Annotated in this window: 52 protein-coding genes and 3 pseudogenes (1 of these 55 only partly in view); 28 read left to right on the forward strand and 27 right to left on the reverse strand. The window is 72.2% G+C overall.

The window, feature by feature from the left end; all coding sequences use genetic code 11:
- The 7 genes from AAFF41_RS52140 to AAFF41_RS50745 all read left to right on the forward strand — a co-directional run.
- A protein-coding gene (locus AAFF41_RS52140) for a GAF domain-containing protein (RefSeq protein ID WP_487007387.1) crosses the window boundary here: on the forward strand, nucleotides 1–396 show its 3' portion. It extends 123 nt beyond the left edge of the window; the window shows 396 of its 519 coding nt (coding positions 124–519); its start codon lies off the left edge, out of view; it ends in the stop codon at nucleotides 394–396.
- The gene (locus AAFF41_RS50720) at nucleotides 353–1,147 is read left to right on the forward strand and encodes an aquaporin (protein ID WP_319753957.1); all 795 of its coding nucleotides are present in this window, start codon (nucleotides 353–355) and stop codon (nucleotides 1,145–1,147) included. The genes AAFF41_RS52140 and AAFF41_RS50720 overlap by 44 nt, the downstream gene beginning before the upstream one ends.
- A gap of 190 nt (nucleotides 1,148–1,337) precedes the next feature.
- Nucleotides 1,338–2,597 carry a YbfB/YjiJ family MFS transporter gene (locus tag AAFF41_RS50725; RefSeq protein WP_319753958.1) on the forward strand — a complete coding sequence of 420 codons (1,260 nt, stop codon included), beginning with the start codon at nucleotides 1,338–1,340 and terminating at the stop codon, nucleotides 2,595–2,597.
- A gap of 20 nt (nucleotides 2,598–2,617) precedes the next feature.
- Nucleotides 2,618–3,049, forward strand: coding sequence for a universal stress protein (locus AAFF41_RS50730; protein WP_319753959.1), 432 nt, complete (start codon nucleotides 2,618–2,620; stop codon nucleotides 3,047–3,049).
- 269 nt (nucleotides 3,050–3,318) lie between these two features.
- The gene (locus AAFF41_RS50735; RefSeq protein ID WP_319753960.1) at nucleotides 3,319–4,308 is read left to right on the forward strand and encodes an alpha/beta hydrolase; all 990 of its coding nucleotides are present in this window, start codon (nucleotides 3,319–3,321) and stop codon (nucleotides 4,306–4,308) included.
- Entirely contained in the window at nucleotides 4,308–4,577 is a 270-nt protein-coding gene (locus AAFF41_RS50740; RefSeq protein ID WP_343326529.1) for a patatin-like phospholipase family protein, read from the forward strand. The genes AAFF41_RS50735 and AAFF41_RS50740 overlap by 1 nt, the downstream gene beginning before the upstream one ends.
- Nucleotides 4,578–4,653: 76 nt before the next feature.
- Nucleotides 4,654–5,469, forward strand: coding sequence for an MIP/aquaporin family protein (locus AAFF41_RS50745; protein WP_319753962.1), 816 nt, complete (start codon nucleotides 4,654–4,656; stop codon nucleotides 5,467–5,469).
- A gap of 360 nt (nucleotides 5,470–5,829) precedes the next feature.
- Here the strand turns inward: AAFF41_RS50745 and AAFF41_RS50750 are convergent, their stop codons facing one another.
- The 4 genes from AAFF41_RS50750 to AAFF41_RS50765 all read right to left on the reverse strand — a co-directional run bounded on the left by AAFF41_RS50750 (nucleotide 5,830) and on the right by AAFF41_RS50765 (nucleotide 10,457).
- Nucleotides 5,830–6,840 (reverse strand): GlxA family transcriptional regulator, encoded by a 1,011-nt coding sequence (locus AAFF41_RS50750; RefSeq protein ID WP_319753963.1) that lies wholly within the window; start codon nucleotides 6,838–6,840, stop codon nucleotides 5,830–5,832.
- A gap of 41 nt (nucleotides 6,841–6,881) precedes the next feature.
- Nucleotides 6,882–7,973, reverse strand: a complete 1,092-nt coding sequence (locus tag AAFF41_RS50755; RefSeq protein ID WP_343326530.1) for a GlxA family transcriptional regulator — start codon at nucleotides 7,971–7,973, stop codon at nucleotides 6,882–6,884.
- 218 nt (nucleotides 7,974–8,191) lie between these two features.
- On the reverse strand, nucleotides 8,192–9,700 hold the full coding sequence (locus tag AAFF41_RS50760; protein ID WP_343326531.1) for a S8 family serine peptidase: 1,509 nt from the start codon (nucleotides 9,698–9,700) through the stop codon (nucleotides 8,192–8,194).
- Between the two features lie 118 nt (nucleotides 9,701–9,818).
- On the reverse strand, nucleotides 9,819–10,457 hold the full coding sequence (locus AAFF41_RS50765; RefSeq protein ID WP_343326532.1) for a hypothetical protein: 639 nt from the start codon (nucleotides 10,455–10,457) through the stop codon (nucleotides 9,819–9,821).
- Between the two features lie 198 nt (nucleotides 10,458–10,655).
- Here AAFF41_RS50765 and AAFF41_RS52145 point away from each other — a divergent pair.
- A pseudogene (locus AAFF41_RS52145) lies at nucleotides 10,656–10,878 on the forward strand (IS982 family transposase); the annotation flags it as partial.
- 73 nt (nucleotides 10,879–10,951) lie between these two features.
- Here AAFF41_RS52145 and AAFF41_RS50770 read toward each other — a convergent pair.
- Nucleotides 10,952–11,548, reverse strand: a complete 597-nt coding sequence (locus AAFF41_RS50770; protein ID WP_319753967.1) for a DUF308 domain-containing protein — start codon at nucleotides 11,546–11,548, stop codon at nucleotides 10,952–10,954.
- Between the two features lie 212 nt (nucleotides 11,549–11,760).
- On the opposite strand from AAFF41_RS50770, the gene AAFF41_RS50775 reads away from it, so the two are divergent.
- Both AAFF41_RS50775 and AAFF41_RS50780 read left to right on the forward strand, forming a co-directional pair.
- A complete protein-coding gene (locus AAFF41_RS50775) occupies nucleotides 11,761–12,945 on the forward strand; it encodes a sensor histidine kinase (RefSeq protein WP_343326533.1) in 1,185 nt (394 codons plus the stop codon).
- Complete coding sequence (locus AAFF41_RS50780) at nucleotides 12,942–13,601, forward strand: response regulator transcription factor (RefSeq protein ID WP_319753969.1); 660 nt, start codon at nucleotides 12,942–12,944, stop codon at nucleotides 13,599–13,601. The genes AAFF41_RS50775 and AAFF41_RS50780 overlap by 4 nt, the downstream gene beginning before the upstream one ends.
- Before the next feature lie 242 nt (nucleotides 13,602–13,843).
- On the opposite strand, the gene AAFF41_RS50785 is transcribed toward AAFF41_RS50780, so the two are convergent.
- Nucleotides 13,844–15,640, reverse strand: coding sequence for a glycoside hydrolase family 15 protein (locus AAFF41_RS50785; protein ID WP_319753979.1), 1,797 nt, complete (start codon nucleotides 15,638–15,640; stop codon nucleotides 13,844–13,846).
- A 388-nt stretch (nucleotides 15,641–16,028) separates the two neighbouring features.
- On the opposite strand from AAFF41_RS50785, the gene AAFF41_RS50790 reads away from it, so the two are divergent.
- The 5 genes from AAFF41_RS50790 (at nucleotide 16,029) to AAFF41_RS50810 (ending at nucleotide 20,190) form a co-directional block, all read left to right on the forward strand.
- Complete coding sequence (locus AAFF41_RS50790; RefSeq protein WP_319753970.1) at nucleotides 16,029–16,505, forward strand: pyridoxamine 5'-phosphate oxidase family protein; 477 nt, start codon at nucleotides 16,029–16,031, stop codon at nucleotides 16,503–16,505.
- Nucleotides 16,506–16,553: 48 nt separating this feature from the next.
- Nucleotides 16,554–17,981 carry a GAF domain-containing protein gene (locus AAFF41_RS50795; RefSeq protein WP_319753971.1) on the forward strand — a complete coding sequence of 476 codons (1,428 nt, stop codon included), beginning with the start codon at nucleotides 16,554–16,556 and terminating at the stop codon, nucleotides 17,979–17,981.
- A 63-nt stretch (nucleotides 17,982–18,044) separates the two neighbouring features.
- Nucleotides 18,045–18,398: a hypothetical protein gene (locus AAFF41_RS50800; protein ID WP_319753972.1), complete on the forward strand. Its 354-nt coding sequence runs from the start codon at nucleotides 18,045–18,047 to the stop codon at nucleotides 18,396–18,398.
- A gap of 440 nt (nucleotides 18,399–18,838) precedes the next feature.
- Nucleotides 18,839–19,042, forward strand: a complete 204-nt coding sequence (locus tag AAFF41_RS50805) for a cold-shock protein (protein WP_143653936.1) — start codon at nucleotides 18,839–18,841, stop codon at nucleotides 19,040–19,042.
- 668 nt (nucleotides 19,043–19,710) lie between these two features.
- Nucleotides 19,711–20,190, forward strand: coding sequence for an Hsp20/alpha crystallin family protein (locus AAFF41_RS50810; RefSeq protein ID WP_319753974.1), 480 nt, complete (start codon nucleotides 19,711–19,713; stop codon nucleotides 20,188–20,190).
- 88 nt (nucleotides 20,191–20,278) lie between these two features.
- Here AAFF41_RS50810 and AAFF41_RS50815 read toward each other — a convergent pair whose 3' ends face one another.
- The 3 genes from AAFF41_RS50815 to AAFF41_RS50825 form a co-directional block, all read right to left on the reverse strand.
- Complete coding sequence (locus tag AAFF41_RS50815) at nucleotides 20,279–20,605, reverse strand: RapZ C-terminal domain-containing protein (RefSeq protein WP_343326534.1); 327 nt, start codon at nucleotides 20,603–20,605, stop codon at nucleotides 20,279–20,281.
- A 40-nt stretch (nucleotides 20,606–20,645) separates the two neighbouring features.
- Nucleotides 20,646–20,813, reverse strand: coding sequence for a hypothetical protein (locus AAFF41_RS50820; RefSeq protein ID WP_319753976.1), 168 nt, complete (start codon nucleotides 20,811–20,813; stop codon nucleotides 20,646–20,648).
- A gap of 228 nt (nucleotides 20,814–21,041) precedes the next feature.
- Nucleotides 21,042–21,272: a response regulator transcription factor gene (locus AAFF41_RS50825; RefSeq protein ID WP_143653937.1), complete on the reverse strand. Its 231-nt coding sequence runs from the start codon at nucleotides 21,270–21,272 to the stop codon at nucleotides 21,042–21,044.
- A 436-nt stretch (nucleotides 21,273–21,708) separates the two neighbouring features.
- Here AAFF41_RS50825 and AAFF41_RS50830 point away from each other — a divergent pair, with 436 nt between their 5' ends.
- Complete coding sequence (locus tag AAFF41_RS50830) at nucleotides 21,709–24,168, forward strand: SpoIIE family protein phosphatase (RefSeq protein ID WP_343326535.1); 2,460 nt, start codon at nucleotides 21,709–21,711, stop codon at nucleotides 24,166–24,168.
- 109 nt (nucleotides 24,169–24,277) lie between these two features.
- Here AAFF41_RS50830 and AAFF41_RS50835 read toward each other — a convergent pair whose 3' ends face one another.
- From AAFF41_RS50835 to AAFF41_RS50865, 7 genes are all read right to left on the reverse strand, one after another.
- The gene (locus AAFF41_RS50835) at nucleotides 24,278–25,513 is read right to left on the reverse strand and encodes a PP2C family protein-serine/threonine phosphatase (RefSeq protein ID WP_319753978.1); all 1,236 of its coding nucleotides are present in this window, start codon (nucleotides 25,511–25,513) and stop codon (nucleotides 24,278–24,280) included.
- Between the two features lie 239 nt (nucleotides 25,514–25,752).
- Entirely contained in the window at nucleotides 25,753–26,346 is a 594-nt protein-coding gene (locus tag AAFF41_RS50840; protein WP_343326536.1) for a hypothetical protein, read from the reverse strand.
- A gap of 153 nt (nucleotides 26,347–26,499) precedes the next feature.
- Nucleotides 26,500–26,955 (reverse strand): DUF1153 domain-containing protein, encoded by a 456-nt coding sequence (locus tag AAFF41_RS50845; RefSeq protein WP_319754199.1) that lies wholly within the window; start codon nucleotides 26,953–26,955, stop codon nucleotides 26,500–26,502.
- A gap of 153 nt (nucleotides 26,956–27,108) precedes the next feature.
- A complete protein-coding gene (locus tag AAFF41_RS50850) occupies nucleotides 27,109–27,711 on the reverse strand; it encodes a hypothetical protein (RefSeq protein ID WP_343326537.1) in 603 nt (200 codons plus the stop codon).
- A gap of 341 nt (nucleotides 27,712–28,052) precedes the next feature.
- Nucleotides 28,053–29,729 (reverse strand): DUF6777 domain-containing protein, encoded by a 1,677-nt coding sequence (locus AAFF41_RS52150; protein ID WP_425526282.1) that lies wholly within the window; start codon nucleotides 29,727–29,729, stop codon nucleotides 28,053–28,055.
- A 273-nt stretch (nucleotides 29,730–30,002) separates the two neighbouring features.
- Nucleotides 30,003–31,034, reverse strand: coding sequence for a serine/threonine-protein kinase (locus tag AAFF41_RS50860; RefSeq protein WP_319754201.1), 1,032 nt, complete (start codon nucleotides 31,032–31,034; stop codon nucleotides 30,003–30,005).
- 240 nt (nucleotides 31,035–31,274) lie between these two features.
- Nucleotides 31,275–32,588, reverse strand: a complete 1,314-nt coding sequence (locus AAFF41_RS50865) for an aminotransferase class V-fold PLP-dependent enzyme (protein ID WP_343326538.1) — start codon at nucleotides 32,586–32,588, stop codon at nucleotides 31,275–31,277.
- 334 nt (nucleotides 32,589–32,922) lie between these two features.
- Between AAFF41_RS50865 and AAFF41_RS50870 the strand changes: the two genes are divergently transcribed.
- The gene (locus AAFF41_RS50870) at nucleotides 32,923–33,396 is read left to right on the forward strand and encodes a hypothetical protein (protein ID WP_343326539.1); all 474 of its coding nucleotides are present in this window, start codon (nucleotides 32,923–32,925) and stop codon (nucleotides 33,394–33,396) included.
- Nucleotides 33,397–33,683: 287 nt separating this feature from the next.
- Nucleotides 33,684–34,007 carry an acyl carrier protein gene (locus AAFF41_RS50875; protein WP_343326540.1) on the forward strand — a complete coding sequence of 108 codons (324 nt, stop codon included), beginning with the start codon at nucleotides 33,684–33,686 and terminating at the stop codon, nucleotides 34,005–34,007.
- A gap of 127 nt (nucleotides 34,008–34,134) precedes the next feature.
- Here the strand turns inward: AAFF41_RS50875 and AAFF41_RS50880 are convergent, their stop codons facing one another.
- Nucleotides 34,135–34,866, reverse strand: coding sequence for an SDR family oxidoreductase (locus AAFF41_RS50880; RefSeq protein WP_319754205.1), 732 nt, complete (start codon nucleotides 34,864–34,866; stop codon nucleotides 34,135–34,137).
- A gap of 99 nt (nucleotides 34,867–34,965) precedes the next feature.
- The gene (locus AAFF41_RS50885) at nucleotides 34,966–35,634 is read right to left on the reverse strand and encodes a nitroreductase (RefSeq protein WP_319754206.1); all 669 of its coding nucleotides are present in this window, start codon (nucleotides 35,632–35,634) and stop codon (nucleotides 34,966–34,968) included.
- A gap of 142 nt (nucleotides 35,635–35,776) precedes the next feature.
- Here AAFF41_RS50885 and AAFF41_RS50890 point away from each other — a divergent pair, with 142 nt between their 5' ends.
- Nucleotides 35,777–36,427: an FMN-dependent NADH-azoreductase gene (locus AAFF41_RS50890; protein ID WP_343326541.1), complete on the forward strand. Its 651-nt coding sequence runs from the start codon at nucleotides 35,777–35,779 to the stop codon at nucleotides 36,425–36,427.
- Between the two features lie 447 nt (nucleotides 36,428–36,874).
- Here AAFF41_RS50890 and AAFF41_RS50895 read toward each other — a convergent pair whose 3' ends face one another.
- Nucleotides 36,875–37,360, reverse strand: a complete 486-nt coding sequence (locus tag AAFF41_RS50895) for a MarR family winged helix-turn-helix transcriptional regulator (RefSeq protein ID WP_075032243.1) — start codon at nucleotides 37,358–37,360, stop codon at nucleotides 36,875–36,877.
- A 279-nt stretch (nucleotides 37,361–37,639) separates the two neighbouring features.
- Here AAFF41_RS50895 and AAFF41_RS50900 point away from each other — a divergent pair, with 279 nt between their 5' ends.
- Nucleotides 37,640–39,184 (forward strand): condensation domain-containing protein, encoded by a 1,545-nt coding sequence (locus AAFF41_RS50900; protein ID WP_343326542.1) that lies wholly within the window; start codon nucleotides 37,640–37,642, stop codon nucleotides 39,182–39,184.
- Nucleotides 39,185–39,537: 353 nt separating this feature from the next.
- On the opposite strand, the gene AAFF41_RS50905 is transcribed toward AAFF41_RS50900, so the two are convergent.
- Together AAFF41_RS50905 and AAFF41_RS50910 are read right to left on the reverse strand one after the other, a co-directional pair.
- Nucleotides 39,538–40,314, reverse strand: coding sequence for a hypothetical protein (locus AAFF41_RS50905; RefSeq protein ID WP_343326543.1), 777 nt, complete (start codon nucleotides 40,312–40,314; stop codon nucleotides 39,538–39,540).
- A 312-nt stretch (nucleotides 40,315–40,626) separates the two neighbouring features.
- A complete protein-coding gene (locus AAFF41_RS50910) occupies nucleotides 40,627–40,764 on the reverse strand; it encodes a hypothetical protein (RefSeq protein WP_159055364.1) in 138 nt (45 codons plus the stop codon).
- A 172-nt stretch (nucleotides 40,765–40,936) separates the two neighbouring features.
- On the opposite strand from AAFF41_RS50910, the gene AAFF41_RS50915 reads away from it, so the two are divergent.
- Nucleotides 40,937–41,434 carry a DUF2871 domain-containing protein gene (locus tag AAFF41_RS50915; protein ID WP_319754210.1) on the forward strand — a complete coding sequence of 166 codons (498 nt, stop codon included), beginning with the start codon at nucleotides 40,937–40,939 and terminating at the stop codon, nucleotides 41,432–41,434.
- An 81-nt stretch (nucleotides 41,435–41,515) separates the two neighbouring features.
- Here the strand turns inward: AAFF41_RS50915 and AAFF41_RS50920 are convergent, their stop codons facing one another.
- The gene (locus AAFF41_RS50920) at nucleotides 41,516–42,121 is read right to left on the reverse strand and encodes a TetR/AcrR family transcriptional regulator (protein WP_097281918.1); all 606 of its coding nucleotides are present in this window, start codon (nucleotides 42,119–42,121) and stop codon (nucleotides 41,516–41,518) included.
- 173 nt (nucleotides 42,122–42,294) lie between these two features.
- On the opposite strand from AAFF41_RS50920, the gene AAFF41_RS50925 reads away from it, so the two are divergent.
- On the forward strand, nucleotides 42,295–43,914 hold the full coding sequence (locus AAFF41_RS50925; RefSeq protein WP_343326544.1) for a condensation domain-containing protein: 1,620 nt from the start codon (nucleotides 42,295–42,297) through the stop codon (nucleotides 43,912–43,914).
- Nucleotides 43,915–44,467: 553 nt separating this feature from the next.
- Here the strand turns inward: AAFF41_RS50925 and AAFF41_RS50930 are convergent.
- Nucleotides 44,468–45,652 (reverse strand): glycosyltransferase, encoded by a 1,185-nt coding sequence (locus tag AAFF41_RS50930; protein ID WP_319754212.1) that lies wholly within the window; start codon nucleotides 45,650–45,652, stop codon nucleotides 44,468–44,470.
- 195 nt (nucleotides 45,653–45,847) lie between these two features.
- Between AAFF41_RS50930 and AAFF41_RS50935 the strand changes: the two genes are divergently transcribed.
- Nucleotides 45,848–47,248 (forward strand): NDP-hexose 2,3-dehydratase family protein, encoded by a 1,401-nt coding sequence (locus tag AAFF41_RS50935; RefSeq protein WP_319754213.1) that lies wholly within the window; start codon nucleotides 45,848–45,850, stop codon nucleotides 47,246–47,248.
- A gap of 29 nt (nucleotides 47,249–47,277) precedes the next feature.
- Nucleotides 47,278–48,243 carry a Gfo/Idh/MocA family protein gene (locus AAFF41_RS50940; protein ID WP_343326545.1) on the forward strand — a complete coding sequence of 322 codons (966 nt, stop codon included), beginning with the start codon at nucleotides 47,278–47,280 and terminating at the stop codon, nucleotides 48,241–48,243.
- 106 nt (nucleotides 48,244–48,349) lie between these two features.
- On the opposite strand, the gene AAFF41_RS50945 is transcribed toward AAFF41_RS50940, so the two are convergent.
- Nucleotides 48,350–48,772: an ester cyclase gene (locus AAFF41_RS50945; RefSeq protein ID WP_067383410.1), complete on the reverse strand. Its 423-nt coding sequence runs from the start codon at nucleotides 48,770–48,772 to the stop codon at nucleotides 48,350–48,352.
- A gap of 153 nt (nucleotides 48,773–48,925) precedes the next feature.
- Between AAFF41_RS50945 and AAFF41_RS50950 the strand changes: the two are divergent.
- Together AAFF41_RS50950 and AAFF41_RS50955 are read left to right on the forward strand one after the other, a co-directional pair.
- Nucleotides 48,926–50,118: pseudogene (locus tag AAFF41_RS50950) on the forward strand (RNA-guided endonuclease InsQ/TnpB family protein).
- 202 nt (nucleotides 50,119–50,320) lie between these two features.
- Complete coding sequence (locus AAFF41_RS50955) at nucleotides 50,321–51,388, forward strand: glucose-1-phosphate thymidylyltransferase (RefSeq protein WP_319754642.1); 1,068 nt, start codon at nucleotides 50,321–50,323, stop codon at nucleotides 51,386–51,388.
- 29 nt (nucleotides 51,389–51,417) lie between these two features.
- Here the strand turns inward: AAFF41_RS50955 and AAFF41_RS50960 are convergent.
- Nucleotides 51,418–51,552, reverse strand: a pseudogene (locus AAFF41_RS50960) (RNA-guided endonuclease TnpB family protein); the annotation flags it as partial.
- A gap of 71 nt (nucleotides 51,553–51,623) precedes the next feature.
- On the opposite strand from AAFF41_RS50960, the gene rfbB reads away from it, so the two are divergent.
- A complete protein-coding gene (gene rfbB, locus AAFF41_RS50965) occupies nucleotides 51,624–52,616 on the forward strand; it encodes a dTDP-glucose 4,6-dehydratase (protein WP_319754643.1) in 993 nt (330 codons plus the stop codon).
- Between the two features lie 129 nt (nucleotides 52,617–52,745).
- On the forward strand, nucleotides 52,746–53,219 hold the full coding sequence (locus tag AAFF41_RS50970; RefSeq protein WP_121413242.1) for a carboxymuconolactone decarboxylase family protein: 474 nt from the start codon (nucleotides 52,746–52,748) through the stop codon (nucleotides 53,217–53,219).
- A gap of 27 nt (nucleotides 53,220–53,246) precedes the next feature.
- Here the strand turns inward: AAFF41_RS50970 and AAFF41_RS50975 are convergent, their stop codons facing one another.
- Both AAFF41_RS50975 and AAFF41_RS50980 read right to left on the reverse strand, forming a co-directional pair.
- The gene (locus AAFF41_RS50975) at nucleotides 53,247–53,972 is read right to left on the reverse strand and encodes a hypothetical protein (RefSeq protein WP_343326546.1); all 726 of its coding nucleotides are present in this window, start codon (nucleotides 53,970–53,972) and stop codon (nucleotides 53,247–53,249) included.
- A 243-nt stretch (nucleotides 53,973–54,215) separates the two neighbouring features.
- Entirely contained in the window at nucleotides 54,216–54,575 is a 360-nt protein-coding gene (locus AAFF41_RS50980; RefSeq protein WP_343326547.1) for a hypothetical protein, read from the reverse strand.
- Nucleotides 54,576–54,713: the final 138 nt, after the last annotated feature.

A 54,713-nucleotide genomic window follows, 5' to 3' on the forward strand; every position in this document is an offset into this window, starting at 1 on the left:
GGGTTGGTCACCGTCTATCGCGGACGGCAGCGCGCGTCCTTCTCACAGGCCGATCTGCGGATAGCAACACACATCGCCGCCTTCGCGGCGCTTGCGCTCGACAACGCCCGCAACAGCGGGCCGCGCGCCGCGGGTTGGGGCCCGCGGCCGGATCCGCGGGCTTCATGGCCGTGTCACCGGCCATGGCACTGCCATGGGCGCCGGTTGACGCCGGTGAACCGCTCGGGATCGCGACGTCCGCGCCAGGGGTGCGCAATGCGACGCCGGATCGTGGGCGCTGGCCCCCGGCGCGTGGTGGGTCGGCCGCCGCGTGGTCGCAAGTCGGCGAAGTATCAGCGCTCAGGAGGATGTTGTGAGTACCGACGGCCCGCATGGCCGCAGCCCGCGCTGGCGTGAGTGGCTGAGTGAATTCGCCGCTACCGCGATCCTGCTGCTGGTGATGGTCACGATGTTCCGTGGCCTGTTCGGTGCCGGGAGTCCTCTGGCACGCGCGGTTCCCTCGGAGGAGGGCCGGCTCGCGGTGGACGCCGTGGTCAGCGGCACCACTGTCGGCCTGCTGATCGTCTCGCCCTTCGGGCGGCGTTCCGGCGGGCACATGAACCCGGCCGTCTCTTTGGCGTTTTGGCTCATGGGCGCCCTGTCCGGGCGGGATGCCGTGGCGTACGCCGCGGCCCAACTGGCTGGTTCGGTCTCAGGTGTGGCGGCCGGCCGGTTGTTGTGGGGCGAGCAGACGGCAGATCCTGCCGTCGGCTTCGCCGCCATCCGGGCGTCCGAAGGAATCCCATGGACCGTGGTGTTCATATCCGAGACTGCGGCAACCGCCCTGATGCTCGCCGCGGTGACCTTCGTGGCGGCTCGGCCCCGCCTGGCCTTTCTGCTGCCGGCTGCCGTCGGCTCGGTAATCGCCGCGCTGATCTTGCTGGTCGGCAGGTGGACCGGCGGAAGCTTCAATCCGGCCCGGCAGTTCGGGCCGGAGCTGTTCTCCCATGACCTCACGTGGCTGTGGATATACCTGATTGCCCCGCTCGTGGGAGCTGGGCTCTTCGGCCTGGTGCGCAGGCGCCTGCCACAAGCGCCCCCACTGCCTGCTCAGTATGAGCAGGCCCTTGTGCCCCGCACCGCCGTGACGCGGCGGGCGGCGCAGTGACCGCCGCCCGCCCTGCGGCGCTTCCCGGTGGCCCGATCCGTGGGCTCCTGGGCCCGGCGGCTGGCCATGGCAGCGCAGGCGACACGGGTTGATCCCCGTGAAGGCGCTGATCAAGCGCCCGTGATCCTCAATCCGGATCGTTCGAGAAAGGCCCTCTCGTGATCAACTCGACTACCTGGGAGCGTGTGCGATGACCACCTCACCGTCTCTCGCCGCCAAGCAGCGGCCGGAGTTTCTCGTTGCGCTGGGACTGGCGGCGGGCCCGGTGGTGGCGCTGGGGTTCACCCGGTTCGCCTACGCGCTGCTGCTGCCGGCCATGCGCGAGAAACTGCACTGGAGCTACGCGGCGGCCGGCGGTATGAACACCGCCAACGCACTGGGCTACATCATTGGAGCCGCTACCGCGGCCTGGTGGTCGCGCCGGTTCGGCGCCCGGGCAGCGTTCGTGTGGGGCATCGCCATCAGTGCGCTCACCCTGCTGGCCTCCGGGGCGACCGGCAACTTCGCCGGGCTTGCCGTCCTGCGGTTCATCGGCGGGCTGAGCACTGCGGTGACCTTCGTGGTCGGATCGGCGCTCGCCTCCCGCGTCCGCAGTGGCGGGCATCAGGCCCGCTCGGCCACGCTGGTCGCCATGTATATGGCCGGCGTCGGCATCGGGGTGGTGCTCTCCGGCGTGGTGGTCCCCACGGCCCTCACCGCCTGGGGCGTGGCGGGCTGGCAGGCCGGGTGGCTGCTGATGGGCCTGCTTGCCCTCCTCGCCATCGGCCCGGCCGCCTGGGCCGCGCGCCAGATACCCGAGCAGGCCGCAGGTGGCACCGCCCACGGCGGCAGCGGCACTCTCAGGCCCATGACGCCCATCTTTGTCTGGTACGTACTGTTCGGCGCCGGCTACGTGTCGTACATGACCTTTGTCATCGCCCTGCTGCACAGCCAGGGCATGAAGGTCTGGGGCACAGCCACGTTCTTCATCGTGCTGGGCGTGGTCTCCGCGGCAGCAACGTTGCTGGTGTGGGGCCGGGTGGTCGGCCGACTGCGCGGTGGTGCGGCCCCCGCGCTGGTCTCGGCCGTTGTGCTGATCGGTGTCCTGCCCGTCCTGCTGTGGCACGGGATGGGCGCCGCGATCGCCTCGGCGATCATCTTCGGCGGCTCGTTCATGGCTGGCCCCACCGCCGTGACCGTCCTGGCCCGCCGGATGCTCCCCGCGCACGCCTGGACCTCCGGCATCGCCCTGCTGACGGTGGCTTTCAGCGTCGGCCAGGCGGTCGGGCCACTGGTCTCCGGCCTGCTCTCCGATTCGTCCGGAGGCATCGCCAAGGGCCTGTGGCTGTCCGTTGTGCTCCTCGCCGTCTCCTCCGCCGTCGCCCTCATCCAGCGCGAGCAGACCGTCGAGCGCCGGCACCAGGAAGCGCCGGTGGCCACCCCCTCCGCCCCAAGCGCCGCCGAGCGCTGACTCCCCAACACATTCAGGAGATGTCCGCCATGTTCCACCGCATCCTGGTTGCCGTCGACGGCACTCCAGCCGTGCAAAGCGCCCTCCGTACCACCGCCGAGCTGGCCTTGCTGACCGGCGCGAAGGTCCGCGTGCTGCACATCGATCCCTCCGAGGTGGTGTATGACACCGTCGTCGGCCTGGAGGATGACTCAGCCGCCCACCGGGTCCTGGACTCGGCCGTCGCGACCCTGCGACAGGCCGGCATCCACGCGGACGGCGAACTGCTGGATGGCCTGGTGTCCGATATGGCGGCAGCCGTGCAGGAGGCCGCAGAGGGCTTCGACGCCGACCTGATCGTCCTCAGCCCGCACCACCGGACCCGTCTCGCCGCCTGGTTCTCCCCCAGCGTCAGCGACGCCGTCGCCCACAAGAGCAGGATCGCTGTGCTCCTGGCTCCCGCAGAGAGCTGAGGTGTCCGGCCGCAAGGTGCAGATCACCGAGCGCGGCGGCACCGCCCGCTTGACCGCCGTCGGGCCCCACCGCCTGGTCGCCGACGAACGCGCCCCGGTCGGCGAAGGCACAGGGCCGGCCCCGATACAGACCCGGCTGGAAGGGCACCCGGGGTCCCCCCTGTGCCGCCGGTAGGGGGAATCCCGTCTCGGACAGCGCCGTCGGACTGCCACACCTCCGACGGCGCCATGCACTGTCCTTCACGCACCGTCGCTCATGGGAGGAATCATTGGACACCAACGCGCCCGTACACCTCGACCCGTATGCCGAGCATTTCCTGGCCGCACTGGCCGCGGCCGATGCGCCGCCACTGGAGAGCCAGACACCACAGGAAGCCCGGGCCGGGGCCCTGGCGGGCCAGCGCGCCGCCCAGGCGGTGCTCAAACCCGTCCACATCGAGGAGCAGCGACTGCCCGTGGTGCCGGGCGGCGAGGTTTTGGTACGGATCGTACGACCGCAGCCCTCATCAGGCACGCTCCCGGCGGTGATGTACTTCCACGGCGGCGGCTGGGTGCTGGGCGACCGGATCTCCTACGACCGCAAGACCCGCGACCTGGCCCACGCCAGCGGTGCGGCCGTGGTGTTCGTGGAGTACACCCGCTCGCCGGAGGCCCGCTATCCCGTCGCGCTCGAAGAGGCCTACGCGGCCACCGCCTGGATCGCCGAGCACGGGCTGGAGCTGAGCCTGGACGGGGCCCGGCTGGCGGTCGCCGGTGACAGTGCGGGCGGCAACCTGGCCACCGCCGCCGCCCTGCTGGCCAAGCGCCGCGGCGGCCCCCGACTGCTGCAGCAGGTGCTGTTCTACCCGTCGTTGGACGCCGGCTTCGACACGCCGTCCTACGAACAGTTCGCGGACGGTTTCTTCCTCACCCGCTCGCAAATGGAGTGGTTCTGGGACCATTACGCCCCCGACCTCTCGGTGCGCACGGAACCAACTGCCGCACCGCTGCGGGCCACAACAGAGGAACTGGCCGGACTGCCGCCGGCCCTGGTGATCACGGCCGAGGCCGACGTGCTGCGCGACGAGGGTGAGGCATACGCTCGCAAACTCATGGAGGCAGGCGTACCCGTGATCGCCGTCCGTTACCTGGGGGCGATCCATTCCTTCACCGCGCAGGATCCGCTGGCGGCCAGTCCCCTCACCCAGGCAGCGATCGACCAGGCCGGCCAGGTGCTGCGCCAGGCCTTCGCCGGCCACCGCAAGGAGGCGGGCTGCTGATGTCCACGGCCCTGGTGCTCGGCGGAGGCGGCGTGACGGGTATTGCCTGGGAGCTCGGGGTGCTCCAGGCGTTGCAGGAGGCAGGGGTTGACCTTACGGCGGCCGACCTGGTGGTCGGCACGTCGGCTGGATCCGTCGTGGCGGTCCAGGCCACCCGCGGCGTCGGCCTTCACCCACTCGTCGCCGAACAGCTCAGACCCCCCAGCACCTCGCGGAAGGTGAAGGCCGACTCCGACCCACAGGCTGCGGCGGCCCCTTCACCCATCTGATCGGTCTGGCCCGCTCCCGCCGCCTGATGATCCGCGCGCCGTGATGCCCGGCTGCCCTGCGACGTACCGTCGAAGGGTGCTCCGGGAACAAACCAAGGGCCCCACCCCCGCTTCTTGGGACCGCCGCCCGCTGTACGGGCTTGCCGACGCGGCCCGGGAGTTCGCGCTGACGACCGTCCTGTTGTACTGCGTGGTTACCGCCGCCCGCTGGCTGACATCACCGGACTCGCCACTCGCCGTGGCAGGCACCCGGGCGGCCGCGGCGACCGTGGGGGGCGTGGTCGGGATCGTCCTCGTGGTGCTCATCACCTCCCCGCCCGGGCGCTGCTCCGGCGCCCACATGAACCCCGCAATCAGCCTCGCGCTGTGGCTGATGGGCGCCTTCCCCGGACGCTACGTACCGCTCTACGCCGCCGCGCAACTGGCAGGCTCGGTGGCAGGCACCGCTCTGGGACGGTGGTGCTGGGGGCCGGTGGTCGCCCGGTCATCGCTGCACTATGCCGCCGTGCACCCGAGCCCAGCGTGGAACACGACCGCACTCATGCTCGCGGAAGCGGGCTGCCTCACGCTGGTGGTCCTGATGGTCGGATTCTTCCTGGCCCACCCCGCCATCAGCCGCTGGCTGCCCTATGCCGTCGGCGCTACAACGGCCCTGATCATCACCGTGCTAGGGGGGTGGAGCGGAGGCTCGGCGAACCCGGCACGCCAACTGGGCCCCGCGCTGCTGTCCGGTGACACCCGGCTGCTGTGGGTCTACCTGGTCGCCCCGCTGATCGGCGCGTTGCTCGGGGCGGTGGCCTACCGCCTCCCCCAGCGCCGCCTGGGCGCCCCTACACCGTGCACCTACCGGCTGTGTGGGAGTGACGACGCCGTGCGAAACCGAGCCCGATGAAGCGCGGCATCCACCGCATCCCGCCGTGGAGCGCCCGCCCGAATGCAGGTCCGGCCAGCGTCGCGGGCCGCCCGTGAGCCCGCGCCTGACGTTCACCCAGCGAGCGATCAGTACCTCGGTGCCGCCGACTGCCACTGCTGTCCCAGCCGGCAGCCGGCAGGTGGGACAGCGTCGGGAACAAACAATGGTAAAGAAAGACCTCCACGGCGACGGCGACCAGCACCGTGCCGATGGTGGCGCCGGTGCCGGCAACCGGCGTGGGGATGGAGTGCCGTGACTGGAGGGCGGCCGCCGCCGCGCCGACAACCGGCAGTGCGGCAACCGGTCATCGGCGATGCAGCACAAGTAAAGACGGGGCGGTCAGTGGGCCCCGGCCGTGGCCGAGTGGGCCGTGAAGGTGGTCCTGAACCGCGCCCGGTAGGTGCCGGGGGTGATGCCGCGTTCCCGCTGGAAGGCGCGGCGCAGGGTCTCCTCGGAGCCGAACCCCGAGCGGCGGGCCACGACGTCCAGCGGGTCGGTGCCGGACTCCAGCAGCCCCTGCGCCGCCTCGAGACGGATCTGCTCCACGAAGCAGGTCACGGTCATCCCGGTCTCGGCCCGAAAGAGCCGGGTCAGCTGGCGCACGCTCACCCCGACCCGCCCGGCCACGGCCTCCAGGCTGAGATCGGCGGCGGGATCGGCCGTGACGTCGTCCATCACCTGCCGCACCACCTGGTGGCGGGGCTGCCGGGCGGCCTGCCGGACACTGAACTGGGACTGGCCGCCCGGCCGGGCCATGAAGACCACCAGATACTTCGCCGCAGCACGCGCCACCTGGGGGCCGAAGTCCTCCTCCACCAGCGACAGGGCCAGATCGATACCGGAGGTGACCCCGGCGGAGCTGATGAGGTGCCCGTCCCGCACGAAGATGGAGTCGGCATCGACCTGGACATGGGGGAAGTTCTCAGCCAGTTCGCCGGCCAGGCGCCAGTGGGTGGCCGCCCGGCGTCCGTCCAGCAGTCCTGTGGCCGCCAGGGGGAACGCGCCGGCGCACACTGAGGCCACCCGGCGGGAGAGCCCGGCCAGGCGGCTGATCCCGGCGATGAGGGAAGCGTCGGACACCGCCGTCCGCCAGTCGGAGCGGCCGGGGATGATCAGGGTGCCGACTGTGCCCGTGACCTCCTCCAGGACCACATCCGCCGCGAGCCGTGCGCCTGCCGTGGTCACCACCTCCCGCCCCCCGCAGGAGGCGGTCAGCAACCGGTAGCGGGCGCCCTGGTCGTTGGCGGCGGCGAACACCTCCAGCGGCCCGGTGACGTCCAGCAACTGGACGCAGTCGAACAGCACCATCACCACCAGGTGCGGCCGGCTCCGCCCGCTTCGCCCGTCCATGGGAAAATCCTCCGCCCGACCTCATCTGCGAGGCAAGGCGGTCACCCAGCGTTGGCCGACGCGCCGCCCCGTGCGACTGCCACCCGGCCTGCGGGCACTGCGCCGCCGGGTCCGGACGGCGCCCGGGGGCATTCCGGCTGCGTGGTACGGAAACGCGCACGGTAGGCGCCGGGGGTAATGCCGAATTCGCGTTGAAATGCACGGCGCAGTGTTTCCGCGGATCCGAATCCGCTCCTGCGGGCGACCGTGTCCAACGGGTCGGTGCCCGATTCGAGCATGCCCTGCGCCGCTTCCAGGCGGATCTGCTCGACGAACCGGGCGGCCGTGGTGCCGGTCTCCTGACGGATCAGCCGGGTCAGGTGGCGCACGCTCACGCCCGCCCCTGCCGCCAGCGCGCCCAGCCGGTGATCCAGGTGGGGAGCGGCCGCCACGGCGTCCAGCACCGCACGGACCGTCGCGCTGCGGCAGTACCGTGCGCGCAGCCGGACACTGAACTGGGACTGGCCGCCCGGCCGGGCCATGAAGACCACCAGGTCCTTCGCCGCGGCCCGCGCCGCCTCGGGCCCCAGGTCCTCCTCCACCAGCGACAGCGTCAGGTCGATGCCTGCTGTCACGCCCGCCGAGGTGATGATCCGTCCGTCACGGATGAACAGCGCATCGCGGTCCACGTGCACCGACGGGAAGCGGGCGGCCAGCTGGTCGGCCTGCCGCCAGTGGGTGGCCACACGGCACCCGTCCAGCAGGCCCGCGGCCGCCAGCGGGAAGGCTCCCGCGCACAGGGAGGCCACCCGGCCGGCCGAGCGGGCCAGTCGCGTCAGCTCCTCGATCAGCCCGTGGTCTTCCACGGACACGTGCCAGTTGGGACTGCCGGGAACCATGAGTGTGCCGATCCGCCCGGACCACTCCTCAAGCACCCCGTCGGAGGCAAGCCGCAACCCGGACGTGGTCCGCACCTCCTTACCGCTGGGAGACAGGGCAACAACCCGGTAGCGGCCCCCGTGGTCGTTGGCGGCCGCCAGGACGTCCATCGGCCCGGTGACGTCCAGCGCCTGCACCCCGTCATAGAGGACCATCACGACGAGGTGGGTGCGCGGGCGCCTGTCCGCGCTGGCCGGGCCGTTCGAGGTGATCATGACTGCCAGGGTCGGGCCAGGCCTCACGGCGGGGCAAGGACCGATACCCCTCGTATCCGGCCATCGCCCGCAGGAGGGCCGAACGGGGGCCGGCCGGACAGGCTGCGGGCATCGCGCAGCCGGGCTCCTGTCCGCCCCGGCGCTCACGTCGGGAGCGAGCTGCGGCAGCGGCCCCCTGGTGCAGGCCGACGGGCCGGCTCGCCCGTGCTCGGGATTTCTCACAGCAGTCCGGTTCGGGCGGCGTACCAGCCCAGCTGCATGCGGGTGGTGGAGCCGGTGAGGGACATCAGACGGCGGATACGCCGGTGGACCGTGCGGACGCTGAGCCCCAGTTGGGAGGCCAGGGCCTTGTCGGGCAGGCCGGCCAGCATCAGTGCGAGCAGCTCGAGGTCGCCGCCGCCGACGGTGGTCAGCGCGTCGTTTTCGGGCCCGGCCTCATCGTGGAGCTGCAGAGGCACCGAGCGGTCCCAGACGTGCTCGAACAGGGCCGTCAAAGCATCCACGATCCCCGTAGTGCGGATCAGGAGGCAGCCGCAGGCCATCTCCTGCTGGTCGCTGCGGACCGCGATCATGGCAAGGTGGCGGTCGGCGATGACGAACTTGCTGGGCAGGATCGTCGCGGCGCGGGCCTGTTCACCGGCATTCAGGTAGCCGCGCAGTTGCTCTCGCGCGCCGGGCTGTGCCAGTACGGCCCGCTCATAGACGGCCCGGTAGCCAACGCCCCGCTCCAGCATCTCCAGCTCCGTGTCATTGCGGTCCAGGGCCAGGGCAAAGGGCAGGCGGGTGAAACTGAGCACCTCCTGGCAGGCCGTGCGCTGCAGGTGCACGAAGCACTCCCGGATTTCTTCGGGGCTGCTCAGGAGCTGGGCCGGCGGGCCGGCCCCGGCCGCACGGCTGCGGTAGGTCTGCATCAGTGTGTCGATGCGTGACTGGACCTTCAGCAGGGCCAGCTGGCGCTGCATCACCGCCGCCGCCACCGCGACGTCGGGTGCCACGGCCGTGTACCGGCCGCCACCCGCGGTGTCCTGCCTGGCCACGAGCCCGAGCGCTGCATCGTCGCGGTCGGTGGCGGCCACCGTCAGCGCGGCATCCGCCGCGCCGGGGGTGGCGATGGTGTGGGGCCTGCCGTTGTTGCCGGCTGCGACGACGAACAGGGTGCCGTACTGGGTGGTGAGCTGGTTGAGGGCCTGGCTGTCGGGGTCGGTGCCATCCGTCGGCTGTCCGCCCAGACTCAGGTCGGCGACCTTCGCGCCGTGCTGGGCCGCCCACTCCATGCCGACGATGATGGAGGAGTCCATCCCCTCGCCGTCGTCGTTGAGGACCTTGACGTTCAAGAGGCTGGCGCCGTAGGCGGCGCCCTTGCGTGCCCCGCCGGAGGCAGCGCCGGTGCCGGCGATGGTGCCCGCCACGTGGGTGCCGTGGCCGACGTGGTCGAGAGCGTCCGGGGCGTCGGAGAAGTTGACCGATTCGGTGACCTGGGTCGACAGGTCGGGGTGGGTGGTGTCGATTCCGGTGTCGATGACGGCGACCTTCACGCCCTTGCCGGTGGCGCCGGTGGACCACGCCGCCGGGGCGTTGATCTTCTGAAGGTTCCAGTCCAGGCCGGCGGCCTTGACCTTGCCGTCCAGCCACACATGCTGGATACCGGCCAGCGCACCACCCAGCGTGCCCGCAGCCTTGTGGCCGGCCAGCGCGCTGCGGCCGGCCAGCGCCAGGGCCGTTCCCAAACTGGTCAGCGAGCAGGTTCCGCATGGGACCGTGCGCGTCGTTGCCCAGGATTCTGGTGGTCCCCGCAGCGGCGCGCCGGGCGGTGGCCGGCTGCCTGTGGTCGTACGGGCTTGGTGGTCACCCGGGCTCGGGGGCGGTGACGGCCGGGGCGGCGCCGAGGAGGCCGAGGAGGGTCTCGCGGTGGAGGTCCGCGATCGGGCCGAGGAAGTCCGGGTGGCGCAGCAGGGGGGCCGCGCGGTGGTCGCGCGGGCTGGGGATGGTCAGCCGGCGCGCGTCGCCCACACTGTCGGGGCCGTGGTGGGTGGCGGCCAGGCAGGCGGCGGCCAGGGCGGCGAGGTCGGCGTCGGCCAGCAGGCAGGCCGCCCAGCTGACGACGGTCTCGTCGACCTGGGTGCGCCAGGCGTGGGTGGCGTCCGTCAGCGGGGGTGCGTCGGCGCCGGTGACGAAGTCCAGCCGGCCGGAGCCGCCGGGGCCGAGCAGGTCCAGCAGTTCGGCGTCCAGTGCGGTGGGGTAGCGCAGGGCGGCGGCGATGGTGGCCGCGTGTCCTGCCTGGGCTTCGGCCAGAGCCTGGTTCAGCGGGCCGGCGGCCGGGGGAAGGCCGCCAGCAGCCAGCGTGTGGAGGCGGCGATGACGGGCGAGAGAGCGGTGGGCATGGTGGGCCGTCCTGTGCGTGTGCCCGCCTGTCCTGGGTGTTCCGGTGTGGGTGATCCGGTCGCGGGCACTGCGCGCCCGGGCGGGGATGTGCGGGGCGGACAACGGTACGGCGGTCTCCCGCGGGGCGACAGGAGCTGCGTCACAGCCGGGGCGGTGGGGCGGCGCCGGGGGCTGTGGCAGGGAGACGCGCCTCACCTTCGTTGATGTCATACAGGAGCAGCCGGGCGTGCGGTCCAGACGAATGAGTCCGGTGTCGGGGCCGGTGCGCGAGCTTGAAGAGAGGGCGCTCAAGATCATGTTGTGACGCACGGCCTGAACACCCTCTTGACCGCGCTGTACGTGAAGATCGACAACGAGATCGGGGGGACCCGGGGGATGGGACGGCCGCCACTGCTGACCGACCGAACTCGTCTGCCTTGCCCTGGCGCAAGCCCTGCTCGGCCACCGCTCCGGGGCGCGCTGGCTGCGCTTCGCCCGCAAGCACCTGACCGGCATGTTCCCCTGCCTCCCTCAACAGTCGGGCTGACGATCTGCTCGACGCCGAGTTCGCGGAAGGCGCCGCGCCCCGGGAGAGGCGGTGGCTCCGACCGCGGTGGTCAACGCTTTTCGCGTCGGCTGCGGATGCTCAGGGCGATGACGGAGACAAGGAACCACAAGGCACCGAAGGCTGAGTATCCGGCGACGGAGGAGAGGCTGCTCGTCGCCGAGGCGGACATGGCAGCGAAGGAGGCACCGGCGAGGACGGACAGTCCGCCGCTGATGACCATGGGCCACTGGGCACCGACGGTGCGTCGGCGCCGGATCGCCACGACGAGCTGGATCGCTCCGGAAAGGAGGGCCCAGATGCCGAACACGAGCAGGGCCGACCCGATGGTGGAGAAGACGGCAACGATCATCCCGGCGGTGGTGGCGAGGCCGAGAGCCATGTTGGTGGTACCGAGGCGGTCCGTGGAGCCGGTGCCAGCCATGCGACGCTCGAGGAGTGTGGCGATGACGTCCCACAGGGGGTAGCTGACGAGCAGCACGGCCGCGATCACGGTGGGCTTGTCCGCCGACACGAGCGAGGCGGAGGTCGCGACGACGAGTGCCACCCAGATCAGGGAGAAGGCGACTCGGATCAGATAGAGCGATCGGAGCCCGGAGGACGTCGTGGTGGTCGTGTGCGTGCTCGAAGTCACGGTGGTCTGAGTCATCGGGTGTCCCGTTTTGTGATCGTGATGGTGTGAGACGGTCGCCTCGATGAGGAGTCTCAGCGGCCTCGGGAGGAGCCGTGTACTTCGAACGAAGTAGTTCTGCCATCCACTTCGAATCGAATGAGTTCTGCCGTCCCCATCGCCCGGACCGGGCTCGCCGTCTACATCATTCGAAGTACACGGCCGCAGCACACGTGGACGAGAATCAGACCATGGTCGAGGCGCAGAGCAATCAGGACGGGCCCGTGGCACCCCTGTGGGTCCGCCGCCCCAAGTCGCTGCACCTCATCGCCTATTCGGTGGCCGCGCTGGTGTTCACCGGCCAGATCGCGGCAGTGATCCTGCGAGGGTCGGATTGGCCGACGGCCCTCTCCGTACTCCTCGCCGGTGGCGGTGTCGCCCTCTCGTGGTGGAGGCCGTGGGCAGGACTGGTCGTAACGAGCGCGGCGTCCTTCGCCGTCACAGCGGTGGGCCACGACCCCCTGTCGGTGTGGATGATGGCAGTGCTCGTGCTGTTCTCGGTCACCCTCAGGGGGAAGCAGCCGCTGGCCGGAACCGGCATCGTGGCGGCGTTCTTCCTGGGGGCGTTCATGACGCTGGGAGGATTCCGCGGCGGCGCGATCGTGGGAGCCGCCGCACTCTTCTCAGCCATAGCAGGAGGGGCGACAGGGGCCGCGCTGCGCATCCATCGAGAGCACTGGCGCACCCTGGAGGAACGGGCCGAAAGCGCCATCGCCACCCGCGAGATCGAAGCCACCCGACGGGTGACCGAGGAACGGCTCCGCATCGCCCGGGACCTCCACGACGTCATCGGCCACCAGGTCGCGATGCTGAGCCTGCATCTCGGTGCCGCGGAGATCGGGCTGCCCGAAGACGCCGAGTCCTCCCGGCAGGCCCTGGTCTCAGCCAGGTCCAGCGCCCGCGCCGTCGTCGTCGAAACGCAACGGATTCTCGCGCTCCTCCGCCTCGCAGACGACATCTCCGAAGACGAGGCGCTCCGGCCGACCCCGGCGCTCAGCGGCCTGGAAGGCCTTATCGCCTCTTTCGAGAGCATCGGCCTCGACGTCCATCCCTCCATCGACATCCCCGCCGGTTTCGTGGAGCCCAGCGTCGGCGTGACGGTCTACCGGGTCGTTCAGGAAGCGCTCACGAATGCCTACCGGCATGGAGAGGGGGCGGCAACGGTGGATGTGGGCCAGCGCGACGGCAGGATCTGCGTCACCGTGGAGAACCGCGTCGGTCGCTCACTGCGCGGCTCCGGCTCGGGCAGCGGACTCGGGCTCGTGGGGATGCGCGAACGCGTCGAGTCCTCCAGCGGGCGGCTGACGATCGACAGTGACGACGGGCGATTCCGGGTCCATGCGGAGTTCAGCCCTCTGGGAGCCGTCGTCCGATGACGCGGATTCTGATCGTCGACGACCAGGACGAGATAAGGGCCGGCATCAAAGCGATGCTCCGGCTCGACCCAAGTCTCGTTGTTGCGGGTGATCTCTCCGATGGGCTCCAGGTCGTCCCCTTCCTCCGGGACCACCCCGTCGACCTGGTCCTGATGGACATCCGGATGCCCGGCATCGACGGTGTCGAAGCCACCCGCCGGATCCGCAAAGAGCACCCGCCCGCAAAGATGCGGGTGATCGTGCTGACCACCTTTGACCAGGACGACATCGTTCTCGCCGCCCTTCGCGCGGGCGCCAACGGCTTCCTGAGCAAGACCGTGAGCCCCGCTGAACTCGTCGCCGGAATCACCGAGGTCGTTGGCGGTGGCGGTGCGCTGTCGGCCGCCGCGACGGCCGCGCTCATCGGTCACATGACCGACAGTCCGCCCCCGGTGATCGACCAGGAACTGCTGCGACGCTTCGACGCTCTGACACCCAGGGAGCGGGACGTGGTCGTTCTCGTCGCGAGCGGTCTCGGCAACGACGAGATCGCGGCCCAGATGTCCGTGTCGCCGTTCACCGTGAAGACGCATGCGGTGCGGGCCATGGCGAAGGTCGGCGCACGTGATCGAGCGCAACTCGTCTCGTTCGCCTTCCGGGCCGGCGTCTACCCCTGAACCTGCCGAGCAGAACCCCGAAACAGGTGGCCGCCGTGGCGATGCCGAGCAGTCCGGCGGGCGGGACGGCGTGGGCACGTACCTGGAAGACCTCGCCGTCGCGCTGCGCGAGCGGCGCGCCCGGACCTGTACCTGCGGGGCAGGGCTTGCGCCAGGGCAAGGCAGACGGGTTGCGTCACAACATGGTCTTGAGCGCCCTCTCTTCACGCTCGCGCACCGGTCCCGACACCGGACTCATTCGTCTAGCCGAGCATGCGGTCGAGGTTGAAGGCGGCGCTGATCAGGGCGAGGTGGGTGAAGGCCTGGGGGAAGTTTCCGCGCTGTTCGCCGGTGACACCGATCTCCTCCGCGTAGAGGCCGAGGTGGTTGGCGTAGGTGAGCATCTTCTCGAAGGCGAGGCGGGCCTCGTCCAGGCGGCCGGCGCGGGTGAGTGCCTCGACGTACCAGAAGGAGCAGATCGAGAAGGTGCCTTCCTCGCCCTGGAGGCCGTCGGGGCTGGCCTGGGGGTCGTAGCGGTAGACCAGGGAGTCGGACACCAGGTCCTCGCCGAGGGCGTCGAGGGTGGCGAGCCATTTGGGGTCGGTCGGGGCGATGAACTTGGCCAGCGGCATCATCAGCAGGGAGGCGTCGAGGATGTCGCTGTCCTCGTACTGGGTGAAGGCGTGGCGTTCGGCGGACCAGCCGTGGCTCATGATGCGCCGGTAGATCGTGTCGCGGACGGCGCCCCAGCGGACCATGTCGGCGGGCAGGCCGCGGTGGTGGGCCAGCCGCATGGCGCGTTCGATCGCCACCCAGCACATGAGGCGGGAGTAGAGGAACGTCTTGCGGCCGCCGCGGGTCTCCCAGACTCCCTCGTCGGGCTGGTCCCAGTGGTCGCACACCCAGTCGACGAGCTCGCTGATGCTGTCCCAGTGGGCGCTGGAGATGGGCTTGCCCCACTTGTCGTAGAGGTAGAGGGAGTCGATGAGTGCTCCGTAGATGTCGAGCTGGAGCTGGTCGACGGCGGCGTTGCCGACGCGTACGGGGGCTGAGCCGCGGTAGCCCTCGAGGTGGGGCAGTTCGCGTTCGGGCAGGTCACGGCATCCGTCGATGCCGTACATGATCTGCAGGGGGCCGGTGGGTCCGGTCGGGCCGTCGGGGGCGCGCTGGACGTGCTCGGTGACGAAGCCCATGAAGGCTTCGGCTTCGTCGGTGAAGCCGAGTCTGAGCATCGCGTACACGCAGAACGCGGCGTCGCGGATCCACACGTAGCGGTAGTCCCAGTTGCGTTCGCCGCCGATCTGTTCGGGCAGGCTGGTGGTCGGCGCGGCAACGATGGCGCCGGTGGGGGCGTAGGTGAGGAGTTTGAGGGTGAGGGCGGAGCGGTGGACCATTTCCCGCCAGCGGCCGCGGTAGCGGGACTGGGACAGCCAGTGGCGCCAGTAGCGGACGGTCGCGTTGAATTCTCGTTCCGCCTCGGCGACGGCGCAGAAGCGGGGTGCCACGTCGCCGCCGATCTGGTCGATGGTGAAGACGGCCGTCTCGCCCTCGTGCAGTTTGAACAGGGCCCAGACGTCCGGGCCGTCGATCTCGATGGGCGCGGTGGAGGTCAGGGCGAGGTGCAGCGAGGCGGAGGCGAAGACCGCCTGGCCGGCCCCGGCGTGCACGGTGTGGGGTGCGGTGCCGTACTCGAAGCGGGGGGCGACGCGGGCGCGGAAGGGGAGTGCTCCGCGGACGCACACCACGCGGCGGATGAGGCGGTGGCGGTCGGCCTCGCGTGAGTCGTCGACGACGGGCATGAAGTCCTGGATCTCGCCGACTCCGTCGTCCGCGAAGAAGCGGGTGATCAGGACGTTGGTGTCGGGGAAGTAGAACTGTTTGGTGCGGGTGGGGACGTCGGGGGCGAGTTCGAAGGATCCGCCCCGTTCGGCGTCGAGGATCGAGGCGAAGACGCTGGGTGCGTCGAAGCGGGAGCAGCAGTACCAGTCGATGGTGCCGTTCGTGCCGACGAGGGCGGCGCTGCGCAGGTCGCCGATCAGGCCGTGCTCGGCGATGGGCAGGTAGCCGGGGGTGCCGGTGCCGCGGGGGCCGGCGGATGTCCGGTCGCTGTCCTTCGCTCCGGCCTCAGGAGTCGCTTCAGCCACGTCAGCCTCCTTGGGCTTCGCCCGAGCCGCCCCCTGGGGTCCAGGCTAGGGCCTGTCCGGCGGATCAGGTCGGAGGGACGTATCGGCGCCTCTTAAGCGCAGGTGAGAGGGGTCTGGTGCGTGCAGTCACGAACGAGCCGAGTGGTGATCTTGTGCATGCAGTCACGGCGCCGGTCAGCGATCCGGGCATGGATTTTCGCGATCTTCAGCCTTGCGGCCAGGACAAATGGATGGTCCACATGGTGAGCAAGGGAGGACCTTCGGCCCGATGCGAGCCGGTGCCGGTACGAGAGACCTTGAGGGCATGACCGGGATTGCGCCGCCGATGGGTCGGCTCGATCGGCAACGCTGTATGGAGCTGCTCGAGCGGGGCGGCTATGGGCGAGTGGTGTTCACCGAGCGCGCTCTGCCGGCGATCGTGCCTGTGAACTACCTGATGAACGACGGCGTGGTAATCGGCGGCGGTTCGGCTGCGCACCTGCCCCAGGCACTCGACGGTGATGTGGTGGCCTTTGAAGCCGATGGGACGGATGCGGCGAGCGACGCCGCATGGCACGTGTGCGTGACCGGCTATGCGCATGTTGTCACGGACGCGGCGCAGCGTGAACACCTGGCCCGGTCGACGGCGGCTTGGGTCCCAGCCCCTGAGGAGGTCCTGGTACGGATCACCACCAGTGAGGTGAGCGGCCGCAGCTTCCCTCTGACCGGCACCCCCCACCACAGTGGACGAGTGCCCTGGCCCAGTGCTGCCGGACCAGGGGCAGGCACCAAGCATCGATAGGAAAATTCGGGGTAATCATTGCTATAAGTCACATATAGGGGCGCACCGATGGCACGGTTCCCGACCGCAGGCTCAGCCGGATCGGAATCCGGCCCGGCTGACGACATATCCGACCTGCTGAGTTTCCCGGATCCCGCGCGCCTGGAGCTGGACTGCGCGGTCCAGGAACTGGTCGACCGTGCCGGAGAGGTGCTCCGTACACAGGGTCGGCTCCGGGAGCTGCTGCGTGCTGTTCTCGCCATCACCGCCGACATCTCCTCTCCCGCCGTTCTGGATCATCTGCTGACCACAGCGTGTGACCTGTTGCATGCGCGCCATGCCGCCCTCGCCGTCTTCGACGGGGCCGGTGACCTCTCCCGGTTCCTCCAGGCAGGTGCCGGACATGCGGACGCCGAGGCCGTGGAGGACTGTCGCCTTGTAGACGAGAGCGTCGTGCAGCAGCTCGCTGAGGCCGACCAGCCCCTTCGGATCGATGACCTCAGCGCCCACCCGGTTCCCGTCGGGTGGGCACCTGGTCCCGGACCGCTGCACACTTTCCTCGGCGTGCCGATCCGTGCCCGCGGCCAGACCGTGGGCGCCCTGTGCCTGGGTGACAAGGCCGGCCTGCGGGCCGTGCCGGAGCCGTTCAGCGACGAGGACGAGGAACTGGCACAGGCTCTGGCCCGCGCCGCCGGACTGGCCTTCGACAACGCCCGCCTGTTCCAGCAGACCCAGCGCGAGCAGGCATGGCAGCGCGCCAGCGCCGAGATCACCGCTGCCCTGCTGAGCGGCATCGACACCGAGCGGGCGCTTGCCTCGATCGCTGAACACGCCCGGCAGGTCGCCGAGGCCGACCTCGCCGCCATCGCCGTGCCCGAGAGCGCCGACCGGCTCGTGATCCGCCTCGCCGACGGGCATGACGCCCCAGGGTTGACCGGACGGCACTTGCCCACGCAGGGATCCCTGTGCGGCCACGTACTGACCAGCGGCAAACCGCTGCTCACTTCCCACTTGGCTGCGGACGAGCGTGCCCATGGTCCGGGCGCCGCGTGGTCGAGGCTCCTCGGGCCGGCCATGCTCGCCCCCCTCTCCAGCGGCGCAGAGCCGACCGGAGTTCTGCTCGTCACCCGCCGACCCGGGCGGCCGGCCTTCGACGAGCCCCAGCTCGGCGCGCTGACCGGCTTCGCCGCCCAGGCCACCCTCGCCCAGCACCTGGCCGCACAACGCACCGACGCAGAGTTCATCGCCCGCATCCAGGACCACGAATGCATCGCCCAGGCTCTGCACGACCGCGTCATCGAGGACATCTTCGGCGTCAGCCTCGCCCTCAACAGCGCGGCCACCGCTGCACCCGGCGACCTCCAGCACCGAATCCTGCAGACCGTCGACCGTCTCGACAACATCATCAAGGACATCCGCGTCACCGTCTTCGACCTGCAACACGGCGGCACCGGCCGCACCCGGCCCGAGAGACCGGGCCCAAGACCCCAGGAGTGAGCGTCGGACACCCAGGCCGGAGGCACGCCTCCACCGCCCTGCGCGTTACGGGAAGGACAAAGGATGGCCATTTCGCGCCATGGACGCCACCACGTGACACGGCACTGGCATGCACGGACGGCCGACCGGCGGGCGCGGGCCGCGGCACGCCGCTGGCGTCACACCGGCAGCGAGCCGCGCTGGGCACAGACCGACCTGCCCGCCCGGCGGCTCCTCTCGCGTCTCTTCACCGTGCTGTTCGCGCTGGGCGCCGCCGGCTTCGCCCTCCTCGCATGGCAAGTGAAACCTGCCTCCCAGCCCGACCGCACTCTGTTCATCGCACTGGCCGCGCTCTGCGCGGCGTCCACTGCCGTGGCCATCGCCGACCTGTACGTGATCCGACGGCGAGCGGCCGAGCAGCACCGCTGGAGACGCTGACCCGCACGCGCCGAGAAGCTGCCCCGGCTGATCGCCGGACGCGCCCGCCCGCTGCTCCTCACCGGTCGCAGAGCACCCGCAGGCCCCGAGACGCTGGACGTGTGCGAGGAGACCGGCCGAGGCCGGCCTGTCCCGCCGCCATTGCGCTCGCGGCTACCGGCTGCTCGCAGACCCGCTCGCCCGTGAGGAGGGCGCTGTGCCCTGGAGAGGGAAGCCGGACCGGCGTCTTCCGTGTGACGGCGGGGCAGGCGGCGTTGCGGCCTGGCGGTGCCCAAGCGCAGGAACTAGCGTTGTCCACAGAGCAGTCGTGGTTCCGAAGTTGTTCGCCCGCGGTCATCTTGCCCGCGGGCGTTTTGCTGTGCAGCACTCTCCGGACCAGGGCGATCATCTCCGGACCCGCGGCACCGTGCGGGCCCGAACCCCCACGAAGGAGACCAGGCATGGCCAAGGGCACTGTGAAGTGGTTCAACGCGGAGAAGGGCTTCGGTTTCATCGCGCAGGAGGGCGGCGGCCCGGACGTCTTCGCCCACTACTCCAACATCACCGGCCAGGGCTACCGGGAACTGCAGGAAGGCCAGCACGTCGAGTTCGACGTCACCCAGGGCCAGAAGGGCCCCCAGGCGGAGAACATCCGCGTCGTCTGACCCCACGCCCGAACAGGCCCGGCACCCTGCGAAGTGCCGGGCCTGCCTTCTGCGGCACCGCTGGCGATTCATCATGAGATTCGCCGAGCACGGTATCGCGCACAGCTTTCTCGGCAGCCTCGAAATGCGGGCTCGAAAAGCCCCCTCACGCGGGATCGCTGGTGGTCGGGGCTGCTGCCCACGCTCACTGGCCAGGCAGTCCTTCGCGTGTGGGTGCAAGGCCGGAAGCCTGCAGCACCGTCGGCCGCCACCACGGACGGGGCTCCGCCGGCCACCCACCGGAAGTGGGCCGCCTTCATCAGGTCGCCGATGCTCTCCCGCACGAACCCGTCCACGGTGCAAAGGCCGCCCAGGCGTTCACGCAGCACCGCATGACCCGGCTCCTCATCGTCCGCGATCTGCTGGTAATCCCCCGAGTCGGGGCGACCCGAGAAGACGTACACCCAGTGGCCCATGCCGGCCAGCCTGCCGGGAACCAGAGGACCCACCTGATCAGGCGCGAAGGCGGTGGAATGGATCCGCCCGAAGGGATGACAGGCGCTCCTGACCAGACAAGTCCGCGGCCCGAGCTCCTGGAGCCGGTCGCCGACTGTCCGAATCGCGGGCCGTGGCGGATGCCCGCAGCATGGAAATGACCCGAATGCCATCGTATGCGGAGGTGACCCGCGATGACTCTGCCCGTACACCACCGGCCCGGCCATCTCGTGGAACGAGCGTCGCCCTCCCTGGGCTGGGGCGAGCCGATCACTGCCGAGTTCGACGATCTCTTCGAACGGATGAACCGGTTCCTGGAGCAGGCCGCAAGTGCCACGCCCTCCGCAAGAGGCTGGTCGCCCATGGCCGACCTGCACGAAACAGACGACGCCTACGTGGTCGAGGCGGAACTGCCCGGGATCAAGCGCGAGGACATCGACGTCGAGGTCAGCGAGCGGGAACTGTGTATCACAGGGGAGTACAAGGAGCGCGAGCGTGAAGGCGTCCTGCGCCGCAGCACCCGGCGCACCGGGCGTTTCGAGTACCGGGCGCTGCTGCCGGCGGGCCTCAAGGCTGAAGAGATCACCGCGACGCTGTCCGACGGGTTGCTGACAGTCACCGTCCCCAAGGCGCAGGCGGCCAAGCCGCACCACATCGAGATCACCCAAGCCTGAGACGGCAGGTGTGGTGGGGGCGGGCGTCAGGCCCCACCACCTGAAAGGGCAACCATCCGCTTCCGGGCACTGATGAGGCCGGATTGCGCTAGCGCCGGCCGGCCCTCGTCCAGCACCTCCCTCCTGCTGATGCCTGGCCCTGACGGAAGGCCTGCAGCCGTCGCGTCAGCGGCGCGGCCGTCGGCCCGGCGAGGTAGCCCTGGACCTGCAGTGCGGTCGCGGCGAGGACCTGGCGGGCGCCCAGGGTGTTCATGACGGTGTCGCGTACGACCTGGTCGTGGGCGGTGAGCTGACGCAGGTCGGCACGGACGTGCGGGTCGCGGAAGTGGCGGCGCAGGTCGATGGCGATGTCCGCGCGCTGCAGGATGCCTGCGTACTCGGCCTCTTCGTCGTCGTGCACCCACCCGATGGACACGACCGTCACGTCCGTCGGCGGCTGGGCGATGAACCGGTCCTCAGGGGTCCCACCCGGTGCAGTGCTCGCGCACCTCGCCGTCCCGGCCGCGCACCGAGACCTGCCACGACGGCCAACCCTCGCGCGGGCCGCGGTCGATGGCGAGGACCTCGTACTCGCTGTCGGCGTACCCGTGGTCGTAGCGGCCTCCGATCCGGCGCGGTCCCACCCAGGCCGGGCATGTGAGACCGGTCCAGGCTGGGCATGTGAGATGTGAGACGGGCCGGGCATGGTCTTCCGGCGCCGGGGTGGTGCCAAAACGGTGCCGGTGTGCCGCTGCTGACGGGGCCGGGCCGAAGGGAGTTCGGCCCGGGCCGGTGAGCAGCGGCGGTGCGGCGCGGCGGTCACATCGTGGTCGCGGGGGGCGTGGTGGTCACGGCCTTGGGGAGCGTGGTGGTCACAGGCCCAGGGAGATGGCCAGCCGGGTGAGTTCGGCGGTGCTGTTGATGTTGAGCTTGGCCCGGATACGGCGGAGGTAGGCGTCGACGGTGTGCTTGGAGAGTCCCATGTGGCGGGCCGTCTGCAGGTAGGTGCGCCCTGCGGCGATATGTCGCAGCGTCTCCTGCTCGCGGGGGGCCAGCGCGGGGACGGGGGCTTCGGCGTGCGACGTGGCGAGTGTGAGGCTCATGGGATTTCCTCCGACGTGTCGGCTCGGTCGTCGCTGCTCACACCCTTGAAAGCAGGGGACATATGACCGAATAAGGCTTTTTGTCCGCTTTACATAAAGGGTGACCGGGGGACTTCATGACGGTGTCCGCCGACTGTCACAGGCCTGTCACAGGCAATCCCCGCGGGTTTGCAGGGGCGCGGTCACGGACGAGGCGGCGGGCCGCGCCCCCGGTGACGGCGCCGGGTTGGTACTCCGTGCCCCCCGGGATCATGCTTGTCAGGAGAGCCCCCGGCCGTGCAGGTTCCCGAAGGGCGAGATGAGCGGCGATGGAGCGACTTCCCACCCCTCCTGGTGAGCGGCCACACGAGTCGGACGCCTCCCCCGGTCCGGCCCGCCCGGCCCCTCCCCCTCCCCCGGCCACCGCCGCCGTCGACGCGCGGGGCATCGTGACGGAGTGGAGCGAGGCGCCCGGCAGTTGCTCGGCTACCCGCCCTCGGAGGTCGTGGGACAGCCCGCCGCCCGTCTGCCCGCCGACGGCGCCGGCACGGCCGGCGCGGCGGCGCTGCGGGACGCGGCCGGACGGGAGCGGTGGAGCGGCACCGCGGCACCGCGGCACCGCGACGGCCGCCGGCTGCGGCGGGAACTGCTGGGGCACCACCGCACGGCGGAGGGCCCCGTCACCGAGTGGCTCGTGGTGTCCGCCGTGACCGGCACACCCGAGGGACGAACACCCGCCGGCCCGCCCGAAGGAGAAGCAGCCGGGGGCGCGGCGCCCGGGAACGAGGCCGCCGGGAGCACGACGCCCGGAAGCGGGACGCCCAGGAGCGGGACGTACGGGAGCGGGACGTCCGGGAGCGGGCGGCTGGGGGAATGGGCGTTTCGTCAGGCGCCCTGTGTCATGGCCGTCTTCGACGCGGACCTGCGGCTGGTGCGGGCCAACGCCGGTATGGAGCAGGTGCTGTCCCTCACCGAGGACCAGATGCGCGGGCTGCGTCTGCCGGAGATCGTGCCGCATCCGGTGAGCGACGAGACCGAGGCGAAGATGCGCCGGGTGCTGGAGGGCGGCGGCCCGCAGCAACTGCGGGCGGGTGCCGGCCCCGCGGGCACCGGGGCGAACGACGGCTGGTCGACCTCCCTCGTCCCGCTGGAGGACCCCGCCGGGCACGTACGCGCGGTGTGCCTGGCGGCGCACCAGCGGCTCCAGGAGCATCTCGCCCGGCAGCGGATGCTCCTGCTGAGCGAGGCCTCGTCCCGCATCGGCACCACCGCGGACAGCGGGCGCACCGCGCAGGAACTGGCCGACATCGCCGTCCCTGGGCTCGCGGACTTCGCCGCCGTCGATCTGCTGGACGCCCCCCGGCACGGCGGCGAGCCCTCCCCCGCCGCCCCGGCCAGGCCCCTCGCCGCGACCCGTACCGCGGTGCGCTCGGTCCTCGACGACGGCCCCCCCGCCTCCGCCGCGGGCACGGCGGGCACGAAGACCCTCTACCCGGCCCTGTCACCGGTGGCCCGGTGCCTGGCCCAGGGCCACGGCGCCCTGTACGACGCGGCCGACCCCGACCTCCTCCGGTGGGCGCGGCAGGACCCGGGGGCCGCCCAGCTCCTGGGCAGCACAACGCACTCGGTGATGGTGGTGCCGATGCGGGCCCACGGCGCCACCCTCGGCGTGGCCCTCTTCGGCCGGCACCGGCACGCGGAGCCCTTCGAGACGGACGACCTGTGGCTGGCCGAGGAACTCACCGCCAAGGCGGCCGTCAGCATCCACACCGCCCGCCGCGGCAGCCGCGAGCACACCAGCACCATGACCCTGCAGCGCAGCCTGCTCCCGCAGACGCTGCCCGACCAGGGAGCCCTGGACATCGCCACCCGCTATCTGCCCGCCGGCACCCGGGCCGGCGTGGGCGGCGACTGGTTCGACGTCATCCCGCTGTCCGGTGCGCGGGTGGCCCTCGTCGTGGGCGACGTGGTCGGCCACGGCATCCGCGCCTCCGCCACCATGGGCCGGCTGCGCACCGCGGTGCGCACCCTGGCCGACGTCGACCTGCCGCCCGACGAACTGCTCACCCACCTCGACGACCTCGTCCTGCACCTGTCCGCCGACGAGAGCGGCACGGACGACACCGCCGAGAGTGCCGGGGGCATCGGCACCACCTGCCTGTACGCGGTCTACGACCCGGTCTCGCGCCGCTGCGCCCTCGCCCGGGCCGGCCACCCGCCGCCCGCCGCGGTCACCCCGGACGGCGCCGTCCGCTTCCTCGACGTCCCGGCCGGCCCGCCGCTGGGCCTGGGCGGCCTGCCGTTCGAGACCTTCGAGACCGAACTGCCCGAGGGCAGCCTCCTGGCCCTCTACACCGACGGTCTGCTCGCCGCCCGCGACCACGACATCGACGAGGCACTGGACAAGATGTTCGCCGCCCTCGCCCGCCCCGCGAAGACCCTCGACACGGTCTGCGACAGAGTCCTCACCGCCATGCTGAACCACCGTCCCGACGACGACATCGCCCTGCTCGTCGCCCGCACCCGGGCCCTGCACACCGACCGGGTCGCCGCCTGGGACCTGGCCTCCGACCCGGCCGTCGTCGCCCGGGCACGCAAGCACGCCACCGAGCAGTTGACCGCCTGGGGGCTGGACGACGCCGCCTTCATCACCGAACTGACGGTCAGTGAACTGGTCACCAACGCCATCCGCTACGGCCGGCCGCCCATCCAGCTGCGGCTGATCCACGAGGCCTCCACGCTCACCTGCGAGGTCTTCGACTCCAGCAGCACCGCCCCGCACATGCGGCGCGCCCGGACCTTCGACGAGGGCGGGCGGGGCCTGCTGCTGGTCGGCCAGCTCGCCCGGCGCTGGGGCACCCGGCACGCCCTCACCGGCAAGACCGTCTGGGCCGAGCAGTCCCTCTCCCCCGGCTGACCGCCGCCCGCACCGGGCCGCAGAACGCCAGGGCCTGTCCGGCGGACCAGGTCGCAGGAAACGGGCGGGACCTCATCCCCGCGTCTACGGCATGATCCGCCGGCAGGCCCTAGAGGCGCACGACGACCAGGGCGACGTCGTCGCGTCCGCCGCTGCTGACACCGAGGCGGGCGAGCAGCATGTCGGCCAGGCGTTCGGGAGCAAGACGGGTGTGGCGGGTGAGGGTGTCGGTGAGCCGGCGCAGACCGACGTCGATGTCCTCTCCCCGGCGTTCGATGAGCCCGTCGGTGTAGAGCACGAGGGTGTCTCCCGGGGTGTAGGGCAGCTCGGCCTGGGGGCGCGACACATGGCGGGGGCGGGCGCCCAGCGGGGGGTCGGTGGCCTGGTCGAGCAGGCCGAAGGACCCGTCGGGATGCACCAGGACGGGCGGGAGATGACCGGCGCTGCTGTAGCGGATGCGGTGGACCCGGTTGTCGATGACGGCCTCGGCCGCGGTGGTGGCCAGCGCCCCTTCCACCGAGCGGGCATACAGGCCCAGCACCTCCAGCGCTCTGGCCGGCTCGTGCAGGGCGCGGACCGCCGCGGACAGGGCGCTGCGGAGCATGCCCATCGTCGCGGCGGCCTCCAGGCCGTGCCCGACGACGTCGCCGACGGCCACGGCGAAGCCGCCGGGCAGATCGACCACGTCGTACCAGTCGCCGCACACGTTCAGGGACCCGGCGGCGGGCATGTAGCGCACCGCGATGTTCTGGTGGCCCGCCAGGTCGGGTGATTGCAGCATGGCCTCCTGCAGGGCGACGGCGATCTGGCGTTCCCGGCCGTGCGCCTTGCGCAGTTCCTCGTTCAGCTGCTGCAGTTCGCGCGCCCGCGCATACAGCTCGGCCTCCATCGCCTCCCGCTCGCCCAGCACGCCGGTCCCTTGCGCGCGCGGAAGGCGGGACAGGACGAACCCGGTCACGTCCTCCACCCGGTGGATGATCCACTCCACCTGCCCGTCCGGCCCGAGCACCGGGGTGTTGATCGGCGACCACCAGCGCTCCTCGAACGCACCCGGACGGCCGGCGACGGGGATGTCGTACTTCTGCACCGCCATGGTGTCCGGTTCCTTCGAACGCAGCACCCAGTGCAGGGAGGCGCTCAGATTCCGCACCCCGTCGGCGCCCGGGTCCGCGGGATTGTCGGGGAAGGCGTCGAAGATATACCGCCCGACCAGTTCCGCCCGGGTGCGGCCGGTCGCCAGGAGGTAGGCCCGGTTGACGTCCACGATCACCAGGTCGCGGCCCAGCACCAGGTACGGGCTGGGGGTGGCGGCGAACAGCGCCCGGTAGTCGATCCGCTCCCTCACCACACGCTCTCCCTACCGCCCCGACGTCACGGTCCTCACCCCGCCCACGAACCCACTCGACCACGACACAGGGCCGCCCGCGCTGCGGGAACCCCGGCACCGGCCGCCGCGGCGGCGTCCTTCGGGGCGGACCGCCTCGTCCTCGGCGAACCTGCTCGGCCTGTCCGCGCCCTGGCCCCGCGGGCGCAACCAACTCCCACCGCCGCCGCGGGCCGGCCCCCTCGCGGGGCGGGCGGACGTCAGCCGGCGCCGCCGGTGCCGCCGCGGCCGCCCAGGCCACCGCTCTCACAGCCGAGCCCGAGGCAGATCCCGCCGGTGCCGCCCTTGCCGCCGCGGCCGCCGTCGCCGGTGCCCACCGCGGCCCCGCCCGTGCCGCCGGTGCCGCCGTTGGCGCTGCCGCCGCAGATCCCGGCACAGATCCCGCCCTGGCCGCCGATACCGCCCTCGCGGCCCGGCGCGCCGGCCGTGCCGGTACCGCCGTTGGCGCTGCCGTTGCACAGCCCGGCGCAGATCCCGCCCTGGCCGCCGTTGCTCCCGTTGACGGTCCCGTTGCAGTTGCCCGCACACACCCGGTCGCCGATCCGCACGCTGCCGTCGCCCACCTTGACGGTGCCGAACTGGCCACTAGCGAACTGGCCGTTGGCGAACTGGCTGCCGCCGCCCGGTCGGGCACCGTCGGCGGGGAGCTGCCGGGCGGCGGCCACCACGGCCGTATGGTTCTGCGGCACCGGCGCGGCCATCGCGGCGGGCGCCAGCGCGCCGGCCGCCACACCGGCGGTCAGGGCGGTCGAGACCGTGAGACCGAGACGGACCTTCCAAGAACGTATATGCATGGCATTCCTCTTCCCAAAGAATTATTTTCCGTACCGCGGTTTCCGCTGTATCGAATAAACCCGGTCAAGGGCCTCGCCGTCACGGCCCGGGAATTCGGGGCTTGACAAGGAACGCCCCGGCCCGCACCGGGCCGGGGCGTCGAAGGAAGTTCCTCAGGAGCCGAAGAGGGAATTCAAACCCATCAGCGCGGCCCAGTCCCCGTCGCGGAACTGCTTGTCCCAGGTGTCGAACTCCTTCTCGGAGATCTTGTACTTCTTGGCGACGTCGGCCTTCTTCGCCTGTCCGGACTCCACGGTCAGCACGATCCGTATCTTGTCCACGCCCGTGAGCTCCGACTTGGGCTTGTCGGGCAGGTCGTCGAACTTGAAGCAGCCGAACCGGCCGGGCTTTCCGGGCTCCCCCGGCTGGCCGGGCGCACCGCCCTTGCCGCCTTCCCCGCCCTTCCCGCCCTCCCCGCCATGGCCGCAGTGGGACGGGTCGGCCGGGGCCATCTGGCTGGTGCCTGTGGTGACACCCGGCGCCGCCTGGGCTGCGCACGCGGTGCCGGTGGCGAGGGCCACCGAGGCCACCGCCAGGACGAGCGGACGCTGCCAGCGAGTTCTGGACATGGGGGTTCTCCGTTTTCCTTGAGCGAGGTCGTGGTTCTGCGGGCGCAGCGCCGGCCGTCCGGCTCCGCGCCTGGCCAATGGGGGTGAGGGGTCGGGGGTGAGGGGTCGGGGGGCGGAGGCTGTGCGGGCCTCCGCCCCGCCGGGGCGTAACGGTCAGAAGATGCTGCCGCCGCCGGCGCCACCGCCGCCGCCCAGGCCGCCGAAGAGGACGCCGAACCCGCCCGCGCCGCCCTTGCCTCCGTTGCCGCCTTGGAAGACACCGAAGCCGCCGTTGCCGCCCTTGCCTCCGTTGCCGCCGATGACACCGGAGCCGCCGGAGCCGCCGGAGCCGGCGCTGCCGCCGAACAGGCCGGTGCCGCCGTCACCGCCCTTGCCTCCGTTGCCGCCGATGACACCGTCGCCGCCGCCACCGCCGCCGCCGCCACCGCCGCCGGACAGGATGCCGTCGCCTCCGTTGCCGCCCTTGCCTCCGGCACCGCCGACGCCCAGGACGCTGCCGCCGCCGGAGCCGCCGGAGCCCCCGCCGCCGCCGACGAGGCCGCCGCCTCCGGCACCGCCGGCACCGCCGTCACCGCCGGCACCGCCGCCGTGGACGAAGCTCACGACATGCGCGGCGGGCATCGGGGCGGCCATCGCGGCGGACGCCGGAAGGACGATGCCCCCGGTGATCACCGCGGCCGAGGCGGCGAGTGTCGCGAGGCGGAAGCCCCGGCGCTTGGAACGGGCGTCGCTGTGGGTGTGAAAAATACGGGTCATGGGTTTTCTCCTACCGATTCAAGGGGACTCTTCTGTCCGCCCCGTAAATTCGGGACGACAGCCGGCGGACCGTTCTACCGGGACCGCCGTACCGGGACAATTCGCGGTTTCGGTGAAAGAGAAAACCCTCTGCCGAAGATTTCCGTCCTACCGTCCTGCCTCATTTGTTTTCCGGATTTCCTTTCCGGTGAGGCCCGCACTTCAAGTAGGCCCCACGGGCACCGCACGGTCACGTTCCGAGGAGTCGTGACTTGACCCAGCGGAACGAGTCGGGTATAGCGCGCAAAAAGACGCCGCACGGTGGTCCTGGGACACCGTGCGGCGTATGTGCACCAGCGCTGCTAGGACCCCTCGGGGCCGGGCGGTTGCTGCTGCTGTTGCTGTTGCTGTTGCTGTTGCTGTTGCTGTTGCTGTTGTCCTGTGTCGGCGGGCGGGGGTCCGGAATTCTGGGGCGCCGTGTTCTGGGGCGCGGAAGGCGCGGGCGCGGAGGACAGGGGCGGAGGCGCGGAGGTCTGGGGCGCGGACGTCTTTGGCCCGGGCTGCGAGGAGGGCGGCTCGGAGGACGGGGCCTGCGGCTTCGAGGACCCCCCGGACGACGGAGAGGACGGCTTGCCCGACTCCGACGAGGACTTGTCCTTCGACGGTGACGACTCCTTGCCGGACTTCGACGACTCGGAGGACTTGGAGGGCTTGCCCGACTCGGAGGACTTCGAGGGCTTCCCCGACTCGGACGGCTTGGACGGCTTGCCCGACTCCGAGGACTTGCCCGACCCCGACGACTTCGACGGCTTCCCCGACTCCGACGGCTTGCCCGACTCGGAGGACTTCGAGGGCTTCCCCGACTCGGACGGCTTGGACGGCTTGCCCGACTCGGAGGACTTCGAGGGCTTCCCCGACTCGGACGGCTTGGACGGCTTGCCCGACTCCGAGGACTTGCCCGACCCCGACGGCTTGGACGGCTTGCCCGGTCCCTGCGAGGTGTTGCCGTTCGAGGGTGTCTGTTCCCTGCCCGGCGTGGACGGCTTCGGTGGCGGCGGGGGCGGTGTCGTCTTCGTGTCGTGCTCGCCGCGGTGGTCGCCCTGGTCCCGGGTGAACCATTCGCCCTTCCTCTGGCCCGCCACGACGAACTTCTTCACCGGGCGGGGCGCCGGCGCGACGACGACCACGTGCGAGGGCCGGTAGCCGGACCACGACTGGCCCACCGGCCTGGGGGCGGCACTCTGCTGCGCGGCCGGCGGTGTCAGCGGGTTCCCGCAGGCGCAGCGCACCCGCGGTACCCCGCGGTCGTCGACCAGGACGGCGGTCCCCGCCTGCAGCACGGCCTGATAGGTGGTGGCAGAACCGTTGCGGTAGCCGTGGTTGGTGACCCGGGTGTCCGCCCGGAGCTGTACGGGGGTGAGGGTGCGCAGATAGCCGGGGACGGCGGAGGGCTGGATGCCCAGCACCGAGGCGAAGGCCGCGTTCTTCGACGGGTCCGCCTTGAGGGCGGTGATCTGCTTCTCCACGTCGCAGCTGGCGACGTTGCGTGTCCCGCCGTAGAGGCCGGGGGCGTCACCGCTCACGCTCTGTACCGCGTTGCCCGTGCCCGTGGCCGTGGAGGGCAGCGAGGGTGTCGCCGTCGGCGCGGTGCCCTCCTTCGCGGTCGACTCCGTGAACGGGTCCGCGCCCGTGCTCCCGGCGGACTGCAGGAAGACCTCGCCCCGCTGCTGGTTCGAGGTGCCGTCGGAGCGGGTGAACACGAGGATCAGGGCCACCGCCGCCACGATCGCGGTGGCGACCACGGCCACCCGGGGCGCGGACTTCCACCACGGGTGGTGCGGGCCCTCGTCGCCGCCCCCGCCCCCGCCGCCGGGTCCGCCGGGCGGTCCGGCCGGCGGTCCCGACCGCCCGCCGCCGGGGCGGGTCTCGGCCTCCGGGGGTGGGGGCCGGTCCGGCTGGGAAGACCCCGCCAGCGGCCCCGACGGAGGACCTTTGGGACGGCCGAACGACGGTTGGGACGACGACGGTTCGATGCTCACGAGCTCCACTCCCGGCATCGGGGCCTGCGGCACACAGGCCAGCGGCACAGCCTCAGGAAACCCGCAACACAACCTCCTGCCGTCCGGCCCCGCGCCCGCCCCCTCGCCCTCCGCCCGTCGGTTCCCCTTCACACCATTGTGTGCGGCCGTCCCGCACACCTCGCAAGCCGACGGCCCCGCACCCCGGCAGGAGCGGGCAGCGCCGGACCGGGGGCGGGCGGCGTACGGCCGGACGGGCGTACGGCGCGCCCCGACCGGGCGTACGGCATGCGGCTATCCGGGGGTACGGCCGAAGACCGGCCGGGCCCACCGCGGCGGATCCGGCACCGGCTCCAACGCCGGATCGGGCACCGGGCCGGCTGTCCGCGCGGCTTCGGCGACCGCGGGGACCACCTGGGTCGGCGCGTGCACGTCCTTGCCGACAGCGGCAGCAACACCCGCGCCGCTCGCGGCGGCCCGCAGTGCCGCCACGAACTCCAGGCAGGAGTCGTAACGGTCCTCGGGGACCTTCGCCAGGGCCTTGGCCAGCACGCCGTCCAGCGCCGGCGGGATGCCCGGCCGTTGCTCGCTCAGGGGCGGCGGCTGGTCGTACTGGTGCGCCCACAGCAGCGCCATGTCGTCGTCCCGCTGGAAGGGCGGGCCGCCCGCGAGGGTTTCGTAGACGACGCAGGCGAAGCCGTACAGGTCGCACCGGCCGTCCACCGGGCGGCCCGAGATCTGCTCCGGGGCCACGTAGTCGAGCGTGCCGACGAACTCGCCGACGGTCGTGAACCCGGTCAGCGACAGCGACTTCTTCGTCAGCCCGAAATCCGTGAGGTAGACGTACTCGGGATGATCACTGTCCGTGCCCCGGGCCACCAGGATGTTGCCGGGCTTGACGTCCCGGTGCACCAGGTCGTGTTCATGGGCCGCGTCCAGCGCCGACGCCACCTGCCCGGCGATCCGCAGCGCGGTCGTCACCGGCAGCGGGCCGTCCCGGTCGAGCAGGGCCCGCAGATCCAGCCCCGAGACGTACCGCATGGCGATGTACAGGACACCGTCCGTCTCACCGGCCTCGAAGACCGGCACGATGTGCGGGTGGTCGATGGCGGCGGCCACCAGCGACTCGTGCGTGAAGCGGCGCCGGAAGGTGTCGTTGCGGGCCAGTTCCGGGGCGAGCAGTTTCAGCGCGACCGTACGGTCCAGGCGCAGGTCCTTGGCGCAGTACACGACGGCCATGCCCCCGCGGCCGATCTCGCGCTCCACCCGGTAGCCCGCGATCTGCGCCCCGATCAGGCCCGAGGCCCGGCCGGAGTACAGCTCCATGCCCCCCGACGCCGCACCCATCACACACCGCCGCCGGCCCACCGTGCGAGCGCCCCGGGACAGCCCCCCGCGCCGCCGGAACCGACTCCCGGAGCGAGTCCCGGCGCAGCCGTGTGGACGGGCCGCTCACCCATGCCCGAATTCTATCCAGTGCTTTCTCCAGGCGCTTGATCACGGCCGGTCCGCGGACGGGCGTCCCGGACGCATCCTTCGGGTTCAGGTTCAGGTTCGGGGTCAGGGTCAGGGCGTGGGGCACAGGGTCAGGTGGCGGCCGGCGGACGGCCGGGGCCGGGGCCCCGCGGGCGGGACCTGGGCCGGGGCCGAGGCGAGGGCCGGAGTGGGGGCGGGAGGGAGGGCGCGGGCGGGGCGGGGGCGTTGCGCACCGGCGGTCTCCTCGCGGACGACTTCCCGCAGGGCGCGGCCGAAGCGGGCGACGTCCTGGGGGGTGGTGTCGGGGCCGAGGGAGGCGCGCAGGGCGGTGGTGGCGCCGGAGCGGGGCAGGTGGAGCGGGGTTTCCTGCGCGACCGTCTTCCACACGACGACACCGCGGGCCGCCAGCCGGCGGCGGACGAGCGCGGCGGGCAGGTCGCGGTGGCGGAAGGCGAGGATGGCGGACTGGACCCGGCCCGGGGCGATCAGTTCGGTGCCGGGGCACTCCTCGACGGCGGCGCGCAGGGCGGGCAGGAGCCCCTGCCCGGCCAGGCCGGCGGGCCCGTCGGTGGCGGTGGTGGCGGTGTGGTGGGCCAGGGCGGCGTTCAGGCCCGCGACGGCCGCGTTCGGCGGCAGGGGGCGGTGGGCGGCGGCGTCCTCGAACACGGCACGCAGCCGGGGCGCCAGGAAGGCGAACCCGACGGCGTACGGGCCGCGCAGGAACCGCCAGCCGTCCCCCGTCAGCAGCTGGCAGCCGATGCGGCCGGCATCCACGGGGAGCTGGCCGGCGGAGTAGGAGGCGTCGACGGCGTACACGCACCGGTACGGGGCGAGGATCTGCCCGATCTCCTCGACCGGGTTGACGATTCCGCAGCCGGAGGGGACGTGGACGACCGAGACGAGGGCGACGTCGTCGCCGATGTGCCGGGCCATCCACTCCAGGTCCAGGTCCCCGTCCTCGCGCAGCGGGACGACCTCCACCGTGCAGCGGGTGCGGTCGCGCAGGGCGTAGAGGGCGGTCAGGCGGGCGGCGCTCTCGTAGGGGGTCGTCCAGACGCGCTCGCCGCGGCCGGGGGCGAGGCGGGAGACCAGTGCGTCGAAGGCGCCGGCGGCGTCCGCGACGACGGCGGTGTCGGCGGCCGGGACGCCGAGCAGGGCGCCGAGGCGCTCGTGGACCTCGGTGCGCAGGACGTCCTCGAGGTCCTCCTCGAGCTCGTGCGGGCCGTAGCGGTCCTCGCGGCTCGCGCAGTCGGCGACGAGTGCGCGGACGGCGGCGGGCATGGTGCCCCAGCCCGCCGTGTCCAGGTGGACCGTCCGGCCCTCCCGGTCCGCGGGCTCCGTGCGGTCCGTGGCCGTGCCGTACGTGTGGTCCCTGTGGTCCGTGGATGACGGCGTCGCGTTCATTTCCGGGGCCTCCCCCCGCTGTCGCCAAATATTGCCAACTTGCTTGGCAATACATTGCCTAGCGTGAGGCCGTGATGGCAATGGGGGCTCCGGCGGCGCTCTAGCGGAGGGGCCGTGAAAGTGCTGTTCAACCCCCTCGGGTCCGGCTCCGCACGACCCGCGGAGCGGGGTGTTTGACAAACATTGCCAGGCATCTGCGCAGGCGGTGCGGCGTCCCTCGCCGGCCTCCAGCCCATCTCCAGCGAATACCGAGCAGATCCCGAGGAGGCGTTGCCAAGCTTCTTGGCAAGAAGTTACCAACGCAGATTCGCTTCATTGCCACGGAGGAGCTGTCATGAAGAACCTCGTCGCCCGCCTCGCCGTCACCGCCGCCACCGCCGCCGTCGCCTCCGCCGTACTCACCGCCGGCGGCATCAGCACCGCCGCGGAGGGCATCGGCTGGCCCAAGGCGGCGAGCACCACGACCGCCGCCTCCTCCATCGGCTGGCCGAGGACGGCCGGCACCGTATCCGCCGCCTCCGCGCAGGGCGACATCGGCTGGCCCAAGGCCACCGCCACCACCGCCGCGGCCACCGACGGCATCGGGTGGCCGAAGGTCACCGTCGTCTCGGCGAACGGCGACATCGGCTGGCCCAAGACCACCGCCACCACCGTCTCCGCCACCGACGGCATCGGGTGGCCGAAGGTCACCGTCGTCTCGGCGAACGGCGACATCGGCTGGCCCAAGACCACCGCCACCACCGCCACCACCGCCGCGGCCACCGACGACATCGGCTGGCCGGCCGCGGGCGGCAGCGCGGCCGTCTGAGGGTGCCGCCCGCCCTCGCGCGGCCGTTCCGTCCCGCGCGTCCGCGGAACCCTTCCCCGCCGCCGCTCCCCGTTCCCCGTACGACGTCCACCGGACCACCACCTACCGGACCACCCGCCGAACCCGTGAGGCCCCCGCCGGCAGCAGCACCGTGGCGGGGGCTTCGGTCATGTCCCGGGGCGGGCCTGCGGCCTGAGCGGGCGTCCACGGCAACTCGAGCGGGACGCGGCACGGTGCTGCCCGGAGCACCGCTTCGCCTCTCCCGTGTCCCGGAAGGAAGTCGCCCAATGGCCCACACACCGTGGAACGCGAAGTTCGAGGACGTCCTGCGCCAGGGCCTGCCGGGGCTCGGCAGGGACAAGGAGCCCGCCGCCGACGTCCCGATGGAGGCCTACGGGCTGGACTCCATGGCGCTCATCGGCATCGTCAGCGCGCTGGAGTCCGCGTTTAGCGTCAGCCTCGCCGGCCAGATCGTCGTCCCGGTGCACGCCCTGACCGCCGGCCATCTCTGGGGCATCCTCACCGCCGCGCTGGCCCCGGCATGGGACGAGAGCCGGCCCGCCGCGGCCGCCCGCCGCACGCGCGACCTGGGCCCCTGGGCCGTGGTCTGAGCGCCGACCGGTATGCCGGTCCCTGGTACTGCGACCGCATCTGACGGTTGCGGCCTCGGCATCTGCTGTGGAAGCGGCGGGCTCGGGCCCGGCTGCGTCGCCGGAAACATCACCAGTGCAGCTCGTTTCAGGCGGAGAGCCAGTCGGCGTAGCGGGTGGGGGCGAGGCGGGCGTCCTTGTCGGTGAGGACGTCACCCTTCACGACGGCGAACATGCCGGCGGTGGGGTCGGTGACGACAGTACGGTTGTCTCCCTTGCGGGCCAGGGTGATCCGGCCCAACTCGTCCAGGGAGAAGATCTCGGGGCCGGCGATGTTGCGGACGCCGTTCAGCGGGGCGCCCGCGGCGACCTCCGCCACCGCGTCGGCCACGTCCTTGGCGGCGATCGGCTGGATCGGCGTGGCGGGCAGCCGGACGGTGTCGCTGTCGGCGGTCCAGGACAGGACGGCGTCCATGAACTCCATGAACTGCGTCGCCCGGACGATCGAGTAGGGGATCGGGCCGGCCGCAAGGATGTTCTCCTGGAGCGCCTTGGCACGGTAGTAGTCCAGCTCCGGCACCTGGTCCGTGCCGACGATCGAGAGGATGACGAAGTGGCCGGCGCCGGCCTTCCGGGCCGCGGCCAGAAGGTTGTCCATCGAGGTCTGGAAGAAGGCCGGGGAGGCTTCGTCGAAGGTCGGGGAGTTCGTCAGGTTGACGACGACGTCGGCTCCCACCACCGCCTCGTCCAGTCCCTGGCCGCTGATGACGTCGATGCCAGTGGACTTCGAGTGCGGTACCGCCTCGTGTCCGGCGGCGTTCAGGTTCTTGACGACCTGCGACCCGATCAGCCCGGTACCGCCGATGACTGCGATCTTCATGACACGCCTTTCGTCGAGGACATGTGCGAAATATGGCATATGAACCACTGTGTGAGCGCGACCGGAAACGGCGCCCCGACCGGCCGAGGAGGGGCGGCTTCAGCAACCGTCGACGAACGTGACCGTCTCGTCGAGCGGCGCCCGGCCCGTACGGGTGTCACCCACCGTGACGTCTTCGAACCCGATCGACATGCCGCAGAAGAGGAGGAGCTCGTCCGGGGGTGACAGGACCTCCGCGACGGTCTTGCGGTACTTCGCCCATGCCATCTGCGTGCAGCTGTGCAGCCCTTCGGCGCGCAGCAGCAGCATGACGGTCTGCAGATACATGCCGGTGTCGGACCATTGGGCCGGGCCCAGGCCGCGGTCGATGTAGCAGAACAGGGCGGCGGGGGCGCCGAAGCAGTCCCAGTTCGCGGAAGCGGCCCTCTGGCGCGCCTCTATGTCCTCGCGCGGAATGCCGAGTGCGCCGTAGCGCTGCTCGCCGAAGGCGGATCGGCGTTCGCGGTAGGGGGACTTCAGTGCGGGCGGGTACTGCTCGTACTCCGGCTCGTCCCAGGGGTCGCCTGCGGCCAGGCGCTCGCCGGCGCGCTTCTTGAGTTCGGCCAGCGGCCGGCCGGTCAGCACATAGATGTGCCACGGCTGGAGGTTCGATCCGGACGGTGCCCAAGCCGCGCCGGACAGCACCCGCTCCAGCACCTCCCCCGGGACGGGCCGATCGGTGAATCCGCGCACCGCCCGCCGGCTCGTGACCGCCTCGTAGACGTCCATGACCGCCTGCCTCCCTCTCCTCAACGCACTTTCGTTTCACTCAAGATAGTATCACTCAATACCATCTCGTGTTTAACTATCGCGCGTACGAATCCCCTGCCCCTGGTTCCCCGCCTCGGACACCGCTCTTTGGAGAAAGCCCATGGCCACGCTGCTGCACATCGACTCGTCCGTGTTCCCCGGCGAGGCGTCCTCGTCCCGCTCGGTCACGGACGCCTTCCGCAGGACCTGGGAGGAGCAGCACCCGCAGGGCACCGTCATCTACCGCGACCTCGCCGCCGCCCCTGTCCCGCACATCACCGCCGACGCCTGGTCCGCTGGTTACACCGCCCCCGCCGAGCGCAGCCCGGAGCAGTCCGCCGCGTTCGCCGCGCGCGTGAAGCTCATCGAGGAGCTGGAGCAGGCGGACGCCGTCCTGATCGGCGCCCCCATGTACAACTACTCGATCCCGTCGACCCTCAAGGCGTGGCTGGACAACGTGCTCCTGCTCGGCCGCACCGCGGGCGAGACCCCCTCCGCCCAGGGCACCCCGGCCATCGTCGTCGCCAGCCGCGGCGGCTCCTACGCACCGGGCACCCCGCGCGAGGACTACGAGTTCGTACAGAACTACCTGGAGGCCGTCCTCAAGAACACCCTCGGCCTGGACCTCGACTTCATCGTCCCCGAACTCACCATGGCCCCCCGCAGCCCGGCCATGTCCGAACTGGTCCCCCTCTACGAGGCCTCCCGCAAGCGCGCCTTCGAGGACGCGACCACCAAGGCCGAACAGCTCGCCGAGCGCCTCGCCGCATAACCCCCGGGCCATGGACGCCGCGTGCCGCCTCACCCCGGGACGTCACGCGGCGTTCTCGTCGCCCCCGCCCTGTCCGGCGGTGCCGGCTGCGCCCTGTCCCTGGGGCCGGTACCCCGGCGCTGGGGCGGCCGGGGCGTTCGGCCTGGGCGCTGGGGCGGCCGGGGCGTTCGGCCTGGGCGCTGGGGCGGCCGGGGCGTTCGGCCTGCCGGCGGGCAGCGCATCGAGACGGCGGCGTACGTGCGGGGGTGAACGGCACGCCGCCGGCCGGTATGCGGCGCAAGAGCCGTGCGGACAGCTCGATGCCCGTCGACGACGAAACCCTGCTCGCCGCCCGCGGCCGGGGCCGGCTCGCAGTGACGACGGCTGCAGCCTCAAGGCCGGGTTCACCGCGAAGGCCGCATGGGACGAAACGCGCCCACGCGGCAGGGGGCCGGTGCGCGGGCGTGCTTACGCCTCGCCGCCTGCGGGATGGGCAAAGCGGGTCAGCAGATCCGTCAGCTGTTCGGGCTCGCCGGGCGCCAGGTCGGCAACCAGGCGCTCAGCCAGCGGCGCCGCCGCCACATGAGCTGCGTCGAAAAGCTCGACGCCCTCAGGCGTGATCTCCACCGCCCGCACCCGCCGGTCCCCCGGAACGTTCCTGCGTACGGCCAGCCCCCTGCGCTCCAGGTCGTCCACGACCCGCATGATTCCCGCCTTGTCCGACCCCGTCGCCGCCGCCAGGTCCCGCTGGACCGTGGGCCCGCGGTCGACCAGCACGATCAGCACGGCAAAATGCCGCAGCTCGATGCCGAGCGGCCGGAGCGCCTCCTCCATCACCGCGGCCGCGCGCCAGTGCGCCCGGCGCAGCAGCAGGCCGAGAGCGAAAGGCGAGGCATCGCCGGGGCGGTCGGTCACGCGCGAGGGGGTGGTTCGGTGAGGAACGTCGGCGTTCATGGGGCCAACATTACCGCCATAGGTTCGTTCGACATGGTCTCGTTTGAAACTAAATGCGGGTCCGTCCGCCGCGGCCCTGGCGCCTCGGGCCCGGTGCGGCTCCACCGGGCCCGGTATCGGCCACTGCCCCTTGGGGAGCACGGCGTCGCCGGGGCGCCGGGGCAGGCTCGAGTGGTGCTCCAGTGGTTCGAGACGGCCCCTCAGGACCCCGTTGCCAGGATCTTGGCAAGGTTTTGCCAAGCCTTCCTTCTGTAGCCGCTGTCGAAGGAGCGAGCCGCGATGTCACTCCCCGGTCAGAAGCCGTCCGACCGCCCGGTCCCCTCCGCACGGACGGCGCTCACGGCGCTGCCGGCTCTGCCGCGAGGCGCGGGCGGCAGCGGCGACGGCGGCGGCGAGCACGCCGCGCCGCCCGCGTCCGGCGCCGAACCGCCCGGCACTCCCCTGCAGGAGATCGTCCGCGACCTGTTCGCCGAGGCGATCGGCGTGCCGCGGCGCACCGTCCACGCCGACTCCGACTTCTTCCGCCTCGGCGGGCATCCCGCGGCCGCGGCCCGGCTGCTGGCCCGGGCCCGCCGGATACTGGGCGCCGGCCTGGACGACCGCGCCCTGCACGAGGCGCCCACCCCGGCCCGTTTCGCCGCGGCGGCCGGCGAGCGGCCGGCCGCCGCCACCGGGCCCGCCGGGGCGCTCGACGGGACACTCGACGGGGAGGGCAGCGCGGTCCTGCCGCTGCGGCTGCGCGGGGCACTGGACGCAGGGGCGCTACAAAAGGCGCTGGGAGACGTGGGGCGCCGTCACGCGGCGCTGCGCAACAGCCGGCTGGGCTCGGCCGGCACCCGGCTGCGCGCCCTCGCCGCCCGGGACCACCTGCTGGAGCTCACCCTCCCGGCCGACCTGGTCGACCTGTGGTCGCACACCCCGCTGGCCGCCGAACTCGCCCTGGCCTACCGGGCACGGGCCGCGGGCCGGGCGCCACGCTGGGAGGGCCCGGTGCCCGAGGCGGCGCCCCGGGCAAGGGCCGGCGACCTGGCGCCCACCGTGCCGCCGGGCAGCCGGCCCGCCCCGGCCGACACCCGCGTCGGCCGCCTCGCCCTCGACTGGGACGCCGGCCTGCACCAGCGGCTGGCCCACCTGGCCGCCACGCAGGCCGCCACCCTGTTCATGGTGGTCCACGCCGCGCTCGCGGCCCTGCTCACCCGGCTCGGCGCGGGCCCCGCCATCACCGTGGCCGCGCCGGTCCCGGCCCGCGACAGCGCCGCCCTGCGCCGGGCCGTGGGCCCCTACGGGCGGGTGCTGGCCCTGTCCGTGGACACCTCCGGCGACCCGGCCTTCACCACGCTGCTGCGCCGGGTACGCGCCGCGGACCTCGCCGCCTACCGCACCGGCACCGCGGCACTGGCCCGGCCCGGCGGCATCGCGCTGAGCGTCCTGGCGGACAGCGGCGAGGCGTACGAGGCGGCCGGGCTCACCGTGCGGGCGGCCCCGCCCCTGCTCCCCCCGAGGGCCGCGGCCCTCGGCCTGATCCTGACCGAACGGCACACACCGGCCGGCGCGCCCGCGGGCATCGCCGTCACCGCCGCCTACCAGTACGACGCCGTCGGCGAGACGGCCGCCGCCCACCTGACCGGGCAGCTGACCGCCCTGCTCGAGGCCGCCCTGGATGCCCCCGCCGCCGCGCTGAGCCGGCTGGGCGGCGGGGCGAGGCCTCCGCTCGCCCCGGCCGGGACCCGGGAACACACCGCCCCCTACCCCACCCGCCGGCCCTCACCCGCACCCGCGGCGGCGCCGGTGCCGGTGCCGGTGCCGGTGCCGGTGGCCGGGTGAGCCCGGACGGCTCTCCGGCCTGCGATTCCGGGGGGCCGAGCCCGGTCCTCCGGGGGCGGGCTCGGTCCGGCGCGAAGAACAGCCGGCCGGCCGCCTCCACGATCACGTCAGCACGCTGCCCGCCATACCCGGAAACCTGTGGAACTGGTCCGGTTTCCATGGTTTCCAGGGTGGCTCTCCGCCTTCGTGCCACCAAAGCGCGCCTTTCGGACACGCAGGGAGCCGGCTCGCAGGGCGGCGCACACCTCGACGGCCACTCGTCCCGGCCGGGACGGCGGCCGGCACCACCGACGGCCGTTCCGGCACGTCACCAGGCGCAGTGTTCGAAGGCCGTACGCGTCTCGTGCCGCCCGTCAGCGCGCCGGGAGCTGGTCGTAGGTCCTGAAGGTGTAGGTCGCGTCGTAGGTCATCAGGTTCCCGCTCGGCGCCGGGAGCCCGAGCCGCCGGTTGAGCGGTCCGGCCATCGGCCCGCAGTCTTCAGCGGCAGGAGCGGCGAAGGTGTCGTCGTACGCCGAGAACCTGATCAGCGGCGGGTTCGTGGAGATCCACTGCGAAGGGCCCGATCGCTTCATGCGGAAGTCGACCGGTGCACCGGCGCCGATGGTGCAGCCCTGCGGCAACCGCGGGCTCATCAGCCTGAATCGCAGGCTGAACTGCCCGGTGTAGAAGTCGGACCGGCCGCCGTACTCCGGCTGAATCGCCAGCCTCGGCCGCCGCGCGCGCTCACCTTGCGCCGTACCGGACACTCCGCCCGGAACGGCGGTCGGCGCGCTGTGCATCGCACCCCACACCTGCCCGTGGGCGCCGTCCGGGAGCGGGCCCTCGGCGTGCGTCATGGTGATCGGGGCGAGAGCCACGGTGACCTTGCCCACCGTCAACCGCGGTGCGGCCGTGTGCACTTCACATCTCCAGCGGGCCGGGTCGACCCCGGCGGGGAGGGCCGGGCAGTCGCTGAAATCAGCCGCGGGCTGTGCGGCGGCAGCCCTGTCGGCGGGGGCAGGCGGCTCGGCGTACGCGAAGCTCGGCGTGTACGCCCCCGCAAGCCCCGTCAGGGCAACGACACCCGCGAAGGAGACCGCGGCGCGGCGGGCGAGAGGGAAGCGGGGCTGATCGGCAGTGGTGTTCGGCATGGCCATCAGCCTGCTGTCCACCGCCCGCCGACCACCATCGGTGACACCCCTGCCCCCACCCTGAGCCGACCCTGACGCCTTGTCAGGGTGCGGCCCCGGGCGGAGAGCGGCACGTTCGGTTCTCCGGTGCGCGGGCCAACGCCGCTGGGGCACCGGCTCGCAGGAGTGTCCGTCCCCCCGGCCGCCGTACCGGCCCGGGGCGTGTCCGTGACCTTCCCTCAGCACGACGGCGGGGAGGGAAGGACGGCGGTCAGGCCCCGGGCCGCCGGCGGCAACGGGACGCCGGCCCGCCGCAGGCGCTGCGGAGGGGCGTCATACGGCCTCTTCCGGGTCCTTGGGGGACGGCGGGGTGACGGGTCCGGGTGTGACCTGTGCGCTCGCCGCGCCCGCGGCGGCCAGGAAGAGTCCGGTGACCGCGGCGACGGCCGCGACCGTACGGGAGTGCCTCATGGGGGGTGCCTTTCGTCTGCGTGGGCCTTGCGTGGACGAACCTCGACGCCCCAGCCTGGCCCGGGGCGTCGCAGGGGTCCTCGAGACCTGCTCGAGACGGGCTCGAACGATCTCCCGAATCGGGCGAAGCGTTCGTTCCGGAGTGCTTCAATGGCCCCCGGCGGAGCCTGAATTGACCAGCACTGACCGGCAGGGAGCGAGCACGGGGATGCGGAAGTCGTACTACGCGGCACACGTCTACATGATCCTGGGAGTGGTCTCCGGGCTGTATTACCGGGAGTTCACCAAAGCCAACGATTTCACCGGCGACACCCAGCTGGCGCTCATGCACACCCATCTGCTCTCGCTGGGCATGATGGGTTTCCTCATCGTCCTCGCCCTGGACAAGCAGTTCGCCCTGTCCGGGACGAAACTGTTCACGTACTTCTTCTGGTTCTACAACGTGGGCATCACGATCACCGTCGCCATGATGTTCGTCCACGGCACCGAGACCGTGCTCGGCGACCATGTCCCCGAGGCGGTGCCGCTGACCGCGGGCCTCGGGCACATCCTGCTCACGGTGGGACTCATCCTGCTGTTCGTGCTCCTCGGCAAGCGGCTGAACGAGTCCACCGGGGCGGGCCCCGCCGAGCCGGAGCAGGAGAAGGAGACGGCCAAGAGCCCCGTCTGAGAGCCCGGCCTGGAGCCTCGTCCGAGGGTCCTGTCCGAGGGTCCTGTCCGAGGGTCCCTCCGACAGACCGGTCCCGCCGGGTCAGACGGGCTGGGCCGCCGGGCCCAGCAGTGCGTCGGTCAGGGCGGCCAGCCGCCGGCGCGCCGGGTCCGGGCGCAGGCGGCCCGCCCGGGTGAGGGCGGCCTGGCCGTGCCAGGCGCTCCACAGGACCTCCGTGAGCAGCCCGCTGTCGCGGCCGGCCGCGACGGGCTCGACGGCCTGTCTGATCTCGGCGAGGACGTCCGCGAGCGGCGCCGGCGTGCCGGCCGCCCCGGTGGTGTCCTCGCCGGTGTCCTCGCCCGGGTCGAGGGTGAGCATGGCCTCGTAGAGGACCGGTCCGTGCTCGGCGAAGTCGGCGTAGGCGCGGGCCACCGCGCCCAGTGCCTCCTGCGGGTCACCGGCTTCCTCGCGGGCGGTGCGCAGCGCGGCGGCGAGTTCGGCGAAGCCTTCCAGGGCGACCGCGTGGACGATGGCGTCCTTGTTCTTGAAGTGCTGGTAGAGCACCGGCTGGCTGTATTCGATGCGGTCCGCCAGGCGCCGTGTGGTGACGTAGTCCCAGCCTTCGGACTCGGCCATCTCACGGGCTGTGGTGAGGATCAGCCGGTGGCGCTGGGCCTGCTCGCGAAGGCGTCGCTCTCGGGGCGTCATGAAAGGAACTTTAGCACTTTCGGCGAAATTCCAGCTGTCAGTGATAGAGTTCCTGCCTTTGAAATCGGCTGCTGCCGTACGGGACCGGCGGCTCTGTGCGGGGCGGGTTCGAGCGGTCTTCGAGGCACGGGCGCCAGCATCGGGGCACGACTGCCCACAGAGAGGGCCACCCCATGCTGACCCCGACTCCCCTGGAGGAGCTGCTCGACCTGGCCGCGGACGTCCTCGGCTGCGACCGGCGCGCCCTGCCGGCCGGGGCCGCGGGTTCTCCCTTCATCACGCTGGGCGGCGGCCTCGCGCAGGCCGTGCGGCTGCAGGCGCGTGCCGGCCGGCAGCTGGGCCTGGCCGTGGACCTGGCGCAGCTGCTGGGTCCCGCCCCGCTGGCGGACGTACTGGCCCGGGCCGTGCCCGTGCCGGCCGCGGTGCCCGGACCGCCCGCGGGCGCGGGCGCGGTGCGGGCGTTGCTGCCCGGGCAGCGGGCGGCGCTGGCCGCCGAGCGGGCGGCGGGTGCCGGTGCGGTGTGCCGGGTGCTCAGTGCCGAGCTGGCCGGGCCGCTCGACGCGGGCGCGCTGCGCCGTGTGCTCGCCGCTCTCGGTGCGCGGCACGAGGGCCTGCGGACCGTGTTCGCGGATGCGCCGCACGGCCCGGTGCGGCGGGTTCTCGCCGCCTGCGCCCCGCCGCTGGTCACTCTGGAGGCGGCGGGAGCGGGCGGGGGCGGGGACCCGGTGGCGGCGGTGCACGGGTATCTGGCCGCGCGGGCGCGGCAGTTGGTGGGCCGGCCGGGCCGGCCGCCGCTCGTCTTCGCCCTGGGCCGTCTGGCCGGAGGCGGGCATCTGCTGTCGTTCGTGTACCACGACGCGGTGGCCGACAGCTGGTCGGCGGCGCTGCTGTGGCAGGAACTGCTCGCCGACTACGACCGTGCCGTGCACCGGCGCCCGCTGGTGCGGGGGTTGCGTCCCGGGCCGGATACGGCGGGGCGCGCCCTGGTGGCCGCCCGGCCGGGCGGGCTGCGGGCGGCGGCCGAGCGGGCCGAGCGGCTGCGCGGTTTTCCCGCCGCCGTGGACCTGACGGAGGGTGCGTCGCGGCCCGCCGTGTTCGATGTCCACGGCGAGCGGCTGCACGTCGGCCTCGACGTGCGGCTGCGGGACGCGGCCGATGCGACGGCCCGGCGGGCCGGTGTGCCGCACGGCACGGTGCTGCTGGCGGCGTGGGCGCTGGCCGTGGGCCGGCGCGCGGACCTGGAGCGGCTGCTGGTGGGCTGCGAGGTGCCGCGCCGTGCCACGGCGGCGCTGCTGGGCACCCCCGCGCCCTGCTCGGCGACGGTGCCGGTGGGCTGTGAACTGCAGGGCGGCGTCGACTACTTCCTGCGCGGGGTCGCCTGCGCGTTCAGCGAGGCCCTCGGCTGCGCGGACCTCGACACCGCCGAGCTGGCGCGCGAGCTCGGGGTGCGCCCGGACCGTTCCCGGCCCGTCCTGACACCGGTGACGTTCGCGGCCCGCGACGAGCTGCTGCCCGCGCGGGTGCGGGCGGGCGACTTGAGCGCGCGTTTCCACCACGGGCACGCGGGCGCCGTCACCGCGGACGCCGCGCTGACCGTGCTGCGCTGGCGCGAAGACCCGCTGCTGCGCCTGGAGTTCGCCCCCGCGGTGCTCTCCCGCACGCGGGCCGTGCGGCTGGCCGGCGAGCTGCGCGGCGCGCTGGCCGCGTTGACGGCGGCGTCCCCGCACACCCCGGTCGAGGACCTGCTGCCCGCCCCGGCCGGCGCGCGCAGCCTTGCCCTGCCGCTCCCCTAAAGGTGTCCGTACGGCGGGGCGTCCGGTGCGCGCGTGCCGGGGGAAATCCACGCGCGCACCGGAGCCGGTGCCCGGGCGGCCGGCGGACCGGCGCCCGGGGGGCGGGGTGCGCATCCCTCCGGGGGTTGGGCGGGATACGCACCCGAGGCGGACTCGGCCGGGCGGACCAGGGTCCCGGGGCGGGGATGGCTCCCGGGAGCGGGAGCCGTCCCCGCCCGGTGTGCGGAAGTCGGTCCTGCGGCGGAGCGGGAGTCACTCCTTCTCGGGAGTCACTCCTTCTCGGGAGTCACTCCTTCTGCGGACGGGACACCCCGGGGGTGGCAGTGAGCCCTTCTGCGGACGGGACACCCCCTGGGGGTGGCAGTGAGCGCCCCGGAGGCGGGGCCAGGAGTCCCGGGCGCCTTGCCCCTCTTCCGGGAGCCCGGCCCGCAGGCCCCGGCCGGGGGCCGGACACCCGCGGCGGGGGCCGGACACCCACACCGGGGGGCCGAACACCCGCGCCGGGGGCGGACGCCCGCTGGCCGGGGGCAGGCGTCCGGGATCGCGGGCGTCGTCAGGTCGTGAACTGTGGGAGGCGGGTGGCGGTTTCGGTGGGGGCGGGCATGGAGGCGATCTCGGTGGCGACCTTGCGGGCCGCGTCGCGGTAGGTCTCGTCGCCCAGGATGCGGCGGGCCTGTGCGGTGACCGCGCCGGCCGTCAGGTCGGCGGCGTAGACCACCTCGCCCGCGCCCGCGTCGCGTACGGCGGCGGCGTTGGCGGGTCCGTCGGCGCCCTGCGGGAGGATCAGCTGGGGCAGGCCGGCCGCGAGCGCGGCCAGGGTGGTGCCGGCGCCGCCGTGCTGGACGACCAGGGCCGCCCGCTTCAGTGCCTCGGGCTGGGCCACCCACGCGGCCGCCACCACCCGCTCGGGCAGTTCGCCCAGGTCGGCGACGTCCACCACCGGGCCGGTGGCCACCAGGACCGGCACCTCGAGCGGCAGCAGCCCCTCGATGACCGTGCGCAGGACGTCCACCGAGCCCAGTGCGGTGCCCAGGGTCAGGTAGACGAAGGGGCCGTCCGCGTCCCGGATGGCCGCGGGCAGTTCGCCCGGCTCGCCGTAGGCGACGGGGCGCTGCTCGACGCGGGGCAGCGGGGCGGCCAGGAAGCCGCGGTCCTGCAGGGAGGGCGGGCAGATGTCGATGTAGGTGCGGGCCAGGGCCAGCAGCTGGCCGCCGGGCACGTGCACGCCCAGGTCGGCGGCGGTGGCCAGCAGTTCCTCCTGGATGCGGGCCTCCTCGGGGCCCATCGCCATCACGCCTACGCCGTGCGCGACGGCGGGCACGCCCGCCAGGTGCGCGGCGAAGGCGGCGCCGGGGTTGAGCGCCTCGTAGACGACGAGGTCGAAGCTCCCGCCGGCCAGGACGGGGGCGAGGTCGGCGGCCACCCAGCGGGGCAGCACCGAGCCGAACACCTTCACATGCAGGTCGGCCAGGACCTCGGGCGGCACGTCCTGGGCGCCCAGGTCGCCGTCGCTCTCGCCGTGTTCGAGGCCGGCACTGCCGCGTACTGCTTCCATGAACGCCTCGGGAACCGAGCGGCCCGCCGCCACCGGCTCAAGGCCGGCCGCCCGCAGGGCCGGGTGCAGCTGCTCGCCGGTGGCGAAAGCGACCTCGTGGCCCGCGGCGCGCGCGGCCTTCGCCAAGGGAAGCAGGGGATACACGTGCCCGAAGTTGCCCGCGCTGGCAAAGAGGATTCTCATACCGCCCCACGGTAGGGACGCCCCCACCCTTTTGTCTAGCAGTGACAGGAGACATAGCACCGGCAGGTACGGGGATTCGAGCGGCCGTGCGGGGCGTTTCGAGGCGCTCTCCAGTCACGGCCGATCGCCCTGGCGGATCGTCGTGCCGGCGGCCTGGCCCCGGGCGCGCGGCACACGGCGAAGGAGTCACGACCGATGACCATCACCCAGGCGGTGCCCCCGGGCACCCTCACCCGTCCGGGGCGGCGCTTCACGCTGTCGGCCCAGACCCTGGACAGCCCTCTGACGCCCAATCCGGTCTTCCGCGAATGGTTCGCCGAACAGCGCCGCACCAACCGCTACGAGGTGCGGCGCATCCCCTTCCGCGACCTGGTCGGCTGGCGCTTCTCGGACTCCACCGGCAACCTCGTGCACGACAGCGGCCGGTTCTTCTCCGTGGAGGGCCTGCAGGTGCGCGCCGAGTGGGAGGGGCACGCCGCGTCCTGGTCGCAGCCGATCATCAACCAGCCCGAGATCGGCATCCTGGGCATCGTCGTCAAGGAGTTCGACGGCGTCCTGCACTGCCTGATGCAGGCCAAGATGGAACCCGGCAACCTCGAGACCGTGCAGCTGTCCCCCACCGTGCAGGCCACCCGCAGCAACTACACCGGCGTGCACAAGGGCGCCCGGGTGAACTACATCGAGTACTTCGCCCCGCCGCGGACCGGCTCCCGGGTGCTGTTCGACTCCCTGCAGTCCGAACAGGGCTCCTGGTTCCTGCGCAAACGCAACCGGAACATGGTGGTCGAGGCCCTCGGCCCCGTCCCCGCGCACGAGGACTTCGTCTGGCTGACCCTCGGCCAGATCCACCAGCTGCTGCGCGAGTCGAACGTGGTCAACATGGACGCCCGCACCGTGCTGTCGCTGATCCCCTCGTACACCGACGAGGGACCCCCGCTGCACAGCATGGAGCACCTCCTCAACCGGCTCACCGAGATCAAGGCCCACCGCGAGCTCGTGCAGACCAGCATGCCGCTGGCCGCCGTGCGGAACTGGCGGCGCACCGAGGACGCCATCGTCCACGACAGCGGCCACCACTTCACCGTCATCGCCGCGTCCGTGGCCGCCGCCAACCGCGAGGTCACCCGCTGGACCCAGCCCCTGCTCGCGCCGGCCGAACAGGGCCTGTCGGCGTTCCTGGTGCGCCGCATCGGCGGTGTGCCGCACCTGCTCGCCCACGCCCGCTCCGAGGCCGGCGTCCTGGACGTGGCCGAACTCGGCCCCACCGTGCAGTGCCAGCCCGGCCGCGCCCTGACCCTGCCGCTGCCCCGCCGGCCCCGCTACCTCGACCTCGTCCTGCGCGCCGATCCCGGCACGCTGCTGTACGACACCGTGCAGTCCGAGGAGGGCGGCCGCTTCCACCACGCCGGCAACCGCTACGTCCTGATGGAAGTGGGCGGCGAGTTCCCCGTCGACGTACCCGGGGACTTCCTGTGGGTGACCGCCGGCCAGCTGTCCGACCTGCTGCGGCACAGCAACTACCTCAACATCGAGGCCCGGACCCTGCTGAGCGCACTGCGCGCGGCCTGGGCGCGCGGCGGGGCGTACGCGCGGTGAACGGGCCCGTGCGCGCACAAGGAGCGGGTGTGCTGCGGATCGGGGTGCTGGGCTGCGCGGACATCGCCGAGCGGCGCATGCTGCCCTCGATGGCCCGCCAGCCGCTCGTCGAGGTGACCGCGATCGCCAGCCGCAGCCTCGCGAAGGCGCGGGCGTTCACCGGCCGGTTCGGCGGCACCCCGGTGGCCGGCTACGCCGGGCTGCTGGAGCGCGACGACGTGGACGCCGTCTACCTGCCGCTGCCGCCCCAACTGCACGTGGAGTGGACCCTGCGGGCGCTTCAGGCCGGCAAGCACGTGCTGTGCGAGAAGCCGTTCGCCGCCCGCCTCGCGGACGCGGACAAGGCGGTGTCCCTCGCCCGCGAGCGCGGCCTGCTGCTGATGGAGAGCTTCATGTTCCTCCACCACTCCCAGCACGCCCGCGTCCAGCAGCTGCTCGGCGACGGGCTGATCGGCGAACTGCGCCTGTTCGGCTCCGAGTTCGGCATCCCGCTGCGCCGCGACACCGATGGCACCCCGCGGCGGGCCAGCACCCTGCCCGAGGTCGCCGCCTACCCGCTGCGCGCCGCCCAGCTCTTCCTCGGCCCGCACCTGCGGGTGGCCGGCGCCCACGTGAGCCCCGCCACCGCGCACGGGCCGGCGCCCGCAGGCGGCGCCCTGCTGACCGCCGCCGGCGGGGCCACCGCCCAGCTCGCCTACGGCGTCGAACACGCCTACCGCAGCGGCTACGACCTGTGGGGCAGCCAGGGACGGCTGCGCCTGGAACGCGCCTTCAGCACCCCCGACGAGCACGTCCCCGTCCTGCACGTCGAACAGGGCGGCGCCGTCCGCGAGATCCGCCTCGCCCCGGACACCCACTTCACCAACATCGCCGGCGTCTTCGCCCGGGCCGTCCTCGACCACGAGGACTTCACCCCGCACACCGAGGCCCTCCTCGCCCACGCCCGGCTCACCGACGCCGTCGAACAGGCCGCCGCCCGCCCCGGCCCCGTATAGACAACACACGCACGCCCCGGCCCGTACCAGCTCACGGACGGGCACACGCACGGGCGGCCCGGCGCACACGGTGCGCGCCGGGCCGCCCGCCCGCGCCCGAGGACGGCTACCGGCCGTCCTGGCCGGCGTGGATGTCGACGCCGAGCTGGCGGAACAGCCCCGCCATGTCCAGCTGGTCCCAGTGCTCGGCCAGCAGCCCGTCCTCGACCCGCCAGAAGTCGATCGACTGGAAGTTCAGCGGCCGCCCGGTGGCCTCGACGCCGAAGAACGTGCCCTGGTGGGTGCCCGAGTACTCGAAACGCCCGGCGATGCGGTCCCCCTCCACGACCAGGTCGTGGGTGACGACCTTGACATCGGGGAACGCGGCGAAGATCTGCTCCCAGAACGCCGTGTTCGCCTCGATGCCGTCCTCCACGACCGGGTTGTGGTCGATGTGCCCGGGTGCGGTGTGCTCGCTCATGGTGCTCACGTCATGAGCGTTGATCATGTCGACGAAGCGCTGGACGAGTTCACGGTGGTTGTCTGCCATCCTGTCTCCTTCGTGGGTACCCCCGGCTTCAGCCGGGGGGTGAAACGAAGCTCCCGCGGAGCGGGGCAAGGGGCGGCGATTCGCCGCTAGGCGGACCGCCGTTGTCAGTGGCGTGCACTACGTTGATCACACGAGTTGGAGGGGGTGACTCCATTGATCCGCGCGTACAAGTTCCTTCTGTATCCGACCATGCGTCAGACCCAGGCGTTGGGCGAGATGCTGCGGGATCACTGCTCCCTCTACAACGGGGCGCTTGAAGAGAGGCGGTCCGCGTACCGGCACGCGTCGAGGACGACCGTGCGCTACGGCCGGCAGTCCGGACAGCTCAAGGACATTCGGGCGTTCGATCCGGAGCGTCAGGGCCGGTGGTCTTTCTCCTCGCAGCAGGCGACGTTGCGCCGCCTGGACAAGGCGTTCACCGCGTTCTTCCGCCGCATCAAGTCCGGTGAGGCTCCCGGCTACCCCAGGTTCCGGGGTGTGCGCCGGTTCGACACGGTGGACTTCCCCAAGGACGGGGACGGCTGCCGGTGGGACTCCACGCCGCACGATCCGCAGACCCGTGTCCGCTTCCAGGGCGTCGGGCACGTCAAGGTCAAGCAGCACCGGCCGGTGGCCGGGAAGGTCAAGACCGTTTCCGTCAAGCGTGAAGGGCGCCGCTGGTACGTGATCCTCACGGCCGACCAGGCACCGCCCGAACCGCTCCCCGCGACCGGAGCCGTGGTCGGTATCGATCTGGGGATCGCCTCGTTTCTGACCACCTCCGACGGCCGGCACGTCGACAACCCGCGCCACAGCCGCAACGCCGCGAAAAAGCTGGAGGCAGCGCAACGGGCCCTCGCCCGCAGCAAGCGCGGGTCGAAGCGACGACGCAAGGCCGTGGAACGCGTCGCCACCCTGCACCGCAAGGTGCGCCGCCAACGCCTCGACCACGCACACAAGACCGCGCTCGGTCTCGTCCGCGACAACGATCTGATCGCGCACGAAGACCTCAAGATCCGCAACATGAGCAAGGCCCCCGAGCCGCGCCCGAACGGGGACGGAACCTACGCCCCGAACGGAGCCGCGGCGAAGGCCGGACTCAACCGAAGCATCGCCGACGCCGGGTGGGGGTGTTCCTCGCGATCCTGGCCGCCAAGGCGGAAGGTGCCGGACGGGAAGTGATCGCCGTGGATCCCCGCAACACCTCCCGCACCTGCCCCGACTGCGGGCACGTCGCCAAGGAGAACCGGCCTACCCAGGAAAAGTTCCACTGCCAGGCCTGCGGCCACACCGCACACGCCGACGTCGTAGGGGCTTCCAACGTACTGCGGGCCGGGCTGGCCCGTCGTCAAGCCCAACCAGCTTGACGAGAAGCCCCCTCGTTCACGAGGGGGAGTAGTCACGCCTCAAGCCTTCCTGGGCTCGCGTCACCGAAGCGGGCAGGCGCAGCCGCCCGCCCCGCCGTGTCACCCGAGGATCCCCACCGCCTCTCGAGCCGCCCTGGAGGGGGCCTGTGGGCGCGGCTCATCCCCCATCCCGGCTCAAGTGCCCGCTCCTAGCCTCCCCTTCATGAAGGCTCTCGTACTCTCCGGCGGGGCCGGAACCCGCCTGCGCCCCCTCACCCACACATCCGCCAAGCAGCTGGTGCCCGTGGCCAACAAGCCGGTGCTCTTCTACGGCCTGGAAGCGATCGCGGACGCGGGCATCACCGAGGTCGGGATCGTCGTCGGGGACACCGCCGACGAGATCATGCAAGCCGTCGGCGACGGCTCCAAGTTCGGCCTCACCGTCACCTACATCCCCCAGGACGCGCCGCTGGGCCTGGCCCACGCCGTCATCATCGCCCGGGACTTCCTCGCCGACGACGACTTCGTCATGTACCTGGGCGACAACTTCATCGTGGGCGGCATCTCCTCCCTCGTCGACGCCTTCCGCGCACAGCGGCCCGCCGCCCAGATCCTGCTCACCCAGGTCCCCGACCCGCGCCAGTTCGGGGTCGCCGAATTCGGCGCGGACGGACGGGTCGTAGGGCTGGAGGAGAAGCCCGAGGCCCCCAAGAGCGACCTCGCGCTGGTCGGCGTCTACCTGTTCACCCCGGCCGTGCACGAGGCCGTCCGCGCCATCACGCCCTCCTGGCGTGGCGAACTGGAGATCACCCACGCCCTGCAGTGGCTCATCGACCAGCAGCGCGACGTACGCTCCACGACGATCTCCGGCTACTGGAAGGACACCGGGAACGTCGGCGACATGCTGGAGGTCAACCGCACCGTCCTGGAGCACACCGAGCCGCACATCGAGGGCGACGTCGACGACACCAGTGAGATCATCGGGCGGGTGCAGATCGACGAGGGCGCCCGGGTGAGCGGCTCGCGCATCGTGGGCCCGGCCGTCATCGGCTCCGGCAGCGTGATCGCCGGCTCCTACGTCGGCCCGTTCACCTCCATCTCCCACGACTGCCGCATCACCGACAGCGAGATCGAGTTCTCCATCGTCCTGGACGGCTCCTCGGTACGCGGCGCCCGCCGCGTGGAGGCCTCGATCATCGGACGCAACGTGGAGGTGACCCCCGCACCCCGGGTCCCCGCCGCCCACCGGCTCATCCTCGGCGACCACAGCAAGGTGCAGATCTCATCTTGACCTCTCCCCCTTGTGAACGAGGGGGATCCTCACGGCTCACGCCGTGAGGGTTCGTGCTTCGTCGCCGACTGCCCGCCCGGAGTTCTCCGTTGAGGTCCTGCACCAGCTCCACACCCGGACACTGCCGGCCCGGCAGCCAGAAGGTTCTTCGCCGCGTTCACGTCGCTCCTCGCCCGGCTCCGCAGGAGTCCGTTTCCTCTCCGCCCGAAAAGCGGAGTATCCACGGAGGGATCAGATGACCACCACACGCATCCTCGTCACCGGCGGAGCGGGGTTCATCGGCTCGCACTACGTACGCACCCTGCTCGGCCCGGCAGGCCCCGGCGGCGTCGAAATCACCGTCCTGGACAAACTCACCTACGCCGGCAACCCCGCCAACCTCGACCCGGTCCGCTCCCACCCCGCCTTCCGCTTCGTCCACGGCGACATCTGCGACACCCGCCTCGTGGCCGAACTCGTCGCCGGCCACGAGCAGATCGTGCACTTCGCCGCCGAGTCCCATGTCGACCGCTCCATCCTCGGCGCCGCCGAGTTCATCACCACCAACGTACTGGGCACCCAGACCCTGCTGGACGCCGCGCTGCGCCGGCCCGGCGGCCCGGCCCGCTTCCTGCACGTCTCCACCGACGAGGTCTACGGCTCCCTGGCCGAGGGCTCCTGGCCCGAGAGCGACCCGCTGCGCCCCAACTCCCCCTACGCCGCCTCCAAGGCCTCCTCCGACCTCGTCGCCCTCTCCTACCACCGCACCCACGGCCTGGACGTCCGGGTGACCCGCTGCTCCAACAACTACGGCCACCACCACTTCCCCGAGAAGGTCATCCCCCTGTTCGTCACCAACCTCCTCGACGGACACCGCGTCCCGCTGTACGGGGAGGGGCTCAACGTCCGGGACTGGCTGCACATCGACGACCACGTGCAGGGCCTGGAACTGGTGCGCACCGGCGGCCGGCCGGGCGAGGTGTACAACATCGGCGGCGGCACCGAGCTGAGCAACAAGGAACTGACCACCCTGCTGCTCGACCTCGCCGGGGCGACCTGGGACAGCGTCGAGCACGTGCCCGACCGGCTCGGCCACGACCTGCGCTACTCGGTGGACTGCACGAAGATCTCCCGCGAGCTCGGCTACCGCCCCCGCAAGGACTTCACCCAGGGCCTGGCCGAGACCTTCGCCTGGTACCGCGACCACCGCGCCTGGTGGGAGCCCCTGAAGCACAAGGCCGCCCTGTGAGCCGGTGAGCGTGCCCCAGGGGGCGCGACCGGGCCTGGAGAAGACGGGCTTTTTTCCGGTGCTGTCACATCCTGCCGGGCTGATCCGTCAGGGAGGTGTAACCCACCGGCAACGGCACAGGAGCTCACCATGGACGCCCGTTTGAACCTCTTCGGCAACCCGGTCGCAGGCAAGGTCCTCAGGCACATCAACTCGGCAGGCAAGGCGGTCTCGGACTCGGCGCTGCCGGCCGCGACGGAGGAACTGGTGAAGATCCGCGCCAGCCAGATCAACGGCTGCGGTTTCTGCACCGACATGCACACCAAGGACGCCGCGCACGCCGGGGAGACCGCGGTGCGCCTCCACCTGGTCGCGGCCTGGCGGGAGGCCACGGTCTTCACCGACGCCGAGCGCGCCGCCCTGGAGCTGACCGAGCAGGGCACCCGCATCGCCGACGCGGCCGGCGGCGTCACGGACGAGGCCTGGGCGAACGCCGCCAAGCACTACGACGAGGACCAGCTCGCCGCGCTGGTCTCCCTCATCGCCCTCATCAACGCCTACAACCGCGTGAACGTCCTCGTCCGGCAGCCCGCCGGCGACTACCAGCCCGGCCAGTTCGGCTGACCGGGCGCCCGTTGCGGCACGGGACGGTCACGGGATGTACTCCACGGTCACCGGGGCTGTGTTGTTGTCCTGGTCCGGGTCGGCGGCGGGACCGGGCGGGACCGTGACGCTGCCGCGGGCCCCTTCGACGCGCTTGTCGATACGCACCAGCAGGACGACGGCGTAGGGCTCGGCCCCCGGCCCGCAGGCGACGGGACCGCCCTTCGCCGAGCCCTTTCGGCAGTAGGAGTCCTCGCTCTGCAGGCCTTGCGGTGGCCGGGTGACGAGGCTGACGCCGTCGGGGAGCGTCACCCACATCGTGTCGCCCCGGTAGCCCCTCGGATACGGCACCTCGGTCCGGACCTCCTCGCCCACCCTGCCCCGGATGGTGAAACCGACGGCCTCCACGTCGTCGACCCGCGTGGTCTCGAAGTCCAGCGCCCCGGCGGCTCCCCGGCTCCTGTACGACTCGCTCCCGGTGAACGCGCCGCCGTCCACCGGCCGAAGCCGCAGCACTTCACCGGTGCCGCGCACAGCCCGCCCGGGAAGCTGTGACGGACCGTCGATATCGGCGGTGGGCCACACGCTGTAGTGCAGGCTGCCGCTCCTCGTGTCCTGGCTGCTCACGGCGATGACCGGATGGTCCGTCTCGTACGCCGTCCCCGCGGGCAGCGGGCCGGGAAAGTCGCACTGTGCCTCGGTGGCCGCTGCCGCCTTGTTGTAGCGGCAGTTGCCGTACCGGGGCAGCAGGGTGCTGCCGTCCGCCACCACCATGACGGTGATGCCACCGTCGACACCGGTGTCCCCCGGTTGCCGAAGGCGGGTGTCAGCCGCACCTCGCCCCCGGGGCGCACCCCCGTCAGTTTCCTGCTCCGGGTGGTCAGATACGGCGAGCCGACCCTCACACGGGTGGTGTGCCGGATGGTGGGCGCGTCGGCGCTGTGCACGGTCACCACGATGGACCCGGCCGGGCCCAAGGCCGTACCGGGCTTCGGCTTCACCTGGAAGGGAAGGAAATCAGCTCCCTCCCCGTACTTGATGTCCGGCAGCGCGCAGGTCACGCGAAAGCCCGACCGGGCGCAGCCGTAGCCCTTGTTCTCCCCAGATGTCGGCCTTCCCCTTGAAGACGGACAGGTCGAAATCCGCCTCGACCTGCCTGGCGGCCCCCTGGCTCCCGCCGGACGGGGCCGCGGCCGCGGCCAGGCGGATCCGGTATTCGGGGGCCCAGGGGGCATGGCCGGGCGCGGTGTAGCGCGGCAGGTAGAACGTGTTCAGCACGGACCGGAACGTCAGCACGGCCCCGGGCGCCTGCGCCGGGTGACGGGCTTTCAGGGCGACGGCGCCTGCCCCGGCCGCCGCCAGTACCACCGCACACACCACGGCCGCATACCGCCGCTTCCTGTCCGCCCACCACGCCCTCATACCGCATCAGACGTACCGGACGCCGGATGGTTGCGCGAGGAGGGGAGGGCAAAGTCTCCGACAGACACGCCCGCGCCTCAGGGGCGCGGGCGT

This window comes from Streptomyces mirabilis (assembly GCF_039503195.1).
GTDB classification, from domain to species: domain Bacteria; phylum Actinomycetota; class Actinomycetes; order Streptomycetales; family Streptomycetaceae; genus Streptomyces; species Streptomyces mirabilis_D.

What these genes read in the sequence shown, in the direction of transcription:
- AAFF41_RS50970 (WP_121413242.1), top strand. Translation starts at nt 52,746, where the DNA reads ATGGACGCCCGTTTGAACCTCTTCGGCAACCCGGTCGCAGGCAAGGTC.
- AAFF41_RS50885 (WP_319754206.1), bottom strand. Translation starts at nt 35,634, where the DNA reads ATGGACGTCTACGAGGCGGTCACGAGCCGGCGGGCGGTGCGCGGATTC.
- AAFF41_RS50750 (WP_319753963.1), bottom strand. Translation starts at nt 6,840, where the DNA reads ATGGACGGGCGAAGCGGGCGGAGCCGGCCGCACCTGGTGGTGATGGTG.
- AAFF41_RS50975 (WP_343326546.1), bottom strand. Translation starts at nt 53,972, where the DNA reads ATGGTGGTGGCGGACGGCAGCACCCTGCTGCCCCGGTACGGCAACTGC.
- AAFF41_RS50790 (WP_319753970.1), top strand. Translation starts at nt 16,029, where the DNA reads ATGACCGGGATTGCGCCGCCGATGGGTCGGCTCGATCGGCAACGCTGT.
- AAFF41_RS50805 (WP_143653936.1), top strand. Translation starts at nt 18,839, where the DNA reads ATGGCCAAGGGCACTGTGAAGTGGTTCAACGCGGAGAAGGGCTTCGGT.
- AAFF41_RS50900 (WP_343326542.1), top strand. Translation starts at nt 37,640, where the DNA reads ATGTCACTCCCCGGTCAGAAGCCGTCCGACCGCCCGGTCCCCTCCGCA.
- AAFF41_RS50730 (WP_319753959.1), top strand. Translation starts at nt 2,618, where the DNA reads ATGTCCGCCATGTTCCACCGCATCCTGGTTGCCGTCGACGGCACTCCA.
- AAFF41_RS50870 (WP_343326539.1), top strand. Translation starts at nt 32,923, where the DNA reads ATGAAGAACCTCGTCGCCCGCCTCGCCGTCACCGCCGCCACCGCCGCC.
- AAFF41_RS50910 (WP_159055364.1), bottom strand. Translation starts at nt 40,764, where the DNA reads ATGAGGCACTCCCGTACGGTCGCGGCCGTCGCCGCGGTCACCGGACTC.
- AAFF41_RS50740 (WP_343326529.1), top strand. Translation starts at nt 4,308, where the DNA reads ATGTCCACGGCCCTGGTGCTCGGCGGAGGCGGCGTGACGGGTATTGCC.
- AAFF41_RS50755 (WP_343326530.1), bottom strand. Translation starts at nt 7,973, where the DNA reads ATGATCACCTCGAACGGCCCGGCCAGCGCGGACAGGCGCCCGCGCACC.
- AAFF41_RS50935 (WP_319754213.1), top strand. Translation starts at nt 45,848, where the DNA reads ATGACCATCACCCAGGCGGTGCCCCCGGGCACCCTCACCCGTCCGGGG.
- AAFF41_RS50810 (WP_319753974.1), top strand. Translation starts at nt 19,711, where the DNA reads ATGACTCTGCCCGTACACCACCGGCCCGGCCATCTCGTGGAACGAGCG.
- rfbB (WP_319754643.1), top strand. Translation starts at nt 51,624, where the DNA reads ATGACCACCACACGCATCCTCGTCACCGGCGGAGCGGGGTTCATCGGC.
- AAFF41_RS50725 (WP_319753958.1), top strand. Translation starts at nt 1,338, where the DNA reads ATGACCACCTCACCGTCTCTCGCCGCCAAGCAGCGGCCGGAGTTTCTC.
- AAFF41_RS50825 (WP_143653937.1), bottom strand. Translation starts at nt 21,272, where the DNA reads ATGAGCCTCACACTCGCCACGTCGCACGCCGAAGCCCCCGTCCCCGCG.
- AAFF41_RS50925 (WP_343326544.1), top strand. Translation starts at nt 42,295, where the DNA reads ATGCTGACCCCGACTCCCCTGGAGGAGCTGCTCGACCTGGCCGCGGAC.
- AAFF41_RS50875 (WP_343326540.1), top strand. Translation starts at nt 33,684, where the DNA reads ATGGCCCACACACCGTGGAACGCGAAGTTCGAGGACGTCCTGCGCCAG.
- AAFF41_RS50905 (WP_343326543.1), bottom strand. Translation starts at nt 40,314, where the DNA reads ATGCCGAACACCACTGCCGATCAGCCCCGCTTCCCTCTCGCCCGCCGC.
- AAFF41_RS50850 (WP_343326537.1), bottom strand. Translation starts at nt 27,711, where the DNA reads ATGACCCGTATTTTTCACACCCACAGCGACGCCCGTTCCAAGCGCCGG.
- AAFF41_RS50920 (WP_097281918.1), bottom strand. Translation starts at nt 42,121, where the DNA reads ATGACGCCCCGAGAGCGACGCCTTCGCGAGCAGGCCCAGCGCCACCGG.
- AAFF41_RS50840 (WP_343326536.1), bottom strand. Translation starts at nt 26,346, where the DNA reads ATGCATATACGTTCTTGGAAGGTCCGTCTCGGTCTCACGGTCTCGACC.
- AAFF41_RS50865 (WP_343326538.1), bottom strand. Translation starts at nt 32,588, where the DNA reads ATGAACGCGACGCCGTCATCCACGGACCACAGGGACCACACGTACGGC.
- AAFF41_RS50780 (WP_319753969.1), top strand. Translation starts at nt 12,942, where the DNA reads ATGACGCGGATTCTGATCGTCGACGACCAGGACGAGATAAGGGCCGGC.
- AAFF41_RS50845 (WP_319754199.1), bottom strand. Translation starts at nt 26,955, where the DNA reads ATGTCCAGAACTCGCTGGCAGCGTCCGCTCGTCCTGGCGGTGGCCTCG.
- AAFF41_RS50775 (WP_343326533.1), top strand. Translation starts at nt 11,761, where the DNA reads ATGGTCGAGGCGCAGAGCAATCAGGACGGGCCCGTGGCACCCCTGTGG.
- AAFF41_RS50930 (WP_319754212.1), bottom strand. Translation starts at nt 45,652, where the DNA reads ATGAGAATCCTCTTTGCCAGCGCGGGCAACTTCGGGCACGTGTATCCC.
- AAFF41_RS50945 (WP_067383410.1), bottom strand. Translation starts at nt 48,772, where the DNA reads ATGGCAGACAACCACCGTGAACTCGTCCAGCGCTTCGTCGACATGATC.
- AAFF41_RS50795 (WP_319753971.1), top strand. Translation starts at nt 16,554, where the DNA reads ATGGCACGGTTCCCGACCGCAGGCTCAGCCGGATCGGAATCCGGCCCG.
- AAFF41_RS50800 (WP_319753972.1), top strand. Translation starts at nt 18,045, where the DNA reads ATGGCCATTTCGCGCCATGGACGCCACCACGTGACACGGCACTGGCAT.
- AAFF41_RS50770 (WP_319753967.1), bottom strand. Translation starts at nt 11,548, where the DNA reads ATGACTCAGACCACCGTGACTTCGAGCACGCACACGACCACCACGACG.
- AAFF41_RS50895 (WP_075032243.1), bottom strand. Translation starts at nt 37,360, where the DNA reads ATGAACGCCGACGTTCCTCACCGAACCACCCCCTCGCGCGTGACCGAC.
- AAFF41_RS50955 (WP_319754642.1), top strand. Translation starts at nt 50,321, where the DNA reads ATGAAGGCTCTCGTACTCTCCGGCGGGGCCGGAACCCGCCTGCGCCCC.
- AAFF41_RS50860 (WP_319754201.1), bottom strand. Translation starts at nt 31,034, where the DNA reads ATGGAGCTGTACTCCGGCCGGGCCTCGGGCCTGATCGGGGCGCAGATC.
- AAFF41_RS50890 (WP_343326541.1), top strand. Translation starts at nt 35,777, where the DNA reads ATGGCCACGCTGCTGCACATCGACTCGTCCGTGTTCCCCGGCGAGGCG.
- AAFF41_RS50880 (WP_319754205.1), bottom strand. Translation starts at nt 34,866, where the DNA reads ATGAAGATCGCAGTCATCGGCGGTACCGGGCTGATCGGGTCGCAGGTC.